This window comes from Streptomyces sp. PL-29, assembly GCF_058344425.1.
The window spans coordinates 453,825-511,495 of the sequence record NZ_CP136996.1 but is presented as its reverse complement, the minus strand read 5'-3'; the positions used below and the strand labels follow the sequence as shown (position 1 = coordinate 511,495).

General features: G+C 69.7%; 46 protein-coding genes and 4 pseudogenes (2 of these 50 cut by a window edge). 29 read left to right on the top strand and 21 right to left on the bottom strand.

What is annotated here, in order from left to right; all coding sequences use genetic code 11:
* The 5 genes and pseudogenes from R4Z63_RS02355 to R4Z63_RS02335 all read right to left on the bottom strand — a co-directional run.
* On the bottom strand, window positions 1-741 hold the 5' portion of the coding sequence (locus tag R4Z63_RS02355; protein ID WP_384445022.1) for a hypothetical protein. It extends 489 nt beyond the left edge of the window; only the first 741 of its 1,230 coding nucleotides appear in the window; it begins with the start codon at window positions 739-741; the stop codon falls past the left edge of the window.
* Between the two features lie 201 nt (window positions 742-942).
* A pseudogene (locus tag R4Z63_RS02350) lies at window positions 943-1,398 on the bottom strand (TniQ family protein); the annotation flags it as partial.
* Between the two features lie 5 nt (window positions 1,399-1,403).
* Window positions 1,404-2,657: an AAA family ATPase gene (locus R4Z63_RS02345; RefSeq protein WP_384444795.1), complete on the bottom strand. Its 1,254-nt coding sequence runs from the start codon at window positions 2,655-2,657 to the stop codon at window positions 1,404-1,406.
* Window positions 2,654-4,993, bottom strand: a complete 2,340-nt coding sequence (locus tag R4Z63_RS02340; RefSeq protein WP_384444793.1) for a transposase — start codon at window positions 4,991-4,993, stop codon at window positions 2,654-2,656. Before R4Z63_RS02340 ends, R4Z63_RS02345 begins: the two co-directional genes overlap by 4 nt.
* On the bottom strand, window positions 4,990-5,835 hold the full coding sequence (locus R4Z63_RS02335; protein ID WP_384444791.1) for a TnsA-like heteromeric transposase endonuclease subunit: 846 nt from the start codon (window positions 5,833-5,835) through the stop codon (window positions 4,990-4,992). Before R4Z63_RS02335 ends, R4Z63_RS02340 begins: the two co-directional genes overlap by 4 nt.
* A 369-nt stretch (window positions 5,836-6,204) precedes the next feature.
* Between R4Z63_RS02335 and R4Z63_RS02330 the strand changes: the two are divergent.
* Window positions 6,205-6,327 (top strand): annotated as a pseudogene (locus R4Z63_RS02330) (IS5/IS1182 family transposase); the annotation flags it as partial.
* Between the two features lie 135 nt (window positions 6,328-6,462).
* Here R4Z63_RS02330 and R4Z63_RS02325 read toward each other — a convergent pair.
* From R4Z63_RS02325 to R4Z63_RS02310, 4 genes are all read right to left on the bottom strand, one after another.
* Complete coding sequence (locus tag R4Z63_RS02325; RefSeq protein WP_384444789.1) at window positions 6,463-8,565, bottom strand: hypothetical protein; 2,103 nt, start codon at window positions 8,563-8,565, stop codon at window positions 6,463-6,465.
* Window positions 8,566-8,595: 30 nt separating this feature from the next.
* Window positions 8,596-10,407, bottom strand: coding sequence for an ATP-binding protein (locus R4Z63_RS02320; protein ID WP_384444787.1), 1,812 nt, complete (start codon window positions 10,405-10,407; stop codon window positions 8,596-8,598).
* A gap of 155 nt (window positions 10,408-10,562) precedes the next feature.
* On the bottom strand, window positions 10,563-11,270 hold the full coding sequence (locus R4Z63_RS02315) for a hypothetical protein (RefSeq protein WP_384444785.1): 708 nt from the start codon (window positions 11,268-11,270) through the stop codon (window positions 10,563-10,565).
* Between the two features lie 189 nt (window positions 11,271-11,459).
* Window positions 11,460-11,828, bottom strand: coding sequence for a hypothetical protein (locus tag R4Z63_RS02310; RefSeq protein ID WP_384444783.1), 369 nt, complete (start codon window positions 11,826-11,828; stop codon window positions 11,460-11,462).
* A 524-nt stretch (window positions 11,829-12,352) separates the two neighbouring features.
* Between R4Z63_RS02310 and R4Z63_RS02305 the strand changes: the two genes are divergently transcribed.
* Together R4Z63_RS02305 and R4Z63_RS02300 are read left to right on the top strand one after the other, a co-directional pair.
* Window positions 12,353-13,342: a ParA family protein gene (locus R4Z63_RS02305; RefSeq protein ID WP_384444781.1), complete on the top strand. Its 990-nt coding sequence runs from the start codon at window positions 12,353-12,355 to the stop codon at window positions 13,340-13,342.
* 2 nt (window positions 13,343-13,344) lie between these two features.
* On the top strand, window positions 13,345-14,349 hold the full coding sequence (locus R4Z63_RS02300; protein ID WP_384444779.1) for a PIN domain-containing protein: 1,005 nt from the start codon (window positions 13,345-13,347) through the stop codon (window positions 14,347-14,349).
* A 763-nt stretch (window positions 14,350-15,112) separates the two neighbouring features.
* On the opposite strand, the gene R4Z63_RS02295 is transcribed toward R4Z63_RS02300, so the two are convergent.
* Window positions 15,113-16,942, bottom strand: coding sequence for a GmrSD restriction endonuclease domain-containing protein (locus R4Z63_RS02295; RefSeq protein WP_384444777.1), 1,830 nt, complete (start codon window positions 16,940-16,942; stop codon window positions 15,113-15,115).
* A gap of 236 nt (window positions 16,943-17,178) precedes the next feature.
* Here R4Z63_RS02295 and R4Z63_RS02290 point away from each other — a divergent pair.
* From R4Z63_RS02290 to R4Z63_RS02270, 5 genes and pseudogenes are all read left to right on the top strand, one after another.
* Window positions 17,179-17,855, top strand: a pseudogene (locus R4Z63_RS02290) (transposase); the annotation flags it as partial.
* 842 nt (window positions 17,856-18,697) lie between these two features.
* Window positions 18,698-19,243 (top strand): hypothetical protein, encoded by a 546-nt coding sequence (locus tag R4Z63_RS02285; RefSeq protein ID WP_384444775.1) that lies wholly within the window; start codon window positions 18,698-18,700, stop codon window positions 19,241-19,243.
* Between the two features lie 339 nt (window positions 19,244-19,582).
* Entirely contained in the window at window positions 19,583-21,085 is a 1,503-nt protein-coding gene (locus tag R4Z63_RS02280) for a hypothetical protein (RefSeq protein WP_384444773.1), read from the top strand.
* A gap of 15 nt (window positions 21,086-21,100) precedes the next feature.
* Window positions 21,101-21,727 carry a hypothetical protein gene (locus R4Z63_RS02275; RefSeq protein WP_384444771.1) on the top strand — a complete coding sequence of 209 codons (627 nt, stop codon included), beginning with the start codon at window positions 21,101-21,103 and terminating at the stop codon, window positions 21,725-21,727.
* 188 nt (window positions 21,728-21,915) lie between these two features.
* Window positions 21,916-22,476, top strand: coding sequence for a hypothetical protein (locus R4Z63_RS02270; RefSeq protein ID WP_384444769.1), 561 nt, complete (start codon window positions 21,916-21,918; stop codon window positions 22,474-22,476).
* A 617-nt stretch (window positions 22,477-23,093) separates the two neighbouring features.
* On the opposite strand, the gene R4Z63_RS02265 is transcribed toward R4Z63_RS02270, so the two are convergent.
* Window positions 23,094-23,486 (bottom strand): TOBE domain-containing protein, encoded by a 393-nt coding sequence (locus R4Z63_RS02265; protein WP_384444767.1) that lies wholly within the window; start codon window positions 23,484-23,486, stop codon window positions 23,094-23,096.
* Between the two features lie 98 nt (window positions 23,487-23,584).
* Here R4Z63_RS02265 and R4Z63_RS02260 point away from each other — a divergent pair, with 98 nt between their 5' ends.
* Genes R4Z63_RS02260 through R4Z63_RS02250 form a run of 3 tightly spaced genes read left to right on the top strand, consistent with a single transcriptional unit; the run spans window position 23,585 to window position 28,199 of the window.
* On the top strand, window positions 23,585-24,508 hold the full coding sequence (locus tag R4Z63_RS02260) for an oxygenase MpaB family protein (RefSeq protein WP_384444766.1): 924 nt from the start codon (window positions 23,585-23,587) through the stop codon (window positions 24,506-24,508).
* A 26-nt stretch (window positions 24,509-24,534) separates the two neighbouring features.
* Window positions 24,535-26,628, top strand: coding sequence for a serine/threonine-protein kinase (locus tag R4Z63_RS02255; protein WP_052030613.1), 2,094 nt, complete (start codon window positions 24,535-24,537; stop codon window positions 26,626-26,628).
* Entirely contained in the window at window positions 26,625-28,199 is a 1,575-nt protein-coding gene (locus tag R4Z63_RS02250; protein ID WP_384444763.1) for a phytoene desaturase family protein, read from the top strand. The genes R4Z63_RS02255 and R4Z63_RS02250 overlap by 4 nt, the downstream gene beginning before the upstream one ends.
* A gap of 101 nt (window positions 28,200-28,300) precedes the next feature.
* On the opposite strand, the gene R4Z63_RS02245 is transcribed toward R4Z63_RS02250, so the two are convergent.
* Window positions 28,301-28,750 (bottom strand): nitroreductase family deazaflavin-dependent oxidoreductase, encoded by a 450-nt coding sequence (locus tag R4Z63_RS02245; RefSeq protein ID WP_384444761.1) that lies wholly within the window; start codon window positions 28,748-28,750, stop codon window positions 28,301-28,303.
* Between the two features lie 39 nt (window positions 28,751-28,789).
* A complete protein-coding gene (locus tag R4Z63_RS02240; protein ID WP_384444760.1) occupies window positions 28,790-30,001 on the bottom strand; it encodes an FAD-dependent monooxygenase in 1,212 nt (403 codons plus the stop codon).
* 77 nt (window positions 30,002-30,078) lie between these two features.
* On the opposite strand from R4Z63_RS02240, the gene R4Z63_RS02235 reads away from it, so the two are divergent.
* A complete protein-coding gene (locus R4Z63_RS02235; protein WP_384444758.1) occupies window positions 30,079-30,708 on the top strand; it encodes a TetR/AcrR family transcriptional regulator in 630 nt (209 codons plus the stop codon).
* Between the two features lie 192 nt (window positions 30,709-30,900).
* Here the strand turns inward: R4Z63_RS02235 and R4Z63_RS02230 are convergent, their stop codons facing one another.
* On the bottom strand, window positions 30,901-31,035 hold the full coding sequence (locus R4Z63_RS02230; protein ID WP_384444756.1) for a hypothetical protein: 135 nt from the start codon (window positions 31,033-31,035) through the stop codon (window positions 30,901-30,903).
* A gap of 491 nt (window positions 31,036-31,526) precedes the next feature.
* Here R4Z63_RS02230 and R4Z63_RS02225 point away from each other — a divergent pair, with 491 nt between their 5' ends.
* Window positions 31,527-31,901, top strand: a complete 375-nt coding sequence (locus R4Z63_RS02225; protein ID WP_037921946.1) for a VOC family protein — start codon at window positions 31,527-31,529, stop codon at window positions 31,899-31,901.
* Window positions 31,902-31,923: 22 nt separating this feature from the next.
* Here the strand turns inward: R4Z63_RS02225 and R4Z63_RS02220 are convergent, their stop codons facing one another.
* On the bottom strand, window positions 31,924-33,867 hold the full coding sequence (locus R4Z63_RS02220) for a serine hydrolase domain-containing protein (protein WP_384444754.1): 1,944 nt from the start codon (window positions 33,865-33,867) through the stop codon (window positions 31,924-31,926).
* Between the two features lie 313 nt (window positions 33,868-34,180).
* Between R4Z63_RS02220 and R4Z63_RS02215 the strand changes: the two genes are divergently transcribed.
* The 4 genes from R4Z63_RS02215 (at window position 34,181) to R4Z63_RS02200 (ending at window position 39,854) form a co-directional block, all read left to right on the top strand.
* Window positions 34,181-35,296 (top strand): nitronate monooxygenase, encoded by a 1,116-nt coding sequence (locus tag R4Z63_RS02215; RefSeq protein ID WP_037921948.1) that lies wholly within the window; start codon window positions 34,181-34,183, stop codon window positions 35,294-35,296.
* 5 nt (window positions 35,297-35,301) lie between these two features.
* Entirely contained in the window at window positions 35,302-36,885 is a 1,584-nt protein-coding gene (locus R4Z63_RS02210; protein WP_384444751.1) for an acyl-CoA synthetase, read from the top strand.
* 118 nt (window positions 36,886-37,003) lie between these two features.
* Window positions 37,004-38,119, top strand: coding sequence for a calcium:cation antiporter (locus tag R4Z63_RS02205; protein WP_384444749.1), 1,116 nt, complete (start codon window positions 37,004-37,006; stop codon window positions 38,117-38,119).
* 184 nt (window positions 38,120-38,303) lie between these two features.
* Window positions 38,304-39,854 carry a fatty acyl-CoA synthetase gene (locus R4Z63_RS02200; protein WP_384444747.1) on the top strand — a complete coding sequence of 517 codons (1,551 nt, stop codon included), beginning with the start codon at window positions 38,304-38,306 and terminating at the stop codon, window positions 39,852-39,854.
* A gap of 27 nt (window positions 39,855-39,881) precedes the next feature.
* Here R4Z63_RS02200 and R4Z63_RS02195 read toward each other — a convergent pair whose 3' ends face one another.
* Window positions 39,882-40,733, bottom strand: coding sequence for a YhjD/YihY/BrkB family envelope integrity protein (locus R4Z63_RS02195; protein ID WP_384444745.1), 852 nt, complete (start codon window positions 40,731-40,733; stop codon window positions 39,882-39,884).
* Between the two features lie 191 nt (window positions 40,734-40,924).
* On the opposite strand from R4Z63_RS02195, the gene R4Z63_RS02190 reads away from it, so the two are divergent.
* Window positions 40,925-41,485: a flavoprotein gene (locus tag R4Z63_RS02190; protein WP_384444743.1), complete on the top strand. Its 561-nt coding sequence runs from the start codon at window positions 40,925-40,927 to the stop codon at window positions 41,483-41,485.
* Between the two features lie 196 nt (window positions 41,486-41,681).
* Window positions 41,682-42,023: a HopJ type III effector protein gene (locus R4Z63_RS02185; RefSeq protein ID WP_384444741.1), complete on the top strand. Its 342-nt coding sequence runs from the start codon at window positions 41,682-41,684 to the stop codon at window positions 42,021-42,023.
* Between the two features lie 99 nt (window positions 42,024-42,122).
* On the opposite strand, the gene R4Z63_RS02180 is transcribed toward R4Z63_RS02185, so the two are convergent.
* The 4 genes from R4Z63_RS02180 to R4Z63_RS02165 all read right to left on the bottom strand — a co-directional run bounded on the left by R4Z63_RS02180 (window position 42,123) and on the right by R4Z63_RS02165 (window position 46,174).
* The gene (locus tag R4Z63_RS02180) at window positions 42,123-42,536 is read right to left on the bottom strand and encodes a cytidine deaminase family protein (RefSeq protein WP_384444739.1); all 414 of its coding nucleotides are present in this window, start codon (window positions 42,534-42,536) and stop codon (window positions 42,123-42,125) included.
* Window positions 42,537-42,549: 13 nt separating this feature from the next.
* Window positions 42,550-42,966, bottom strand: coding sequence for a hypothetical protein (locus tag R4Z63_RS02175; RefSeq protein WP_384444737.1), 417 nt, complete (start codon window positions 42,964-42,966; stop codon window positions 42,550-42,552).
* Window positions 42,967-43,038: 72 nt separating this feature from the next.
* A complete protein-coding gene (gene paaK, locus R4Z63_RS02170) occupies window positions 43,039-44,355 on the bottom strand; it encodes a phenylacetate--CoA ligase PaaK (RefSeq protein ID WP_384444735.1) in 1,317 nt (438 codons plus the stop codon).
* A 166-nt stretch (window positions 44,356-44,521) separates the two neighbouring features.
* A complete protein-coding gene (locus tag R4Z63_RS02165; protein ID WP_384444733.1) occupies window positions 44,522-46,174 on the bottom strand; it encodes an acyl-CoA synthetase in 1,653 nt (550 codons plus the stop codon).
* 187 nt (window positions 46,175-46,361) lie between these two features.
* On the opposite strand from R4Z63_RS02165, the gene R4Z63_RS02160 reads away from it, so the two are divergent.
* The 10 genes and pseudogenes from R4Z63_RS02160 to R4Z63_RS02115 all read left to right on the top strand — a co-directional run bounded on the left by R4Z63_RS02160 (window position 46,362) and on the right by R4Z63_RS02115 (window position 55,934).
* The gene (locus R4Z63_RS02160; protein ID WP_384444731.1) at window positions 46,362-47,162 is read left to right on the top strand and encodes a crotonase/enoyl-CoA hydratase family protein; all 801 of its coding nucleotides are present in this window, start codon (window positions 46,362-46,364) and stop codon (window positions 47,160-47,162) included.
* A gap of 161 nt (window positions 47,163-47,323) precedes the next feature.
* The gene (locus R4Z63_RS02155; RefSeq protein WP_384444729.1) at window positions 47,324-48,289 is read left to right on the top strand and encodes a Zn-ribbon domain-containing OB-fold protein; all 966 of its coding nucleotides are present in this window, start codon (window positions 47,324-47,326) and stop codon (window positions 48,287-48,289) included.
* Complete coding sequence (locus R4Z63_RS02150) at window positions 48,289-49,362, top strand: thiolase family protein (RefSeq protein WP_037921974.1); 1,074 nt, start codon at window positions 48,289-48,291, stop codon at window positions 49,360-49,362. Before R4Z63_RS02155 ends, R4Z63_RS02150 begins: the two co-directional genes overlap by 1 nt.
* A pseudogene (locus tag R4Z63_RS02145) lies at window positions 49,359-50,580 on the top strand (thiolase family protein). The gene R4Z63_RS02150 and the pseudogene R4Z63_RS02145 overlap by 4 nt, the downstream one beginning before the upstream one ends.
* 132 nt (window positions 50,581-50,712) lie before the next feature.
* On the top strand, window positions 50,713-50,940 hold the full coding sequence (locus R4Z63_RS02140) for a DUF397 domain-containing protein (RefSeq protein ID WP_370466718.1): 228 nt from the start codon (window positions 50,713-50,715) through the stop codon (window positions 50,938-50,940).
* A gap of 165 nt (window positions 50,941-51,105) precedes the next feature.
* The gene (locus R4Z63_RS02135) at window positions 51,106-51,546 is read left to right on the top strand and encodes an ACT domain-containing protein (RefSeq protein ID WP_384444725.1); all 441 of its coding nucleotides are present in this window, start codon (window positions 51,106-51,108) and stop codon (window positions 51,544-51,546) included.
* Window positions 51,547-51,715: 169 nt separating this feature from the next.
* On the top strand, window positions 51,716-54,571 hold the full coding sequence (locus tag R4Z63_RS02130; RefSeq protein ID WP_384444723.1) for an ATP-binding protein: 2,856 nt from the start codon (window positions 51,716-51,718) through the stop codon (window positions 54,569-54,571).
* Between the two features lie 122 nt (window positions 54,572-54,693).
* Window positions 54,694-55,188: a maleylpyruvate isomerase family mycothiol-dependent enzyme gene (locus R4Z63_RS02125; RefSeq protein ID WP_384444721.1), complete on the top strand. Its 495-nt coding sequence runs from the start codon at window positions 54,694-54,696 to the stop codon at window positions 55,186-55,188.
* 4 nt (window positions 55,189-55,192) lie between these two features.
* Window positions 55,193-55,357, top strand: coding sequence for a hypothetical protein (locus R4Z63_RS02120; RefSeq protein ID WP_384444719.1), 165 nt, complete (start codon window positions 55,193-55,195; stop codon window positions 55,355-55,357).
* 76 nt (window positions 55,358-55,433) lie between these two features.
* On the top strand, window positions 55,434-55,934 hold the full coding sequence (locus tag R4Z63_RS02115; protein WP_030030746.1) for a hypothetical protein: 501 nt from the start codon (window positions 55,434-55,436) through the stop codon (window positions 55,932-55,934).
* Window positions 55,935-56,025: 91 nt separating this feature from the next.
* On the opposite strand, the gene kstD is transcribed toward R4Z63_RS02115, so the two are convergent.
* Window positions 56,026-57,671, bottom strand: partial view of a 3-oxosteroid 1-dehydrogenase gene (kstD, locus tag R4Z63_RS02110; protein WP_384444717.1) — the 3' portion only. Its footprint extends 148 nt past the window's final position; 1,646 of the gene's 1,794 nt are visible here — the last part of the coding sequence; its start codon lies beyond the right edge, outside the window; the stop codon is at window positions 56,026-56,028.

Here is a 57,671-nt window from a genome sequence, read left to right as displayed (position 1 = left end):
GCCGAGGGCCTTCGCGCAATCAGGCCAGGTGCCGCCGCCGCTCATCTCCGCGAGCTTGAGTGCAGAAACGCGCCGCAGGTGCCGCACCTTCCAATCGGTGAGGTGCACCCAGAGTGACAACAGGTCGCCGAAGTGAGCGGAGAGCCACTCCTGCGGCAGGAGAGCTGGCACATTCTCGATCCGGAAGCGGCTCTCGCGTGAGGGCAAGCTCTGTCGCGCGTGCCGATGGCCGCCGGCCCGGTAGAACCCCTGGTCGTGGCACAGCAGGGAACGTGCCATCGAGGAGGAGACGTCCATGCGTCGCAAAGAGGCGCCGATGCTGGCTGGATGACGGCTGAACGCGGAGGCAGCGAGCGGCCGGACATGATCGGTCATCCCGGCGTCATCGCGCTCCTCGTGACGGAGGAGGCTGTCGGCGGCCACGAGCACCGCCGCGCACTCGGCTGGGTCCTCGGGGGCATCCCAAGCGATGGGCGTGCGTCCGTCGGGCTCAGGAGTGCGGCGGCGAGCGACAGTCGAGGTGACGTGGCGGTCGATCAGGTCGGCCATCGACGTTGAGGACGCGTATCGCGCACCATCCGGCCAACTGAGCCGGATGAGATGTGCAGCGACGATGAGATCGGGAAAGAAGTAGGGATCCGGGGTGGGCTGGCCTGCATCATCGTCGGATCGACCAAGCATCAGACGCTGATCAATGCGGCGCTGCAGGGCAAGCAGCAGGGACAGATCGACCTCGGGCATGAGCTCGGCCCGGTGATTGTGGTCCAGGCGGGCAGCGCAGGGAGCGGCCCGAGTGCCGTGAACATCAGGTACAAGGCGCCGGCATTGAGCCGGGTGCAACCCGCTCGTGGTGCGGTGCGTGATCAGCCCTTGGCGCTCTGTATTCGTCGGCCGATTGGGTGTACCCCGACAACTCGGGCACGTATGGCGGAGCAGGGTGCGGTGCGCGACGCAGGCGTACGAGACAGGAAGATGCCATCGCAGTTTCCAGGGACCGCCATAGAGATTCTGGACGGGACTTCCGTCACCGGAAAGACAGGCGGCGCAGTATCGACTGGAAACGCTGGCAGCCCACGACTTCCGCGCGGCCGTGGTATTGCGGCTGCCGTCCATCCGAACCGACGTCAGGGGTGGATAGACGGCGGCAAGGGACGAAAGAGTCAGGGCGTTGGCCTCCTCCACGTTCAAGCGGGTGGCCGTGGCAAACGGCCCGACCCGCGCGGCGGGCAGCGCGAGTAGGTACTCGCCTGGGAGCCGATTTTGACGATGAACGAGCCCGCACAGACGTGCAACCCTGGCTGGCGATCGCTCCATGCGGTACGCCAGCCGCAGGAGCAGGCCGGGTAGCGATTCCTCGTGGAGCGGACTGAGAGCGCGGGCCAGCGGCCGGGCTGCCACCTCCGTCAGCCCGCCTCGCCGGCCGCGGCGGGTCCGTCATCATCGAAGACGGTGTTGCGGCCCTTCGGCTTCTTCTTCCCATCGGTGGGCTTGTGCGGCGGGATCTTGGGCTGCTCGCCGGACTCCGCGTCCAGGTCGGGCATGTCGCCGGGGGTGACGGTGAACTGGTTGAACAGCTCCTTCGTCAGCCGCTCGCTCTTGTCCTCGATGGCCCGCCGGCAGCCGTGCTGGATGAGCTTCTCCAGCACGCCGACCACGCCGCCGGTGCGGTTGAACAGGTACTCGGGCATGTCGCCTCCGGTCAGCATCCCCTCGGTGTCGTTCAGCAACCGCAGGTGCCTCTCCAAGCGGGAAAGATGATCCAGCCAGGCGGCCATCTCCGGTCCGTCCGTGTAGCGGAACGGGTCGAGGTCCACGATCTGGAAGCGCCGCTCGTGCTGGCCGGCGGCGTGATCGTTCGGGCTGCGGCCGCGGTCCTTGATCGGTTGGTAGATCCATTCCAGGGTCTTCGGGTCGCGACGGCCCTCGCGCAGCAGACCGGAGGTGGGGATGCCGACGCCGACGAGAATGAGCGTGACGGGCATGCTCATCATTTCGCGGATCAGGTCGAGGACGTCCTGGTCGGCTTCCCGATGGAGCTTGAGGCGGGTGATGTCGTCGATGACGAGCGCCCTGGTGGCGTGCTCGACGATGGCCGTCTTGACGGTGCGTACCAGATCCTCCAGACGCATGCCCTTGTAGTCCTCGCCGTAGAAGTCGAGGATGCGCTGGCAGGTGGAGATCGGGGTGGCCTTGACCGGGCAGCGTACGTAGGCGACGGGGGCGACCAGGTCGCGGGTGCCAGGCATGGCGTCCGGGTTCATGTAGTTGTTCAGGGCCATCCACGTCTCTTCGAAGACGGCCAATGCCTCGCACACCGTCTCGGTCTTGCCCTGGGCGCCGTCGCCGTTGACCATGATGCCGCCGCGTGTGCAGGCCTTGTGGCTGAACGCGCCGTCCTCGACGCGGGCCAGCACAGCGTCGGCGACGCCCTCGCTCATCGGAGTCACGTCGATGGGCAGACTGCTGTGGGTGGCGAGCCGGTGCAGGTTGTAAAGGCGCTGCTGGCGCTTTGACTTGAGGGCGAACTCAGCCGCCGTCAGCACGGGCGCGGGGACGAAGACATTGCGGGTCGCGCACCAGCGCCGCCAGCCCTCCCAAGTCGTGCGGTCGATGGGCGGGCCAGGGAGGAAGGAGGGACCGTCGTACGGAGGATTCACTGGCTGACCTCTTCCTCGGCTGCGGCCGCTGCCGCCGCACTGGTCTCGTCTGTGTCGTCGTCGAAGTCGTCGTCGGGCAGCGCCAGCAGGCTGGTGGCGCGCAGCCGCTCGGACAGGTCCTGTGGTGGCGGGGTCGGGCGTTCGGGGACGGCGATTTCACGGCGTCGGCGACGCTCGTTGGTGACCGCGTCCTGACTTTGCTCGGCGCGCTCACGCCAGCGCAGCGGGACGACCTTGCCATCGTCCGAGCCCGTGCGCGCCGCGGGCACGGCGGCGGGCGTCGGCTGGACCGCGGTGGTGTCGGTGGGGCGGTCGGCCGCGGCTGCCGCGGCCTGCGTCACTTCGCGGGCGTGCTCGGCGCGCTGCTTCTTAGTCAGTCGAGTCGGCCACTGCTCGATGGGGATCTTCCCGCCGATCACCTCGAGGAGGACCGGCAGGAGCTCCTTGTCCGACTTCGGCGCCAGCCCGCGCTTGCGCAGTTCACGCATCGCCTCACGGACGCGGGCATCGCTGAAAGCGGGGAACTGTCCTTCCTCGGGCAGACCCACCCAGCGCAAGGTGTGCCAGTCGTGCGTCAGCGGATCCTGGAAGAATACGAAACACGGATCGCGCGGGTCCCGGCGGATGATGTAGCGGTTCTTGGCTTTGCCGCCGCGCCGGGAGAGCTCCCCGCGGTACGCGTCCAGGGCCTCGCCGTCGTACCAAAGGTTCTTGATCTTCACGCCGCGCTTGCCGTGGATCATGACCTGGTGGCTGGGCAGGAGCTGGTAGTACAGCTCGGGCGAGGGGATCCGCAAAGCGAAGCCGCCTTGCATCATGGAGGCGGCGAACAGGCTGTTCGGGCTGTGGTCGCCGCCTGGGTCCCAGCTCGGCGCGTAGGAGTCGAAGCGACGGTTCTGCCAGATCCTCACGATCCAGGTGGCGATGATGTGTTCCATCTCCGCCACAGTCAGGCAGGCGTCAGCCTCGGGGTCGACGCCGCGGTCGGCAGTGTCCACGCCCTGGTAGCCGAGCAGGAGAGCGAACAGCAGCGAACGGATGGCGCCGAACGCGCGCTCCACAGCCTTCTTGTCGGTGGGGCGCAGCACCCGGCTCGGTTTGATGTTCGTGCCGAGGACCCGCTGGACCTCGACCAGGTGGTGGTTGCGGTAGACGGAGCCGTGGTCGGTGGTGACCGTCTCCGGGGCGAAGAACGGCAACCCGGCCACCTCGTGTCCGGCGAAGTCTGCCACCACCGTGCCTGGGATGCCCGGGTAGGCCCACTGCATGTCCTCGCCCCAGTCCGGGCGCATGGGCAGCGGCATTGTCATGTCCCGCAGCACCATCGCCACGTCGATCGAGGAGTCGGAGATCAGGCTGAGTCGGAACGCCACGATCGAATGCGTGTACACGTCGAGTGCCAGCGTGAAATGTACGGAGACGGGATCGCCGAACACGTCCTCCAGTACCTTCACGGGCAGCACGGTGGTGTCCAGGGCCACCACCTGCCCGGGTCTGTGCACCACCACATGCCGACCCGTCGCGTGCTTCTGCGCCATGGCCGCCGAGCGTGCGTAGCGTTGTCGGCCGCCGCTGGAGCCGAACCAGTCCCGCCACACCTGGCGTAGCACGTCGTAGCTGGGAACCTTGGTCTGCTCGCCGAAAACCTCCCGTACGTACTGGTGGATGAGGCGCTCGCGGTCCCGCGCCGTCAGCTTCGCCCGCCGCAGGCTCTCATCACGTACGGCGAACAGAGCCTCGCGCACCTCCGTGGTGATCCGGTGCCCGGTCGCCTCCCGCAGCCACCGGTCGTCCGCGAGGCCGATCGGCCCGAGCCTGCGCCGTGCTACGTCCCAGCGCACCAGCGTCCGCGCGCTCACCTTGTGCAGGGCCAGCGACTTCGCCAGCGCAGGATCCGTGGCCCTCGCCCTGCGCAGCTCGGCCTCCTTCGCCTTGCGGCGCTGCGTCAGCGTCGTGGTCTCCGGGTCGTACTGCGGGAGAGGCTCGTGCGGCAGCACGGCGTCCGGATCACCACTGCGGTAGCCGGTCTCGACCTCCTGGATGTGCTCCAACCGCCGCATCACGTGTTCTTGCTGAACCGGCAGGAGGTCTGCCATCGACTTCGGCTGGCGGCCCCGGCTGGCAGCCGGGAGATCCTTGCGGGTCCGGGAGGACGGCCGGCAACCGGGGCGGTGGATCAGCTCGCTCAGCTGCACCTTCCACGGCGCGCCCTCGTCGCCGATCAGTGTCACGCGGCCCAGATGCGGCAGGCACGTTTCGACCCGCCACACCTCACCATCGATGATCAGCTCGGTGCCAGGCTCCAGTACCCATGTCGATGCCGTCCCATTACTCACGACCGCGCCCCGCGAAGCTCTGCGGGTGCGAGCCGGATCAGGCTCGCGTCCCCGTACGGTACGGAGAGGTCCGCACCGAGGTCTCTGCGCCACAGCAAGTGCAGGGCATGGGCCCTGGCCACTGCGGGAATGGGGCACCGCTCGACCAAGTCCCGCAACGGAAGAGGTCCTTGGGAGGCAGCCGCACACAGCTGGCCCTGTATGTCGAGCACATTGGCCAACGGCCGGCGCTCGGCGGAGAACGCGTCCACCGCCTCCCACACGTGCCGACGCCAGCCGGTCACCACGCCGTAGCGCCATCCGGCGGCCAGCGCGGCCTCGAACGTCGCGGCGAACTTCAGCGCGTCCTCGGGGCGAATCCGACCAGCCGGCCGCACATCGATCACGAACGGACCGCAGTCGGTGAGCAGCAGGTAGTCCGGGGTGTGATCCACCCGCTTGCCGCCCGCGTAGAAACGAAGCCGGAACGGCTGCGAGAGCGCCTCACGCAGCCCGGCCGCGAAGTCGGCGACCAGGAGGAGACACTCCTCCTCGAAGCTCTCAAAACCGTGATGCCTACGCGTCGACACCATGTACTCGAGCCCCGGCCGGTGGTACTGGTCGGTCCGCCAAGTGAACCGACGCACCGGCACCGTGCGTGAAACATCCACCTCATTGAGGTCTCGCACCGAGTACGTGGCGGCAGCGCCCCGCCCGAACTTCCACCTCGTCGTCCAGCGCGCGGCCCACCGTTCGTCCAGGTCCAGCTGGTACGCGTACTCGGTGAATCCCCGATGCAGGAATGCCAGATCCTCCAGGCGACAGGAGTCGGACCAGGTATCCCTCTGTGACTCTTCCGGCACCCGGCGGATGGAACTCGGCTCGGAATCCCTCATATGCACGTCGAGCGCTCCTCAGCAGATCGAGCACGGCCGCGAAGACCAACCATGACGCTACGGTGAGCGGCGCCCACCGCTCGAGCCGATCAGCGCCCTTCACACGCACGAGTGATTCCGCATCGACGACACCACCGCGGCCTGCACGACCGCTGGTGGAGCACCCCCACGGGGAAGTGGCCGTTGGCAGCAAGGTGAAGCGGGAGGGGGTGGCGGTAAGGAGCCCCTTGCCGTGTTTTCTGGATCCATTCCCCGGAGAATCCCAGCCGAAATTGCTCCTTCGCTTGGTGTTCCGTCTAGGGCTGTCTCCCGATCGTGTTGCTGTGCTGTGCGGATCTTGGGCAGCAGGCCATGGCCACCCTCAAGGGGTGGCGCATCCTGCGGAAGCTCCGCTGTAGCACCAACCGAATCACCGACGTCGTGAAGGCCGTCCTCGTCCTTCATCTCGCATCAACGTGAGGTTGTAAAAGGCTCATTGACCGGCACGCAGCCGTCCTCGCCGGGGACACACACGCTGGTTTCACCCAAGCCGCTACCCGTAGGTGTCCTCCTTGGACGGAAAGTCGGAGCCTGTAAAGCCGGCCGTGATGATATCTACGAGAAATCGCTCGGGATGTAGCGGTTTCCGGTCACGACCCCTGCCACGACGGCCCGATCAACCGTTGCGTCTGGAGGGCGGTGCTTTGCCACCCACGACAGTTCGTCAACCCGGAGTGACCCAACTTTGTCCTTTTCTGTGAGGTCGAGGACGAGGAGTTGACCAAAGGGGACATTCGTGTTGCTGTATTCGGCGGCTTGCGCCAAGTATTTCGCTTCCAAATAGCTTCGGTCATTTTTGGTGTGGTTCTTCTTGATTTCTGTAAGGTATTGACGTGATCCGAAGTGGACAAGAATGTCGGCTCGCCCCATTGCTTGGTTGACTGGCTCGACCTGGATCAGGCTGCTGATCTGACCGCCGATGAGCCAGTTGTAGAAGTGCAGTTGTAGGTCGTTCTCCAGTGGCACGAGATCGCCGTGCTCCTTGTCGAAGCGACGGCGGTAGTCGCGGACCTTGATGCGTTTTCCGCTCGCGTCGTACCGCCCTTCACCGAAAGCGGTGGCGGTGTCGAGATCAGCGGCCGCCTTGAGGAACAGCAGCGTCTGCTCGACGAGCACGCTGAACGTTCTGCGCGTCTCCCCAATGAAATCAGGGAAGGTTCTCAGCTCTTTCAGGAATCGATTGAGCATGGGCACAACGACGGGGTCCGAGTTTTGGAGCCGGGTGATGTCTTCCATGTAGGCGAGACCGTCGATCTTCTTCAGTTCATCGTCATCGATCTTCGCTGCCAGACCTGCGGTGAATTCGAGCCCGAGTTTCCTGACCGCCGTGGGGGCGAATCTGTGCGCTCGATCCGCTTCGGCCTCCCCGGGTGCATCCTCGGTCGCGTCGTCGGTTGCTTCGGTTCCGCTCTCCCTCCGGGCCGGAGCTGACCGTGCGGCCAGTTGCTGGTCAACCCGAACGAGGAGGGCCGAAGCCGTTGCGTGGTCGAAGCCGGCGCCCGGGTGCCGCTCTGGCTGCGCCACAGCACGGCGCAGTTGGGCGAGCAGGGCCTGTTGTCGCAGGAACGAGTCCTCGATGGCGGGGTCGACCAGCACGGACAGGCCGCTTCCGTCTGGCGATCCGACGGGGCAGACCGTGCGGGCGGACCTGTAGGCGGTGAGTACGTGGTCGAGGGCCTCCCAGGGTTCCATCCACACGTCGTCCTGGAGTAGTTCGGCGGCCCGTCGCAGCTGCAGGACGAGGCGGCTCCACGCCACATCCGCGGCGGCCTGGGGTTGCAGCCAGGCCGGCTGGTGCATGCCCCAGTTCCATGCGCTCTGCTGATCCAGGGCCGCCTCAAGGCGGTCGGCTGCTTCACGAAGTGCGGGCGTATTCCCCGTGGTGAAGGCGAGCAGGGAGTCACACACCGCGCCATATGCCTGGGCATCATGGCGGGCTTCTTCTGCCGCGTCGGCTGCGTGGAACCATGAGCGGGCGGCTTCCAGGTACTTGCTCACTTGTGCCAGCGACTGGGAGGTCATCGCTGATCGCAGCTTGTCGTATCCGAGTTCTACGAACGCATCGGTATCGCTCGCCTCGTCCGCTGACAGCCTTTCGAGCATGCCGCGCAGTGTCTCGGTGATGGCTTGCTCTTCGTTTGACCAGCGGTCCAGGCCGAGGCCGATGAGGCGAGGGAGGCACTCCACGAAGTCCTCTGGAGCTTCGGTGTCGTCGAGGTCTTCGAGTGTTCCCCAGACTTTGATCGGGCTGATGGCGTTGGATACCGCCAGCCGGACCGCTCCCTCCAGTCTTGCGGCGGCCACAAGCGGCTGCGAGCGCACGAGATCATCCAGGTCCGTCAGCAAGGCACTGTTGAGGCGTTTGGCAAGCGCCTTGGTGGTCTCGATGCTGCTGAAAAGGGTTTCGAGTGTTGCCGTCGTGTGCAGCAGGCTGAGTTGTCTGCCGAGGCCGATCGGGAACCGGCTTGCGGCCTCGTGCCAGCCTTGCTCGGCGTGATCGAAGGCGTGTGTGACGGCTTCGGCCAGCAGGGGCGCGAAGGGGCCTGCGGCGACGTCCTCGATTTCGGCAAGCACGATGTCAGGAGGAAGGTCGACGCTATCGAAGCTGATCACATGGCCCGCGGCCGCCAGATCACTCAGCCGTTCAGCAAGACGCACGGCTCCCCTCCTCTTGCAGCCCAGGATCTGCTACCACAATGGTCTGCCTTCGGATGCCTCCACGATGTGGTCGTCGCCCAGCACGTCGTGGGCCAGGCTCGGGTCCGCAGTGGTGATCAGGACCTGCAGGTTGTTCTCTTCTGCGAGTGCCGCCAGCTCCTGCACCAGCTTGTGGGCGTCGAGGTCCTGGACTTCCTCCGCCTTGGGACTGTCGATCATCAGCAGGCCGGGGTGGGTGGAGATGCCATGTGCGGCTCCCACGCGAAGCAGAGCGATCACCACGGCGATGCGCAGCCGGAGCCGCTCACCGGCGCTCTGCTTGCTGAACGAGTCTGTGGCGCCGCCGTCCTTTATGACTTTCATCCGAGCGGCGCGATCGATCTCGACCGCTTCGAGAGAGGCGATTCCGAAGCGGCGGCCCAGCTGGACGATCTCTGCGTTGACGTCCTGGAAGAGTCTGTCGGCCGCCGTCTTGCTGTCAGTTTCAAGGACGCGGGTGCCGGCCTTGAGGATCTTGATCGTCGTGGTTTCGACTGGGTCGTCCAGGATCTCGGGCAGCTCGGGGAGTACGTCCAGAGCACCTTCCAGGCGCAGGACTGCTTCCTGTGCCGCCAGGCGGGCGGGAAGCTGGGCTACGGACTGTGCACGCCGCAGCCGCTCTTCGATGGCTTCAAGATCCGAAGTGAGCCGGGCCAGTTCCCGCTCGGCAACTTCCAGAGCTTCGCGGGCGGTGGCTTCGGCGTCTTGCGCGCGTTCGAGCCTCTGCTCGGCCTCGGCGGTGACTTCCTCCGGGGCGTCGTCGTCTCCCGTAACAGGCCGCGCGCAGACCGCGCAAGCGTGGCTGTTGCGCTCTTGGAGGCGTCGGTCCTCGGCGATGGCCTGGTCGCACCGGGGACATGCCTGCGGGTCAAGACCGTGGAACAGGAGCCTGGCGGTGGTGCTCTCGGTCACGTCGTTGAGGAGCTTCTCCTCTCGCTGCCGGTGGGAACGGGCCCTGCGATGCACGCGCATGAGCTCCTCCCAGGTCTCCTGGGAGTCGGCCACCGCGCGCGCCAACCGGGCAGCCTCAGTAGCGAGCTGCGCAAGCGACTCTCCCTCGTGCACGGACGGCAGGCTTGCCAGGCGCTCGCGGGCTTCCTCTAGGTCGGCTTCAACCCGCTCCCGCTCCGCCTTGCGGTCGCTGAACGCGTCCTCGGCGCTGGAACGGCGACGCTTGGCTGCGACGTCCCTGACTTCGTAGGCGGTCCTGACTCGCGTCAGAGTCGCAGCTGCTGGCAGGTCCAAGAAGACCTGGAGCAACCGTCCGGGCAGCCCGGCCATCATCTGGTCTCCCAGAAGCGCCTTATCGCCGCCGGCAGGGAGATAGAGCGCCCCGTAGTACGCCGGCCAACCGTGTGACTGCGTGCTGGTCTCCTTGAAGCTGTTGACCAGCGGCTGGAGATCGAGCCTGGCCAGCATGAACGCCTGGATCTGCTCGGCGAAGCTAGCGGAGCTGCCTGCCCGGATGAGGGCAGTCACGCCGCGCCCGGGATCGGGCTCGCGCATCGAGCTGAGGGTGCCGATTTCGAGGCCGCCCAGGACAAGCCCGGAGACGATTTCGCCGTCCGCGATGTTCAGGCGGAATCCCACCGGCTGACCGGCCACCACCGCGTCGAGATCCAGCTCCGTGATCCACTGACGCACTCCGGCCTGCAGATCGCGTGGTGTACCTCGCAGGCACCACGTAATCAGTTCCAGAACGCTTGTCTTGCCCCTCAAGTTCGAGGCGACCAGGGCAGTCAGCCCAGCGGAAAAGGGGAAGGTGGTGTCGAAGGGACCTGGCTCCAGGGATCCGGTGCGCACGCCAGCGACTCGGAGGCGATGGAGCCTCAGTCCACGCGGGCGAGCCGGTGTGAGAGTGAGTGCGAGCCCGTATGTACCGAAAACGTCCCGGATGCTCTCCACCGGCTCATCCGCGGCCGTTGCGATCCTCACCTCGAGGGGTATCTCGGCGTCCGTCACGGCTCCCCCGCATCCTTGTCGGTCCGGTGTTGTGCTCGCAGTTGTTCGAGTCGTGCCCTTGCGCGGGCGCTGACTGAGCCGATGCGCGTACCTCGTGCGGCTTCGGCGTACTCGCGTTGCAGGTACTGACGCTTCTTCAGGTCCGTTCCCCCCAGGCCGTCGGCCAGCGCGATGACGAGAGCGACCCGGTCGACGTAGTAGGTGAACGTTGGGACATCACGGACGATCTGTTTGGCCACCTGCGCGCCAGGGCTCATGAGGAAGTAATCATGCTGGCGCACGCGATTGACCGTCCCCCGGCGCCTTCGCACCACGAGACCGCCGCTGCGCAGCACCGCGAGTGCGTCGTCGAGCGGCTCGTAGGCACCGAAATGATGCCGGAGCATGGGATAGCGGCGCACTTCTGGCTCTTCCGAATCCAGAATTCTGCCGGCCAGCTCCAGCAGCCCCGGCTCCCGACTCGTCTCGAAGTCGGTAAGCAACTCGTCGGCCAGGTAGTCGGGGTTCCGCAGCCAGAAGTCCAGCTTCTGCAGCCGTACCTGTGTCCGTACCACGCCTACGGCACCCGCGAGGTCAGGATCAGCCAGGTCCATGGCATTGGGCTTCTCGCTCGCCCCGTGAATCAGCAACAGCAGGCGCACCGCGTCCTGCTCTCGACTCGTTACGGGAGCTTCTGCTGGAGGCACCGCAAGCTCATTCTCCACTGATCAAGAGTACCGACCGACAGTCACGTAAGTAACCATCCCAACACGAGGAACCGGGCCGGGGACTGAGCCATCAGCGGGCTACTGTGCGGCCTCACGTCTTGCCAGGCGGGCCTCTCAGGTGAACCGTCTGACCTGGGGGGACAGCGAAGGACCCCGACCATGGCCGGGGTCCCTCCTTCTGGCGGATCAGTGCTTCGCGCGGCGGGGCCGCATCACGAACGCCAGGCTACTCAGGGGCGGGATGTCGATGACGCGAAGGGTGTTGGTCCTGTCACGGCGGGAGACGACGATGTGCACCTCCTCGCCTGCGGCGATGGCCCGCTTAGTGGTCCGGATCGCCCCGTCGGGGACTCTCCTGACCCCCGGCACCCGGTCCTCTTTGCTGAACGAGCCGGCCGACAGGCGGGACCGGACCCTCCTCATGACCACGGTGCCGTAGACCCAGGCCACAAGCGCGAGGGCCGACACCGGGATGGCGATTTCGGTGAAGTCCGCAGGGCTGTTCGCAGTGTTGCCGAGATGAGTGACCCAGAGGTTGAGGATGGCGGCGCCCATGGGGAAGAGAACCCAGGAGCGTCGTGACGTTCGACCGGTCAGTCTCACTGGCCTGCGATAGTGCCCGTTGACGTAGAAGCCCCGACGCCGGGGTGCGGTCTGCGGCCCCGGCTGGTCCTGCTGGCTCCTGGGTGCCGCAGGCTCCTGGGGTCCTTCGGCGCGGGACTCGGCGGGTTGCTGCGAGGACGAATGCGGAGTGATGACGTTGGAGCGGTGGATCGCCTGCAGCTCCCGGGTGCCGCGCGGGGCACACCCTCAGGCGCACATGTGGTTCGTTGCCGTCAGATCTCGCCGTCGGCAGCCGACCTCGGTCAGCGGGCCAACCTTCAGGCGGCGGCTTGAGCAGTGGCCGGCATTTCGAGGGGGCTACCAAGGAGAAGCACGGTCGCAGGCGCTGCTAGCTGGCCTAAGATCCTTAGCACGTGCGTCTTGACTCAGGGGATCCGAGCACAGCACAGCTCAGTCCTTAGTGTGACGGCACGGTCAGCTCCGAACGTCCACACAGGGATGACAGGTGGGATCAAGTGAAGATCATCTCGTTCTTCAACCACAAAGGCGGGGTCGGGAAGACCACCCTGGTCTACAACATCGGAATCGCCCTGGCCAGGTCTCATCGTGTTCTCTTCATTGATGCTGACGCTCAGGCGAATCTTACCAGTGCGGCAATTCCTGTAATGGAAATTGAAAAGCTATTCAATGACAACCGCACAATCTACTCGTGCTTGCGCCCAGTTATTGAGGGGTCCGGCGGGCTGAAGTCCGTCAATCCGGTTCAGATCAGGGACAATGCATGGGTCCTGCCCGGCGATATTCGAATCAGCGATTACGAGGAGTTTGCTCCCACGGGGTGGACCGAAGCTTTGGCCGGCATGCCTAGAGGCTTCCAGGTCACCTCAGCATTCTATCGCCTCATCAGGAGCGTGGCATCGCGCATCTCGGCGGAGTATGTATTTGTTGATCTCGGCCCAAATGTCGGAGCATTGAATCGAAATGTGATTCTTGGGTCGACTGGCTTTGTAGTTCCTTTGGCTCCTGACCTCTTCTCGCTAACTGCACTTCCCAGCGTAGGTAAGAGTGTCGCTTCATGGATCACCGGCTGGGAGGCGGCCAAGAATTCGGCCGACAGGAGGAACGCTGAATTTGATTTCGAGCTTCCAGCCGGCAAGCCCAGCCCTCTTGGTTACGTCAGCCAGCAGTTCACTGTGTATCGCGATCAGCCAGCAGAGGCATATAAGCACTGGAACGATAGAATGCCCGAAGCGTACCAGCGGGGCATTGTCGACGAGCTTCAAGCCGTGGGGGTCCGCACTCCATCTGGAGGGACATCCATCGGCGAAGTATCTAACATGTCGAGCTTGATCCCAATCTCCCAGCGCACCCATAAAGCTGTTTTTGAGCTCAATGGAAGCGAGGCCCGGGGCGCTCACTACAGTCGTGCCAGGAACGCCATCCACCTTTTCGCTGATCTCGCAACAAAGATCTCACAACGTGCAGATGAGATGGACCAGGGGTAAGCATGCTGATCACTCTTGATACCAACTTGATTCCCCGCAAGGGAATTCTCCGAAGCGTGGAGATTTCCACAATCTTGCGCATTTCGTCCGCGCTAGGTGCCAGGGTGGCACTCGCTCAGACGGTGCTGGCTGAGTCCATCAGCGCACGGCGTAGAGATTTTCAGGAAGCGATGGATGCGCACAGCAGATCCGTGCAAAAACTCGGAAACTTCTGCAGTGTGGACTCGTACTATATCCCGTCGGTTGATGCAGTTGTCGATGACTGGGAAGCGCAGCTGCGGTCCGCATTCGAGGAACTCCCGTTGATCGGTGACGATGCAGTAGAAGCCCTTGAACGTGAGGCCCTCCGCATTAAGCCTTCAAAGAACAACGGGACTGGTGGCAGGGATGTGGCAATCTGGCTCACCATCAAGAGAGCCCACCTTGTTTCTACCGGACCGACTCATTTCGCCTCGAACAACACCGATGATTTTGCCGTCAGGAAGGGAAGCGACACGCTGCATCCCGACCTCGCCCAAGAGCTGGGAGAGCGACTTGGTGACTTCACGTATCACAAAGACCTCAAGTCGATCATCCGTACCCTATGTTCAGAAGTCGAGGTCTCAATTAGCACTGCTTCGTTTTCCGCTGACCTATCACTTTCGGTCATTGATCAGATCGTCGCACACAATGATCTGAAGAACTTCGCCGACTTTGCAGATGTGGGCCCCGATGAAGTTGGCCCAATCGAGAAAATCACCCTTGATTCCCTGCGAGTTCGAAACGCCTACTCGGCAGGAGGCGTCGTAGTCGGATTCATGACAGCGAAGTTTACTCTTGCTCTCGCCGTGGAGGTGCATGAGACTCTGGGGACAGCGATTGCAGGCATCCTGGGGGGCTGGTTCGAAATGGGCAATGAGGATGTCGCATTCTTCGATGTCACGGTATTGAAAGATGTCCGCTATGAGCGCCCTTGGAGTCCAGAAGATGACGCCTTCGATGAAATCGATACGGCACATCTTGGCTGATTGACCTCGCAGGACGTATGTGAGCCTTTGGCCGGGAATGCCTTCCGGTCCTGATGGGGCGGCGCGAAGCACAAATCGCGTGCGGATCAGGCATGGGTGCTGACCTAGCGTTTTTGATGTGGGCCGCGGGGGGGCGAGTCCGGTTCAGGCCATGGAACGCTTCGAGGGCGGGCTGAAGAACAGGGAGATCGCTGCCGGGCGGTGAGCGGTGGGTGGAGCAGCGGCGCCGTCAGTGGCGCGACCGCGGCGTAGCGGGGTCCTGTCGAAGGGTTCGCCGAAGCGGCCGAGGTTTAGCGACGTGCAGATCGCGAGGCCTGCGCCGGCGGGTTGAGCCTTCGAACACCTCCCCCAGCGGCACGGGAGCCTTGTACGTTGTAGCCCTCCCCTCAGTCTCACAGGCATCATTCGATCAGTGGACACGCCAAAAACACTCAGTGATCACTTTGCCGTGCCCCTCTCCTGCCGGGCAGGATCAGCCCCTCAGGACAGGAATTCATGACGCCGAGCAACCCTGCCGTACGCCCGGAGATCATCGATTTCTACGCCCGTTCCGACGAGGCCGCACGACTCCAGGCCACCGCCATGGGCACCCTGGAACTGGAGCGCAGCCGTGACATACTCCGCCGCCACCTTCCGCCCGCGCTGGCCCTCGTGTTTAGACGTGGGCGCCGGGACCGGCGCCCACGCCCATGACGGATGCACCGTGCACATTGTGGGCTCCGTACCCAAGTGCGTCAGCCAGGCCGGCGCGTAGGTCGGTGACTCACCGGGAGGCGGTGGTGAAACGCTGGAACACGCGGAAGTAGTCGTTTTGCTCCACGACCAAGGTTTCGGACCCGGATCGCTCAAGGAGTGTGTTCTCGAAAAAATAGGGTTGCGTGCCTGACGACACGTGTAGAAGTGCAACCATGCGGCCTCGGTAGTTGACCAGCTTGGATTCTGCGGTCACCCTTCCTGCGAGATCAGGATCGAGACCGCTGCTCTTCAGGAGCTGGCACAACCACATCCAGTAGTCGTTAAGGGACCTGGACACAAGCGGGGCCTCCCTCTCGATGCCGACTACGTGAAACCCTCGAAATCTCTCGGAGTGAACGGAGTCGAGTTCCTTCACCCTTTCCGCATGTCGCTCGTTGTCTGCGATCCCGACCGCTATGTAGCCGGTCACTCTGGGGCCAGTATTGGCGATCGCCGTGATAGTGCGACAGATTTTAATGAAAGCCCTCTCGTCGAATTGGCGAGAGGTGTCAAGCCTGAGGAAACCCTGCTTGCAGTCGAACGACTGCTGTTCGACAATCGCGTTTCCCATCAATTTTTCGAGCTGGCTGGCCCACCCGTATCTGCCGAGGTTGTGTGCGGCCGCCTCCTTCACTTCGAACGCGTCACGGAGTATTCCCTTTATGGCGTCGACTGTTCGCCTCTTCGGGGCCTGCTGCCAGTCGTCTTCATGAGTTGGGAGAGCTGTGTCTGTCATAAGCGATCCCATTCCGTTCAAATGTCCCCAGGCGGTGCGCGGAGAGCCGAGGCGCATCCCTTCCTTGTAGGTGAGCTCGTAGATCGCCAGGAAGGTGGCGTGGAAACATCTGCGCGAACCAGACTCGGTCGCGCAGTTGACGAGGCTCGCGAAGGTACGGGTGTCCTGCGCCAGTATGGACCGCACGATGTCGTACACGTGCATGAAGTGGTCCTCGACGGCCCGTGGATCGTATGCCTCGATGGCTGCGTTGATTTCTGTGTATGAGGGCGTAGTGGGATGCTCGTGATCAATGCTGGTGTAACCGTAGTACTGGTCCCGCATCCTGGTACTAGTCTCAGTCAGGGGATCCATCAAGAAGTCGGCGATGATGTCGAGGACGAGCTGTTCGTCAGCGGACTCGCGGACTTCTGTGGGTTGCAGCAACTCTTCGTGAACCCAGAAGATGTCGTCAACTCGGACGCCGTAGTTGAGACCGCGGTTTGTGATGCTCAGCTGAGGCATCACCCGAAAGGCGACAGCGTCTCCGGGGGATATGTCACCCCTGATCCTCGAAGAAATGACGCGGACCAGGTCGGCCAGAGGGGAGAGTGTCCCGGCTTGTCGAATATTCTGGCGTGAGAGTCGACGTCCGCCAGAATTGATCCTTCGGAAGACCTCGGATACGGCTGCGTCTTCTTTCGGGCGAAATACCGAAAGGGCCAACGTGTAGTCGAGGAGTCGCGTGCAAACCCCTTCGGGCATGATTGGCTCGCGCTGCTGAACCTTTGAGGTTCGAGTGACTCCTGTGGCGGATGATCCAAGGGAGGCGAGATTGAAATAGGCCCCGTTGGTTGAGAATTCATTTTCAATGAAAGAAAATATGGCGTTTAGTCGCTGCATCCCATCGATGAGTTCAAGTTCGATGGCCCCGTCCGTCGACCCAGTCGACGCCATGAAGAACAAGGGAACCGGGAGATTCTCCAACAGCGAGTCAATCAGACGCTGTTTCTCCTCCACGTTCCATACCAACTTCCGCTGGTAGCGGCGGTTGACGCGAAGTCGGTCGGAGAGGTACAGATCGTACAAGTGCCGAACGCTCGCGCCTGAAACGGTGAGCTCTCCGGCCGATGGGGTCGTCATGCCCTGACGGTACTGCAGCCTGCCGTATCCAAGTGGCCATTTGTCGGCCGCAGTTGGATCAGCGAGCTCCTTCAGAGGGGCTACTGATCGGGTGACGGGCCGGTGTCCCGCAACGCCCGAGGCGCCTGGGCTGTTAAGAGAAGTGTTCGACGTGTCAAATCAGCAGCGCAGGAGCCTCGTTGGCTACCTGTCCTGCCGCATTCGACCTGTCACACGCCCTGGTCGAGTGGGTATCCATGCTCATCGTCACCCGTGAGGGTGGCCGCCGCTGCAAGCTCCCGCCCCATCAGCGACGCTCGTGGGCCTGGTTTACCTGCGCCGGCATGACCCGCTCGCGCAGATCCCGGCTGGCTTCCGCATAGCCGTCGGGACCGCCCACGCCTACGTCACGGCCGTCGTCGATCACCTGTCCCGCCGGGCGCCCAGTCTGCTGCGGGTCCTGCGGGAGGCTGATCCTGATCACGTCCTGCTCGACGGGACCCTCACTGAATGCGACCGGGTCGGCGACAGCCGGGCCGACTTCTCCCAGAAGTGCCGCCACGGCGTGAACCTATAGGCCGTGGCCGATCCCGTAGGCGTGCTGTGGATCTCGCCCACGTTGCCCGGCCGCACCCAGACCTGGCTGCGGCCCGTACCTATCGCATCATCCGGATCTCTGAACACCAGGGCGTTCCCATCCTCGCCGACCGCCCATGTCGGCGCCAGTCCCTGGGTGACCACACCGATCAGACGGCCGCCCGGCCGAGACCTCACCATAACCCAGCGAGCGATCAACCGGGCCCTGTCAGCAGCGCGAGCACCGGTCGAACGAAGCGTCGCGCGACTGAAGTCCTGACGAATCTTCCGCAGGGCCCGCTGCAGCCCCAACCGCATGACCGTGATCGCGGCAGCCATCCTCACCCTGGAGCGTCAGCCTGCAAGTCGCTCAGTAGTTGGATTGCGGCGGAGCCCTTGCGACCTGTGCTGTACCAAAGTGTCAACTATCTGTCTGATTCCGGTCCTCAAGTTGCTGAAGCTAGTTGGCATCACCGCGGGTTGCCCGCGTCTTCTGTTGTCAACTGCCGATCCTGGTCACGCATCTGTGACCAGGCGCCGCAGCTGGCTTCAAGACCGCCGCTCGCGAAGCCCTCCAAGTCGAAGGTACCGCGACCGGAGACCGGCCGTACGGAAGTGTCAACATGAACGGCCAATCCGGCGATCCGCCCCGCGACACGGTTGGCATATGTGCTGGTCACCAAGTCACTCAGGCGCCAACTGCGGCGCCTCGTCACACCGTGTGACCTGGACTGCCGGCTGCTGCGGCCCGGCACCGCGACGTGCGTGGGCGCGGTGGCTTTCCCTGGCGCAAACCGCACAGCAGTGAGATGTGGCTCGCCGCCCGATGAGGGGCTGTCGTCGAACCTTTGATTGAGGGGCGTCACCCGAGCCCTCAATCGTTGCTCTACTGGCGTGACCTGTCAACGGCGTCTTTCTCGTCGCACTGCTATCGAGGCAAGGGTGGGAGTGGGGGTGTTGCCCGCGTGTCGAGCGATGCCTGCGAAGGTGGCAGGGAATCCACTCGTGACTGGTCATGTGCCAGATGGCTGTGTGCCTTGAAGCGGACGGGCACATGGCATCGAACGTGAGCGCGACGACCGATTCCGGTCATCTCGGATTAACTCGGCTCTTCGCAAGGCGAGTTAGTCGCATCCTGTGGGGAGGTGTATTCGCGCCGTGACCGATCCGGTGGTGATCTGGATCTGAGAGGGGACTGCGGTGAGTGATGTATTGGGATTTCCCGTGATGGCGGCTTCGGCGCTCACTCAAGCCATCGGGTTCCTCTATCGCCGTGCCGAGGTCGTCCTCGATCGTCGTGCTGCCCGCCGCAGGCCTGATGAGGTGGAACCTTCGCAGCAGATCCCGGCTGTCGTGGCGGGAGACCCGGGCGGAGTATTGGACTTCGATCCGAGGAACGTCACCGACGAACGGGTTCAGCGGCTCGAGGCGCTGCTCGAGGAGCTCGGCCAATATGCCGAGCAGGACTCCTCAGTGGACGGCCGGGACGAGCGACTGCGGCGAGCGATGGGCGGACTTCGCAACGTGTTGGAGGAGGTCTATCAGCGGCGTATCACCTTCGTCGGCGAGGACCGGCCCTCGAGCGGCCGGCGGATCGTGACCAAGGTCGGCGACGTACACGGTGTCTCACGAGCGCTGAAAGCCCGACGCGTTTCCAGCACGGCGTCGTTCGACATCGAACACACCGTAGAGGTCGTCCATCCCGGCGCCGAGATGACCAGCGTCGAGTTCGACGAACTGAACTGATCACTTCCTCGAGGGGGACCACCCCGAGAGCCGGTTGCACGATCACCAACGGGGAGAAAACTCATGGATTCACCCCTGCCCGGAGAGTCTGACGAGCGGGCCAGCGCCGCACAGCCTTCGTACACGGATGACCCGTCGTCCACAGGAGGGCAGAGATGGACGACGGACCGTACGTCGGACCAGACCAGAACAGGCAACGGGCGGACGGACCTCCCCGCCTCCGGCAGCGTCGGCTTCCGGGATCCGTCCCCTGTGCCGTCGCCACGTACCGTCGGCGGTGACGATGATGGCGGAGGGAGGCCGGACGAGCCCGGCCACTCGCCTGAGACCGACGATCCCATGGTGCGAGAGGCGCGCCGGGTGCTGCGTGCGGCCGTGGCGGACCTGCGCCAGGAGGCTCTCTTCAACTTCGGTGAGATGAACGCGGTGAAACTCACCGCGGTGCTTGGGCAGTTGCTGGAGCATTCGGAACTGCCACGGCCCTATCTGAAGACGGTACGGGCCGTGTTCGCCGAACCTGACGGCTATCACAAGGCCTACGACAGGCTGTCGAGTCCGGGCGCGGTGCTCGTCCTGCCCCGCGAGCCGGGTGCCGGCAGGACGTTTACCGCCCATGCCCTCCTGGCTGATCTGCATTTTCGCACTGGCGCCCGAGTAGGGCCGCTGGGCTTCGGGGGCACCAACCGCTTCCCCGTGGGCCGTCTGCCAGCCGAGGGGAACGCCGGGTATCTGCTGGAACTGCCCACTGACGAGGACGGGAGCCTTGCAGTCGCGGACGACTTCGGTGCCACACTCCACCACATCCAACGCGTGCTCGAGAAGCGCTCCTCCTGTCTGATCGTCCTGACGACGCCGGAGCAGTGGCAGCGACTCAAGGTCGGCGCCCCGGATGATCTCGTTCCCGACCTGGGCCGTCCCGACCCGGTGAAGGTGGCCAGAGCGTGGCTCAAAGCAGAAGCTCCCGACCTGGACACGAGCCTGTGGCTGGCCGACCCAAGGATCCGGAAGATCCTTGACGGGCAGGCCCCTTCAGACGTCCTACAAACCGTCGCCCTGATCCTCAAAGTAGACGGGGCCCGATCGGCAGTCCGAGTCGAGAATGCGGCCGACGAGAACACAGACGCCGCGAACGACCCGAGCGCCTTCAACGACAGCGTGCTGAGCGTCGTCAAGGCCCGCACCGACTGGCGCAGGGAACTGCTCGACTGGCACAGCAAACCGGGCCGGACGAACTTCGAGCGGAACTTCCTGCTGGTGGCCGCGCTCCTGAGGAACACAGCCGTCGCACATGTGTATGTCAAGACGGCGGAACTGTGCACGGCGTTCAGTACATCGGTCTCACTGCGGGGCCAGGAAGCTCCAGGTGTCCTGGAGTTGGTCGACAAGATCGAAGCCGAACTTCACCCCATCCGGGACACGCTCGACTTCGGTCGGCCGGGCTGGGACGACGCAGTTCTCAGCTATTTCTGGATCGACCGTCCTGCGGCGCGTAAGGCATTCCTGAGCTGGATGGCCCAGGCCCCCGCAGTCGCCAGCACCAACGAATTCCTGGAGTCGTTCACCCGCGAGGAACGACTCCTGTTGGCGAACCGAGTGGGTGCGTTCGCCGTCCGCTGGGCCGCACGGCACCGCAAAGCGGAGCCTCTGGAGAAGATCATCTGCGCCTGGCAACGTGACAGCGATCTGTGGAAGGCGGCGATCGACCTGGTCTCCGCCGCCGCATTCCACCCGACGATGGCGCGATTCGTACACGAACTTCTTCTGCGTTGGTCCAAGAGTAAGGAGGACGCGGCCTTGCCTCGGCTAGCCGTCGAGGTGTGCGCAGGAGAATTCGGCCGCTGACACACCAACAAGGCCATGGTGCGCCTCAAGCACGCCGCAGCCTCGGACGACCATGTCGTGCAGAAGTCCCTGTACGCCGCGGTCCGCACCATCTGGGCCGACTCGACAGCCCGCGAAAGCCTGTTCAACGCGATCAAGACCTGGTGCGCACCGGACTCCGACCGACTCGTCTCAGGACGCCGTTCCTTCGCCGCCCTGGCCACGCTTACCGCTGGCCATGGCGAAGCTGGGTCACCTCTACCGATCCTACTGCAGAACAGCGCGGCCGACGGAGACTTTCTGCCGACGCCGGAAGGCTTGTCCACTGGCTGGAGCGCCCTGCTCTCCGCACCCGTTGACGATTCCGAACCCGCTGCGGCACTCGCGTTGTGGATGGACGCCGCTCATCAGGACAAGGATCTGCAGCCGCTCGTGTTCGGGGCGCTACGAGGAGCCTTGAGCCATGCCGACCCCGAGCAGGCACGACAGCTCCGTAACAGGCTGAACGACCTGCTGTACGCCTGGCAGCCCTTCCCCGCGACTGACGCGGACCCCAGCCGGGTGCAGCTCCGCCATGAGCTGACCGACCTTCTCTTCCATGATCGAAGCCGAGCCGTCGCCATATTTCATCCCCGCGCCGTGCGCCGTGCGGAGGACGCGTGAGACGACGCAAGGGAAGAGTCACTCCCGAGCGAGAAGGCGACCGCTCCGCCGGCTGGGTTCGCGAGTTCTCGGACCTTCTTCGCAGCTGCGATGAGGGTCTGCACTTCACGGCAGCTTTCCGAGTCGAATGGCAACGCCCGGCCAACGGAGCGGTTGGCATCTCATCTCCGGGAGACGCAGGGCGCCCCGTGCGGCTTCTCGCCGAGAGCCTGGCCTCGCAACGCAGCGTTCTGCGCTGCGAGGCCACTGAGCAGGACATCAACCACGAACTGCGCCACCGCCTGCCTTGGACGATCGACGGCGTCGAGATCGTGTCGGCGGACGTGGCCCTTCGTACGGATGAGCACGCACGCACATGCGCGGAGCGCATCGCCCGGTTACGAAGTGAGGAAGAGCTCGCAGAACTGGCACGCCATCAGGTCTCCGCCCGGATCCGGTTCATGCAGGAGGAGATTCTGCGCACTCCGGCCACTGCCCGTCTCTACCTGATGCTGGAGCAGGCTGGGCGCGAGCTGTCTCCCGGGACCGATGTCGACGACCTCGTGAAGGCCGTCCAGCAATGGCATCCCCAGGCGCAATGGGTCGTCGTGGCCCAACTTCTGCACACCTTTCTCGGCAACCTCGGTCCCCGTGACTCGGGTGACCTCCTGCGTACTTTGCGTGCCCTGTTCCTGGAGTACGGAGAGAAGGAACTTGCAGAACAACTCCCCGTCGGGGAAACGGATCCGGAAGCGGGGCACCGGACGTGAGACCGACGAATGACCGTCGACTGGCTCTGCTCCGGCTCCTGCTCGCTCCACGAACGACCTGGCAGGCGTGGCAGGTGATGCGTCGAGAACCACATGCGCTCAGCTTCGACACCGCATGGCGACGTGCCCGGATCAGGGCCCATCCTGAGGAGGCCCCGTATCTCATGCACGGACACACGGCAGAGCCCCGCGACTCATAGTTGTGAAGGGTGCCGGGTCCGGACTCGCTTGAGCGGAGCGACACCAGCTTCGGAATGACTTCGCAGGCGGCAGATGGGCCTGGCACCCCTTGTGACCTGCGGTGTACGTATGTGCCAAGTATCTCTCTGATTTCGTGCCCGAAAGGGTTGAAACTACTTGGCATCATCGCAGGTCAGGAACGTGCCCAAGTGTCAACTGTCGAGCTTGGTCACAAGCCCCGGCCAGGCGGAGACAGGGCCTCCGGGCCCGGCGGAACGGTACCTGCGGCCGGCGGTAGCGCGTCACGGTGGCCGTGGCCGTGGCCGTGGCCGTGGCCGTGGGCACGGGCATGGAGCGCGGGGCGGCGGCCGACCCGGGAGGCCGTGACCGTCCCCGACTCGACGCACGGTGGACCCGGCCCGGCCTCGACGCCGGGCTCAGTCCCTGCCGATGTGGACGCTGGTGGACTTCACACGGGCGACGGCCCGCACGCCGACGGCGAGTCCGAGCTCCTCGACCGCCTCGCGCGTCAGCAGGGAGACCACCCGGTGCGGACCCGCCTGGATCTCGACCTGGGCCGCAACCTCGCCGAGCGTCACCGCGGTGACGATACCGGGCAGCGCGTTGCGGACGGACGTCGCGACCTCTCCGCCGTCCTCGGCCGGCTCCCGGGCGAGCTCCGCGCAGAAGGCGGCCAGGTCCACGCCCTCGACCATGCGCCAGGCACCGTCCCGCCGGGTCGGGAAGCGCCCCGCATCCGCCCAGCGCCGGGCGGTGTCGGTGCTGACGCGGAGCAGTTGGGCGGCCTCGCCGATGGTGTAGAGATGCACCGTGCAACCCTATGCGCCGACCGCTCCGACGGCTGTTTCGGCGGGCGTCCGCCTCGGTACGCTGGATGCACCGGGCGCCTGCGACGGGGAGGTACGGGATGGGCGCCACCGCTACCGGACCCGGGTTCCGCCCCGGGACGGGGTCCGGCGCCGACCCGGGGCTCTACGGCCCGGCGTCCGTCACCTGGCAGTGCCACGGTGACCCGATGATGTGGATCGCCGGGGTCCGCGCCCTCTACCTCCAGGCCCTCCACCCGCGCGCCGTCCGGGGCGTCATGGAGAACTCCGACTTCCGGAGCGACGCCTGGGGCCGGCTGCTGCGCACCGCCGACTTCGTCGGCACCGTCACCTACGGCACCACCGAGGCCGCCGAGCGTGCCGGGGGCCGGGTCCGTGCCATCCACCGCAGGCTGTCCGGCACTGACCCGGCCACCGGCCGTACCTTCCCCGTCGACGACCCCGAGCTGCTGCTGTGGATCCACTGCGCACAGATCGAGAGCTTCCTGCATGTCCTGCGCCGATCGGGTATTGCGCTCACTTCCGGCCAGGCCGACCGCTACGTCGACGAGAACCGCGTCAACGCACGGCTCGTCGGCCTCGACCCGGCCGACGTCCCCGCCGACACCGCCCAGCTCGCCGCCTACTTCGACCGGGTCCGCCCCGAGCTCGCCGCCGGTCCCGACGCCCGCGCCGTGGACGACTTCCTGCGCGGCCCGCCCGTCCATCCCCTCCTGGTACCTGGCCGAAATCTGCTGTGGCGTCCGCTCGCCGGACTCGCGTACGGCTCCCTTCCCCGCTGGGCGCACCAGCTGTACGGGCGGCCCGCTCCCTCCCCGCGTAGCGTCACCCGGCGCCTGCGCCTCACCGGGCGCGTGCTGCGCAGCATTCCCGCAGGTCTACGGTGGAAGCTGCCTCCAGGTCACATCTTGAAAGCGATGCGTCGCATGGGCCCCGGGAGCCGCCCCTCTCCGTACACACTGCGTACACCAGCGTCCATACTGGACCGGCCGGGGAGGGCGTAGCGCGACAACGGGGGCGACTTTAAGACATGGCGGAGTCCAGACTGATCCAGGGCCGGTACCGGTCGCTCGATCTGATCGGGCGCGGCGGCATGGGCGAGGTATGGCGAGCCCGGGACGAGTCGCTGGGCCGGCATGTCGCCGTGAAGTGCCTCAAGCCGATCGGCGCCGATCAGGACGCCCACTTCACACAGGTGCTGCGGGAGCGCTTCCGGCGCGAGGCCCGCGTGGCCGCGTCCCTCCAGCACCGCGGCGTCACGGTGGTTCACGACTTCGGCGACGACAGCGCCGCGGGGGGCCCGCTCTACCTCGTGATGGAACTGCTCGAAGGCCGCAACCTGAGCCAGCTCATGGAGGACAACGGGACCCGCCCGCTCCCCGTCGACGTGGTCGTCGACGTCGCCGAACAGATGGCCGCCGCCCTCGGGTACACCCACGACCAGGGTGTCGTCCACCGCGACCTGAAACCGGCCAACATCATGCGGCTCGTCGACGGCACCGTGAAGATCTGCGACTTCGGCATCGCGCGCCTCGCGCACGACATCGGCTTCACCGCCAAGCTCACCGGCGGCGGCATGGCCATGGGCACTCCGCACTACATGTCGCCCGAGCAGATCGCGGGCGGTGAGGTCGACCACCGCAGTGACCTCTACTCCCTCGGCTGCGTCCTGTACGAGATCGCCACCGGCGCACCGCCCTTCGACCTCGGCGACTCCTGGTCGGTGCTCATCGGCCACCGCGACACCGCGCCCGTACCGCTGCGCGAGCACCGCCCCGAGCTGCCCGCCTACTTCGAGCAGGTGGTCCTGGACCTGCTGGCCAAGTCTCCCGAGGAGCGCCCGCAGGACGCCCGCCACGTCCACCGCAGGCTCGTCGGGTCCCGGCTCGGCCCCGGCGGGCTTCCCGGCGTGCCCGCCCCGCTGCCGGCCTGGGCCCACGGCATGACCGCCGGCCGCAAGGCCGGCATCGAAGCCCGTCCGGCGAGTGGTGCATGGGCCGTGCTCACCGGCTCCTGGACGGCCGCGCGCCCCGGTGGCGAACATCCCGGGCCGCGCCCCGGCGGGGAGCCGCCCGCCACCATCGTGCGTCCGGCGCCCGCCGAGGACCCGCGCCTCACCGTGGCGTACGGGTTCCCGCGTCCGGCCGGGCCGCGCGAGACCGGCCCGGACGCCCTCACGGCCGGACACGCCCGCGCCCATGCCCTCAGTCGCGCGGGCCGCCCCGAGGAGGCGCTCTCGGTGTACGCGGCCGTGGCCGACGGGCGCGCCCGGGTGCTCGGGCCGGACCACCCCGACACCCTCGCCGCCCGGCAGGAGGCCGCGTACGAGATGGGCCGGCTCGGCCGCCACCAGGAGGCGCACGACACCTACCGCGCGGTGCTCGTCGCCCGTGAGCGAACCACGGGCCAACTGCACCCCGACACGCTGCGCTGCCGGCACAACCTGGCCTGCGCCCTGCGGGCCCTGGGCCGGTACGCGGAGGCCCACACCACGGCCGTCGCGGTCGCCGCGGACCGGGCGGCCGTCCTGGGCGCCGAGCACGCGGACACCCTGCTGACCCGCTACGAGGTGGCGTACGTGCTCGGCCGCCTGGACCGCTGGCAAGAGGCGCTGGCCGGCTTCCGCGAGGTCGCCGCCGCACGGGAACGGGTCCTCGGCCGCGACCATCCCGACACCCTGGCCGCGCGCTACGAAGTCGGCATCGCGCTGGGCCGCACCGGCAGCAGCGCCCAGGCGCTCGACCTCTTCAGTGCCCTGGTCCGCGACCGCACCCGGGCCTACGGGGCGACGGACCCGGAGACGCTGCGCGCCCGGCACGTCCTCGGTGTCAACCTGGGCCGCCTGGACCGCTGGGAGCAGGCGGTGGCCGAGGCACGCCAGGTGGCCGCCGTCCGCGCCCGGGTGCTCGGCGCCGAGCACGCGGACACCCTGGTCAGCCGCCGGGAACTGGCCGTCGGCCTGGGCCGGCTGGGCCGCTGGGACGAGGCCCTCCCGATCTACCGGGACCTGTCCGGCATCCGGGAGCGATCGCTCGGTGACGAGCACCCCGAGACGGTGCTGGCCCACGCCGACGAGGCCCACTGTCTGGAGCGGCTCGGCCAGGTGTGCTACCAAGAGCCATGACGAGCTTCGGGCGGGACGTGTACGACGACGTGATCGTGGGCGGCGGGCACAACGGCCTGGTGGCCGCCGGCTACCTGGCGCGGGCGGGCCGCTCGGTGCTGGTACTGGAGCGGCTCGGCGCCACCGGCGGTGCGGCGATTTCCAGCAGACCGTTCGTCGGCGTCGACGCCCGCCTCTCGCGCTACTCCTACCTGGTCTCCCTGCTGCCCGACAAGATCGTTCGCGATCTGGAGCTGAGCTTCGCGGTACGCCGACGCACCGTCTCCTCGTACACACCGACCGAGCGCGACGGGCGGCCCGGCGGACTGCTCGTCGGCGGGGGCGAGGAGCGCACCCGGGCCTCCTTCGCCCGGCTGACCGGCTCCGACCGGGAGTACGAGAGCTGGCGGGCGTTCTACGCCACCACCGGCCGGGTGGCCCGGAAGGTGTTCCCGACCCTGACCGAGCCGCTGCCCACCCGGGCGGAGCTGCGGGCCCGGATCGACGACGAGGCCGCCTGGCGGATGCTGTTCGAGGAGCCGCTGGGACAGGCCGTGGAGCGCCACTTCGACGACGACCTGGTCCGCGGGGTGGTTCTGACCGACGGCCTCATCGGCACCTTCGCGGACGCGCACGACCCCTCGCTGGTCCAGAACCGGTGCTTCCTCTACCACGTCATCGGAGGCGGGACCGGTGACTGGGACGTGCCGGTCGGCGGCATGGGTGCCCTGACGGACGCGCTGGCGGCTGCCGCGACGAAGGCCGGCGCCGAGATCGCCACCGGGCACGAGGTGCTGCGGATCGACACGGACGGGGCCGGACCCGCCGAAGTGGTGTTCCGTACCGCGGCCGGCGAGGGCCGGGTCGTGGGCCGGACGGTGCTGGTGAACGCCTCGCCGCAGGCGTTGTCCGAACTCCTCGGTGAGGTACCGGCCGAGGACCCGGCGACGGCCCCGGAGGGTGCCCAGCTCAAGGTCAACATGCTGCTGCGACGGCTGCCCCGGCTACGGGACACCACCGTCGACCCGCGCGAGGCCTTCGGCGGGACCTTCCACATCGCCGAGGGGTACGAACAGCTCGCCCGGGCCCACGCCGAGGCCGCGGCCGGGGAACTGCCGTCCGTGCCGCCCTCGGAGATCTACTGCCACTCGCTGGCCGACCCGACGATCCTCGGTCCGGAACTGGTCGAGCAGGGCTACCAGACGCTCACCCTCTTCGGCCTGCACACGCCGGCCCGGCTGTTCGGGCACGACAACCAGCAGGCCCGCGAGGTGCTGCTGACCGCCACCCTCGCGCAGCTCGACGCGCACCTGGCCGAGCCGCTCATCGACTGCCTGGCCTTCGACGCGGACGGCCGCCCCTGCATCGAGGCGAAGACCCCGCTGGACCTGGAGCGGGATCTGCGGCTGCCCGGCGGGCACATCTTCCATCGCGACTTGTCCTGGCCCTACGCGGACGAGGGCGGCGGCCGGTGGGGCGTGCAGACGGCCCACCGCAACGTCCTGCTGTGCGGCGCGGGCGCGGTCCGTGGCGGCGGCGTGAGCGGGATCCCCGGCCACAACGCCGCGATGGCGGTGCTGGAGCGCGCGTAGCCCGGCCGGACCCGGCCGGGTCCGGCCGAGCCCGCGGAGCACGTGCCGGCCCGCCCGCGGACGGGGTGACACGGCGGGCCCGGACGGGTCCGCCGGCGCGGCTACTCGGCGGGCTCGATCACCACGATCGGGATCTCCCGGTCGGTCTTGGCCTGGTACTCGTCGTAGGCGGGCCAGTGCCCCACCATCAGCGGCCAGTACGCGGCGCGCTCCTCGGCGTTCGCCGTGCGCGCCGTGCCCCGCAGGATCTGCGGGCCGACCTGGATGCGGACCTCCGGGTTCGCGCTCAGGTTGCGGAACCACAAGGGGTGCTCGTCGGCGCCGCCCTTGGAGGCGACGAGCAGGTAGCGGCCGTCGGCCTGTCCGTAGATGAGCGGCGTGCGCACCGCGTTGCCGGGCACCCGGCCGACGGTGGTGAGCAGGAGGGTCTGGGTGCCGTTCCAGTAGTGGCCCTCGGCGCCGCCGGAGCCCACGTACTGCTGGACGTGTTCCAGCTGCCAGCTTCCGGCCCGCGGGTCGGTCGGGTGGTCCCAGTCGATTCCGGTCGTCACGGGGTGTCGCCTGCCTTCAGGTCGAACGGTCAACGAACCTCACCAACGAGCATCGGCGCCTGTGGGTGCGCCCTCCCGTCGGGCCGGAAGAGTGAACCCGTCGAAGAGGCCGTCCATTGCCCGGTGCGCCACCGCGGCCGGGGTGGCGCGGACAGCGAGGTCGCGCAGGGCCGCGGCGAGGGGGTGGGTGAGGGCGGCGATCCGGCCCGCGCGGCGGGCCCGGCGGCGGATGGCGTCGGTCCGGGCGCAGCGCGCGGCGCTGTAGGCGGCCAGGGCCGCCGGAACGCCGCCGGTCCCGGCCCCGTCCAACAGGTGGGCGAGGACGACCGCGTCCTCGATGGCCTGGCAACCGCCCTGACCCAGATTGGGGGTCATGGCATGGGCGGCGTCGCCGATCCAGGCCAGACGCCCGCGGTGGAAGCGGGGGAGCGGGGCCGCCAGATCATAGAGGTCGTGCTGGAGCACGGCCGCCGGGTCGATCCGCTCCAGCAGGGCCGGCACCGGGTCGTGCCAGCTGCCGAAGCGGCGCATCAGTTCGGCGCGGATGTCGGCGGGACGGTGGCCCTCGGGCGCGAGGGCGGTCGCGTAGACGTAAGTGCTCCCGTCGGCGAGCGGGACCACGCCGAAGCGTTCGCCGCGGCCCCAGGTCTCGGCGGTGGCCGCCCCGGCCGGGCTCGCGGCGGCCGGCAGGACGGTCCGCCAGGCGGTCTCCCCGCTATGGCGCAGGCCCGGGTGGTTCGGGAAGTACCGGCGGCGCAGCGGGCTGTGGATGCCGTCCGCGGCGACCACGAGGTCGGCGGAGCCGCCGAGGTCGCCGGCCGCGGTGCGGACCACCGGGAAGGTGTCGGCGCCGTCCACGGTGGTGACCTCCGCCCCGTAGCGGACCGTCCCCGCGGGCAGCGCGGCGGTCAGGGCGTGGGTGAGGGCCGAGCGGTGCACGGCGAGCGGCGGGCCGCCGTAGCGGGCGGCGAGGACCGCGGTGTCGGCGCGGGTCAGCCAGCGGCCGTCGGGGCGGCGCAGGCCCATCGCGGTCGGCAGGGCGCGCCCCACCGCGCCGGAGACGTCGAAGCCGATGGCGGCGAAGGCGCGCAGGGCGCCCGGGGCGAGGACGATTCCCGCGCCGACGGCGGCCGGCCCGGGTGCCCGCTCGCACACGGTCACCCGCCATCCGGTGCGGTGCAGTGCCAGAGCCGCGGTGAGTCCGCCGATCCCCGCCCCTGCGACGACCGCGTGATGCTGAACTGCAGACATGGCGGGCCCCTGCCTTCCTCCAGGCCTCTACATGTGTAGAGGGCGATGGCCTCACTCTACACATGTAGAGTGGCCGGGTGTCCCACGCTCCCGCTGCCGACCGCAGAACCCTGATCGCCGACACCGCCATCGGCCTCGTGGCCGCCGCCGGGCTCCGCGGGTTGACCCATCGCGCGGTCGACGGAGCCGCGGGGCTGCCCGCGGGCAGTACGTCGTATTACTTCCGTACGAGGACGGCCCTGATCGCGGCGTGCTATCAGCGGCTGGCCCAGCTGGACCTCGCGGACGTGGACGACGGCAGCCCCCTCGGCTCCGCGCCGCCGGCCCCCGGGTCCACCCTCCCGGAGCCGAACCGGGAAGCGGCCGCGGCCCTCCTGGCCGGCCTGCTGTACCGCTGGCTGACCGCAGGGCGCGAGCGCCAGCTGGCCCGCTTCGAACTCAGCCTGGAGGCCGCCCGCAACCCGGAGCTCCAGGAGGACCTCCGCCGGGCGGGGCAGGGGGCCCGGGGTCGGGCCGCGCGGATCGCCGCCGCCCTCGGGTCCGATCGTCCCGAAGAGACCGCCGAACTGCTCGTCGCCTGGACCGAAGGGCTCCTGTACGACCGGCTGGCAGGCGCTCGGGCCCGCTCTCGTCCCGCCCCGGACCTGGCCGAACTGACCGCCGTCGCACGCCGGATGCTCGCCGCGGCCCTCGCGGACCCGGCCTGAACGCGGAAGAGCCCCGCCGCACCGGGGGATGTGGCGGCGGGGCTCTTCCATCGGTACGCACCGGTGGGATCGAGGCGGGAGGGCCGGTGCGTTCCTCCTGGTGGAGTGTGCACACGCTACGCCCGGAGTGGCTGAAAGAACACCCCTTCGTACGGCTTGAATCATGCGCTTGGGGGCGTCAGGATTTTCTGTTCAGGCAACGTCCGGGGTGCGCTCCCGCGCCTGCGTGAACAGTGCGTGCAGCGGCGCCGTCGGCAGGAGGCGGACGAACGGTGCCAGGACCTCGCCGTGCCGCAGCGGTGCCGCCAGGTGGCTCGCCGGCTTCACGGGCTACGCCCGCTCCAGCGGCAGGTGCGGGGCCTTCAGCTCGGTCCACGCCCCGGGCAGGAACACCGTCCGGCCGGCCCGCGCCCGCCTCGCCTCCACCACCGCGCGTGCCAAGGAGTTCCGCCCGCGCCCGGGAGCGGCTGCCGGGCGACACCGCCGCCCGACTGCGCCGCGTACCGGTACATGCGGACGAAGTGGCCGACCCACTGGTGCAGGCCGCCCTCCGGTACCCCCCGCCCGGCCTCCGTCGCGTCCGTCGCACCGCAGGCGACCAGCATCCGCAGCCACGCCCCGCCGTCGGTGGCCCCGTCCGGGAGGACCTCCACCAGGCCCGCGGCCACGGTGTCCGCCGGCGGATGGGCCGCCAGTACCGGGGAGGCGGCCGTCAGCAGAGCGAGGCGATCATGTTCCGGATCGTCGCACGCGCCACCGGCAGAGCGGCCGGGTGGGCGTGCCGCCTTCGCGCGCACGGCGCGTTCTAGGATCCGGACATGATCGCTCAACTGCAGTGTGTCGTGCTGGACTGTCCCGAGCCGCGGGTGCTCGCCGATTTCTACCAGTCGCTGCTGGGCGGCAACGTCAACCAGCCGGACCGGCGTTGGTCGCTCGACGAGGACTGGGCGACGCTGCACGCGCCGTCCGGCCTGGTGCTCGCCTTCCAGCGCGCTCCGGACCACGTGCCCCCGAGCTGGCCCGACCCCAGCCGGCCGCAGCAGTTCCACCTGGACTTCGGCGTCCCGGACCTGGACCGGGCGCAGGAGGAAGTGCTTGCGGCCGGCGGGACCCTGCTCGACGGATCGGACGGGCGCGGCTGGCGGGTCTACGCCGACCCGGCGGGGCACCCCTTCTGCCTGGTGCGCGACTGACCCGTCGGGCCGCCGGGTCCGCTCAGTCCGCCGACCGGGTCCAGCCGAAGGCCTCCAGGCGGGCCGCATCGTCGGGCCGGTCCTCCGCGAACAGCAGTCGGGCCGGTTCCGCCACACGGACGACGTCCACGTACACCCCGCGGCCGACGTAGCGGCCGGTGGCGGTGTGGCGGAACCGCAGCCGCACCTCGCGGCCGGCCCAGTCGGCGGTGAGGGGGGCCTCCAGGCGGTGCCAGATGCGTCCGGACCAGCCGCCGACCGACCCCTCCGGCCACTCCTCGGCGACACCGCCGGTGGACCGCAGGGTGGTGAACGGCAGCGGCGCCCAGTCCACTCCGTCGGCCGAGGCCTCCAGGTGCAGGGCGCCCGCGCCGGGCACGGTGTCCCACCACACGGCGCAGCGCAGCCGGGCGGCGGCCGTGGCGGGGGTGAGCGGCGGCAGGGTCAGGGTGCCGGAGACACCGGGCACGGTCCCGGAGAACCAGGCGGCGCCGCCGTGCGGGGTGCGGACGGGGACGGCCCGGGCGAAGCGGTTGCCGACGGCGACCCGCGGGGCGCTGCCGGCCCGCCAGGTGCGCACGGGGTGGACGGAGTTGCCGAGCAGGATCAGGAAGGAGTCGGTGGAGGGGTCCAGCACGAGGGAGGTGCCGGTGAACCCGGTGTGGCCGGCCGAATGCGGGGTGGCCATGGCTCCCATGTACCAGTGCTGGTAGAGCTCGAAGCCGAGGCCGTGGTCGTCGCCGGGGAAGGCCGTGTTGTAGTCGGTGAAGAGCAGCTCGACCGAGGCGGGGCGCAGGATGCGCCGGCCCGCGTAGGCCCCGCCGTCGAGGAGGGCGCGGGCCAGGACGGCCAGGTCCCAGGCGGTGCCGAAGACACCCGCGTGGCCCGCCACCCCGCCGAGGGCGTAGGCGTTCTCGTCGTGGACCTCGCCCCACACCAGACCGCGGTCCAGGCCGGACCAGGGCGGGCGTTGCACCTCGGTGGCCGCGGTGACCCGACGCCAGGAGAGCGGCGGGTTGTAGCGAGTGCGGTGCATGCCGAGCGGAGCGGTGATCTCGTCGTGGAGCAGGACGTCCAGAGTGCGGCCGGTGATCCGTTCCAGGAGCAGTTGCAGCGCGATCAGATTGAGGTCGGAGTAGCGGTAGACGGTCCCCGGGGGCTCCTGCGGCCGCACCGACCACAACAGCCTCATCCGGCCCTCGTGCGTGGACTCCTGGTAGAAGGGCGCCCACGAGCGCAGTCCCGAGGTGTGGGTGAGCAGCTGACGAACGGTGATGGCCTCTTTGCCTCCACCGGTGAACTCCGGCAGGTAGCGGTGCACCCGGGCCTCCAGCTCCAGGCGCCCCCGCTCCATCTGTTGGACCGCCAGGATCGAGGTGAACAGTTTGGTCAGGGAGGCCAGGTCGAAGACGGTGTCCTCGGCCATGTCGATCCGCTCGGCTGCGGGGAGCTCGCGGACCCGGTCGGTCCGCCCGTCGTACTCCGCGTACCGGACGGCATGGCCCATGGCCCGGTGCAGGGCGACGGTGCGGCCGCGCCCGGCGAGGACCACCGCCCCCGCGTAGTAGGGGTGTTCGGGTGAGGGGCCCAGGAACCGTCGCGCCTCGTCCGCGACCGCCTCCAAGTGCCGCTCCAGCAGCCCGGCCTGGCGCGCGGATCCGTACCGCAGCCGCAGCCCCTGCAGAGCGCGCCGTCCCACGGGGCCGCCGGCCGCGCCCGGCGCGGCGGGGAGCGCGGCGTGCAGGGCCAGCACTCCGCCGAGCGCGAGCAGCCGCGCCGCGAGCCGCCGCCGGCCGACTCCCGGCCGGGTCACGCGCACTCCGTCGTGCTGCTCCTCCGGCTCCGGCTCCGGCTCCTGAGCCGGCTCCGGCCGCGATTCGCGCCGTCCAGGGCCGGTTCCGCCCGCGCGTACCGCGCGTTTCGTGGGGACTTCCGCCACCGCCTCGGCCTCCGTGTGCACTGCCATGTCCGGCCCTCCTCGTCCGCAACCCGCAACCCGCAACCCGCAACCCGCAACCCGCAACCGAAATACGCGATCCGCGTTCCGCACCGCGCGATCCGCGCCCGCAGTCCCCCGCGGACGTGCCCGAAACCCCGCACCCGCCCGGTGCGCCGCAGGTGAGCGGCCCCGGGTCTGCTGAATCGGCCGAGCGTGCCGCAGGCTAACGGGTATCTGCCCGCAGCTCGGCCACCCTTCCCGCCGACCGGGCCGCAAAGAATCTGACACAGCATCAGAAAATGTCTTCCCTCGGCCGCCGGGCTGCGGCATCCTGCCGCCCATGGAGACGGAGCTGAGCAGGAAACTGGGAGTCGAGCACGCCATCTTCGGCTTCACACCCTTCCCCGCGGTCGCCGCCGCGATCACCCGGGCGGGCGGGTTCGGCGTCCTCGGGGCGGTCCGCTACACGGCACCGGACGACCTCAAACGCGACCTCGACTGGATGGAGGCGCACGCCGACGGCAAGCCCTACGGCCTCGACGTGGTCATGCCCGCGAAGAAGGCCGTCGACGGCATCAGTGAAGCCGACATCGAGGCGATGATCCCGGCCGGGCACCGCGCCTTCGTCCGCGACACCCTCGCCGAACACCGGGTACCCGAGCTCGCCGAGGGCGAGGCCTCCGGCTGGCGCATCACCGGCTGGATGGAGCAGGTCGCCCGCAGCCAGCTCGACGTCGCCTTCGACTACCCCGTCAAACTCCTGGCGAACGCCCTCGGTTCCCCGCCCGCCGACGTCATCGCCCGCGCCCACGAGCGCGGGATCCTCGTCGCCGCCCTCGCCGGCAGCGCCAAGCACGCCCGCCGCCACGCCGAAGCCGGCATCGACGTCGTCGTCGCACAGGGCTACGAGGCCGGCGGCCACACCGGCGACATCGCCACCATGGTCCTCGTCCCCGAGATCGTCGAGGCCGTCGCACCGCTCCCGGTCCTCGCCGCCGGCGGCATCGGCAGCGGCGGGCAGATCGCCGCCGGCCTCGCCCTCGGCGCCCAGGGCGTGTGGCTCGGCTCCCTCTGGCTCACCACCACCGAGGCCGACCTCCACTCGCGCGCCCTCACCGAGAAGCTCCTCGCCGCCGGCTCCGGCGACACCGTCCGCTCCCGCGCCCTCACCGGCAAACCCGCACGCCAGCTGCGCACCGCGTGGACGGACGCCTGGGACGACCCGGAGGGCCCCGGCACGCTCCCCATGCCGCTCCAGGGCCTCCTCGTCGCCGAGGCCGTCTCCCGCATCCAGAAGTACGAGGTCCGGCCGCTGCTGGGCACGCCCGTCGGCCAGATCGTCGGCCGGATGAACAGTGAACGCAGCGTCCAGGCCGTCTTCGACGAGCTCACCGGAGACTTCGAGAAGGCCATCGACCGCATCAACCGCATCGCCGGCCGAGTCCGAGAGGCGTGACCGCCATGACCACCGCGACGTCCACGACCCCCTCCGTCGATCGGCAGCCGCCCAACGGCTTCTGGGCCCAGGCGGCAGCCGACCCGGGACGCATCGTCCTGACCGCCCCCGGCGGCGAGGAGTGGAGCGCCGGCCGACTGCACGCCGACGTCAACCGGCTCGTCCACGGGCTGCGCGCCGCCGGGCTGGAAAGGGGCGACTCCTTCGCCGTCGTCCTCCCCAACGGCGTCGAGTTCCTGACCGCCTACCTCGCCGCCTCCCAGGCCGGCTTCTACCTCGTCCCCGTCAACCACCACCTCGTGGGCCCCGAGATCGCCTGGATCGTCTCCGACTCCGGCGCCAAGGTCCTCGTCGCCAACGAGCGCTTCGCCGCGGCCGCCACCGCGGCGGCCGACGAGTCAGCCCTGCCCGCGAGCCACCGCTACGCCGTCGGAGCGGTCCCGGGCTTCCGCCCGTACGGGGACCTCCTCCACGGGCAGCCCGCCACGGCCCCCGCGGACCGCACCCTCGGCTGGGTCATGAACTACACCTCCGGCACCACCGGTCGCCCCCGCGGCATCCGCCGCCCCCTGCCCGGCAGGCTTCCGGAGGAGACCTACCTCGGCGGATTCCTCGGCATCTTCGGCATCCGCCCCTTCGACGGCAACGTCCACCTGGTCTGCTCGCCGCTCTACCACACGGCCGTCCTCCAGTTCGCGGGCGCCGCCCTGCACATCGGGCACCCCCTGGTCCTCATGGACAAGTGGGCCCCGCAGGAGATGCTGCGCCTGATCGACGCACACGCCTGCACGCACACCCACATGGTGCCGACGCAGTTCCACCGGCTGCTCGCCCTCCCGCAGGAGACGAAGGACGCCTACGACGTGTCCTCGATGAGGCACGCCATCCACGGCGCCGCCCCCTGCCCCGACCACGTCAAGCGGGCGATGATCGACTGGTGGGGCGGCTGCGTGGAGGAGTACTACGCGGCCAGCGAGGGCGGCGGCGCCTTCGCGACGGCCGAGGACTGGCTGAAGAAGCCGGGCACGGTGGGCAGGGCCTGGCCGATCAGCGAACTGGCCGTCTTCGACGACGACGGCAACCGGCTGCCCCCGGGCGAACTGGGCACCGTCTACATGAGGATGAACACCGGCGGCTTCAGTTACCACAAGGACGAGGACAAGACGAGGAAGAACCGCATCGGAGACTTCTTCACCGTCGGGGACCTCGGCCTGATGGACGAGGAGGGCTACCTCTTCCTCCGCGACCGCAAGATCGACATGATCATCTCCGGCGGGGTCAACATCTACCCGGCCGAGATCGAGTCTGCGCTGCTCGCCCACCCGGCCGTCGCGGACGCCGCCGTCTTCGGCATCCCGCACGCCGACTGGGGCGAGGAGGTCAAGGCGGTCGTCGAACCGGCGGAGGGCGTCGCGGCCGGCGGCGCCCTGGCGGCCGAGATCCTGCACCACTGCGAGCAGCGGCTCGCCGGGTACAAGCGACCCCGGACCGTCGACTTCGTCGAGCACATGCCCCGCGACCCGAACGGCAAGCTCTACAAGCGCCGGCTGCGGGACCCGTACTGGGAGGGCCGCGAGCGCGCGATGTGATCCACCAGGGAGCCCGCGAGCCCGTCGTGCCGAGAGGATCCGTGAGAAACACCACGTCAAGGCGCCAGGAGCGCGCCGTGCGACGCACCAGGGGAACACTTCTGGCAAGTTGGACGATATGGGTACGACGAAGCGCAGATCCCCCCTGGCCGACTGGACCGTCCTGGTCCCCGTGGTGGCGCTGATCGCGCTGGTCCTCAGCTGGGGGCGGGAGCTACCCGGCTTCGCCGTGCTGGTCGTCGCCCTGTGCTTGGCCGGTGCCGTGTTGGCGGCCGTGCACCACGCCGAGGTCGTCGCCCACCGGGTGGGCGAACCCTTCGGCTCCCTCATCCTCGCCGTGGCGGTCACCGTCATCGAAGTGGCCCTCATCGTCACCCTGATGGCCGACGGCGGGGACAAGAGCGCGACCCTGGCCCGGGACACCGTCTTCGCCGCCGTCATGATCACCTGCAACGGCGTCGTCGGCGTGTCCCTGCTCGTCGGCGCCCTGCGCAACCGGATCGCCGTCTTCAACCCCGAGGGTTCCGGCGCCGCCCTCGCCACCGTCGCGACGCTCGCCACCCTCAGCCTCGTCCTGCCCACCTTCACCACGAGCAAGCCCGGCCCGGAGTTCTCCACCGGGCAGCTGACCTTCGCCGCCGTCGCCTCACTCGCCCTGTACGGGCTGTTCATCGCCGTGCAGACGGTCCGCCACCGGGACTACTTCCTGCCCGTGAACACCGGCCGGGCCACCGGCCGCGCCGCGGACCCGCAGGACGACCACGCGGCGCCGCCCACCTCCCGAGCCGCCCTGCTCAGCCTTGGCCTGCTGCTGGTCGCGCTCGTCGCGGTCGTCGGCGACGCCAAGGCCGTCTCGCCGACCATCGAGTCGGCGGTGGCCAAGGCCGGCCTGCCCCAGGCGGTCGTCGGTGTGATCATCGCCCTGCTCGTGCTGCTGCCGGAGACCCTCGCCGCCGTCCGCGCCGCCCGACGCGACCGCGTGCAGACCAGCCTCAACCTCGCCTACGGGTCCGCCATCGCCAGCATCGGCCTGACCATCCCGGCCATCGCACTGGCCTCCATCTGGCTCGCCGGCCCGCTCACGCTCGGCCTCGGACCGGTCCACATGGTGCTGCTCGCCCTGACCGTGGTGGTCAGCACGCTCACCCTCGCCCCCGGCCGCGCCACGCTGCTCCAGGGCGGAGTGCACATCGTGCTGCTGGCCGCGTACCTCTTCCTGGCCGTCAGCCCGTGAGGCACAGGGCCGGGGCAGGGGCGAGGCGTGCGCCCCCGGCCACCGCCCTCCCGTCTCCGGCAGGCCACCGTCCTGCCGGAGACGGCACCGCGTCCCGCCCCTCCGGACGGACCGACAACCTGTCAGCATCCCGCCGGGGAGCGCGTCATTGACCCCGGCCCGCCCGACGGCGAGGATCACGCCCATGACGTCAGCACGCACGGGGCAGCCGGGACAGGCGGGGCCGGCGGCCGGCGCCGTACGGGGCAACACGATCGACGGGCTGGTGCGCGACAGCGCGCGGCGGGTTCCCGACCGCCTCGCCGTCCGCCACGGCGAGCGGACCTGGACCTACGCGGAACTCGACGCGGCGGTGACCACGGGGGCCGCCCTGCTGCGGGAGCACCACGCGCTGGCCGCAGGCGACCGGGTCGCCACCTACGCCCACAACTCCGACGCCTACTTGCTGGCCTTCCTCGCCTGCGCCCGGGCCGGGCTCATCCACGTCCCGGTCAACCAGAACCTCACCGGAGAGGACCTCGCGCACATCCTGGACGACTCCGGGAGCACCCTCGTCCTCGCCGATCCCGACCTGGCCGGGCGGGTCCCCGACGGCTTTCCCGTACGGGCCCTGCGCGACGCCCCCGACTCCTTCTTGACCGCTCTGGCCGAGCCGCTCCCCTTCGCGCCCGACCCCGATCCCGACCGCATGGCGCAGCTGCTCTACACCTCGGGAACCACCGCCCTGCCCAAGGGCGCGATGATGACCCACCGGGCCCTCGCCCACGAGTATGAGAGTGCGATCGGGGCGCTGGACCTGGCCGAGGGGGACCGGCCGCTCCACGCTCTGCCGCTCTATCATTCGGCGCAGATGCACGTCTTCCTGCTGCCCTACCTGGCGGTGGGGGCCCGCAACACGATCGTCGAGGCGCCGGTCGCCGAAGAGCTCTTCGACCTCGTGGAGGCGGGTGAGGCGGACAGCCTCTTCGCCCCGCCGACGGTGTGGATCGGCCTGGCCGGCCATCCGCGGTTCGCCGCGGGCGGGCTCGCCGGACTGCGGAAGGCGTACTACGGAGCCTCGGTCATGCCCGTCCCGGTTCTGGAGCGGCTGCGCGAACGGCTGCCGGGGCTCGCCTTCTACAATTGCTTCGGCCAGAGCGAGATCGGGCCGTTGGCCACGGTGCTCGGCCCCCGCGAACACGAGGGGCGGAGCGACTCCTGTGGGCGTCCGGTGCGCCATGTGGAGGCGAAGGTCGTCGACGAGGACGGCGCGGACGTACCGGACGGCACCCCGGGCGAGATGGTGTACCGCTCACCTCAGCTCTGCCTGGGCTACTGGAACGACTCGGCGGCGACCGGCCAGGCCTTCCGGGACGGCTGGTTCCGCTCGGGCGACCTCGTGGTGCGGGACGCGGAGGGCTACTTCACGGTCGTGGACCGGGTGAAGGACGTCATCAACTCGGGCGGGGTGCTGGTCGCGTCGAGGCAGGTGGAGGACGTGCTCTACACCCATCCGGGGGTGGCCGAGGCGGCGGTGATCGGGCTCCCCGACGACCGGTGGATCGAGGCTGTCACAGCGGTGGTGGTGCCGCGCGGTGCGGTGACCGAGGCGGAGCTGGTGGCCTACGCCCGGGAGAGACTCGCCCACTTCAAGGCCCCGAAGCGGGTGCTGTTCGTGACCGCTCTTCCGCGCAACGCGAGCGGCAAGATCCTCAAGCGGGAGCTGCGGGACCGTTTCGGAGGGCGGGCCCGCTGACACCCGTACGGGAAGGCGCGGCCGGTGTCAGTCCGGTGCTGCGTGGTGCTGGGCTCCGTCCCGGGGGAGGAACCCGCTGCGGCGCAGGCGCCGCAGGGTGAGGTGCTCGTGCGCCAGGCGTCCGACGAGCGCGCCGCCGTAGACCACGAAGCCGACCCCGACGAGCCAGGACTGGACGACCAGCAGCGTGCCGAAGGGGCCGTAGGTCACGGCGTTGGACGCGATCAGGGGCGAGAACACCAGCTGAGAGAAGATCCGCAGCCCCAGCAGCCCGAGGCTGGTGGCCACCGCTCCCGGCACCAGAGCCCGCCAGCGCACCCGGCCGCCGAGCAGCAGGCGCTGGGAGGCGATGAAGAAGAGGCAGGTGCCGAAGAGGTCGCCGAGCGTGCCCAGGACCGTGCCGAAGACGTCGTCCGACGGTGCGGGGATCACCACGAGCAGCGCGAGGTAGCAGACGAGCATGGCGAGCCAGACCACGTGCCGCCACATGGTGTGCCAGCGGGCCGTCGGCAGGTCCCACACCTTCTCGTAGCCGGTCTGCACGGCCGAGCCGAAGGTCAGACCGAAGACGGCGAGCGCGGCCAGCCCGAAGGCGGTGGTCCGTTCCAGTGCGGTGTCCGCCGCACCGAAGACCATCTCGATCCTGATGCGCGAGGACGCCGTCACGCCGAGGGCCTGCCCGAGCCAGCGCCCGAACCCCGAGCCGCTCCCGGGCACCGCGGCGGCCACGACCACCAGGAGCGGCACCAGGGTGAGGAATCCGAGGGCCGCGAAGCCCATCGACCGGTGCATCAGCTCCATCTCCCGGCCACGGCTCCAGGCCAGCCCGGCATAGGAGCCCTGGAAGCGGTCGTGGAGCCGCCGAAGGGTCGAGGTCACGCCTCATGCACTACCCGGACCGGTGCGCCGCCTCCCGGAGCCCGGACCGAAATGGGCCCGAAGGGGTGGTTTCGGCGACCCGACTCGGCGTCAGCCCGGTCAGCGGGCCGTGGTCGACGCTCCGCGCGAGGCGGGGCAGGCCTGCCGGGCCCGCTCCGATGCGTCGCGGAGTCGTCTGGTCAACTGGTCGCATGACGCGCACCCTGTACCTCCTGTGTTCGGCCGCCCCACCCGTGTTCGACGTCGCCCGCGTGATCGAGGACGCGCAGGTACGCGGTTGGGACGTGTGTCTCGGACTGAGCCCGACGGCGGCGGACTGGCTCGCGGAAGGCACCGACGGCCTGGCCGCGCTCACCGGGCACCCGGTTCGCAGCCGGTACAAGCGGCCGGCCGATCCCGACGTGTGGCCCTCGGCGGACGCGATCCTCGTCGCCCCCGCCACGTTCAACACGGTCAACGGGTGGGCGCTCGGACTCACCGACCGGTTCGTGGTGGGCGTGGCGGCCGAGGCCCTGGGCAAGGGCACGCCATTGGCCGTCATGCCGTGCGTGAACACGGCGTTCGTCCGGCACCCGCAGTTCGAGCAGAGCTTGGCCGTGCTCCGCGGTGCGGGGGTCCGGGTGCTGTACGGCGATGACGGCTTCACCCCCCACCCGCCGGGACAGGGCGCTGCGCGGCCGTACCCGTGGACCCTCGCGCTGGATGCCGTGGACGACCTCGTCCGCGGGGACTTCCAGGAGCGGGGGAGGTAGCCCCGGAGCCGGGCGGGGGAGACGGGCCCGACGGGTCCGGGCCCGCCGCGCCTGGTCGGCGCGAGCGCCGTGACCTGCGCAGACGTCACTCGTCCCGACATGTGGCCCGATCCATGCCGGTCGGCCCGAAGGGGGTATCGTCCCCCGGTCACGGACGGCGATCGGACCGCCGCCCGGCCAGACCGAGGGAGCCGATATGACTGATCTGACTGCGCTGCGGGCGAGTCTGGCGTCGGGCGAGCACGAGTTCGCCGACACCCTGGCCTTCGTCGCCGCGTGCTACGAGTACCGGCCGCAGGCCTTCCGCAACGGGGAACTGGGAAACGCCGCGGGCGAGAACGAGGGCTCCTGCAAGACGCTGGGACTGGCCGTGTTGGAGGGTCTGAGCGATCAGGAGGCGCTGCTGGCGTTCGGTGAGCACTATCGCAGTGTGCTGGCGACGCCCGACGGTACTGATCACGGCAACATCCGCAACCTCATGGCCCATGGCCTGGCGGGGGTGAGCTTCGCGGGGCAGCCGCTGGCCCGCAGGAGCTGAAGGCCGCGCCTCGTGCCGCCCCACCCCCGCTCCGGCCGGGCAGGTGCCACCCGGCGACCGGCACCCGCGTGCCCCCTGCCCTGCTCCCTCGGACAGGCGCTACTCGGAGTCGAGTTGGTGGTCGTCCCAGACGTAGCTCTCGGGGAGCAGTTCGGTGATGGGGACCGCGCGGATCGTCTCGCCCGATCCGACGATGACCTCGATGGCGGGGAAGTAGTCGAGGAGGACCTGGCGGCACCGGCCGCACGGGGGAACGACCCCCCGGTCGCGGTCGCCCACGGCGACGATCCGGTCGAGCGCGTAGACGCCCTGGGCGGCCGCCGTGCCGATGAGGACCAGCTCGGCGCACGGTCCGCCGGTGAAGTGGTAGGCGTTCACCGCGGTGACGATGCGGCCGTCCCGCGCCCGGGCCGCCGCCGCCATGGTGTGGTGGTCGCCCCGGCAGCGGTTGCGGGCCACGTCGGCCGCGGCCTCGACGAGCGCGTGGTCGACGGGGCGGGTCCTGATGGTCATCCTCTCCGCCTTCTCAGGTGGTCCGTGGCCGGGGCGAGGCCGGGTCGGGACACTGGATGTGGGTGTAGGGCCATGATCCTGACTGGACGTCGCCGTTGGTGACGGTGTCGGCCACGTTCTGGTCGGCATAGTACGTGGCGCGACAGACGGCGCTGCCGGAGCCCTCGGACCGGACGACGCGGACGGTGAACGTCCGGCGCCCGCGGAGGTTGGCGCCGACCCAGCGGTTCAGCAGCAGGGCCGCGGTCTCCTCGCTCACATCGGGCGCCAGCAACTCGGCCGCGTCGCCAGTGTCCTTGAGGACCCGGTGGGCGGGGGTGGGCTTGCCCTCGTCGCTCATGCCCGCGTGGTCGGCGTCGGGGTCGGCGCAGCCGGTCAGTGCGAGCAGGACGGCCGCCCCGACCGCTGCGGCCGTGTGGTGTGTACGCATCACACCAGGCTGGCCCGGTCCGGACGACCGTAGGGCTGCTGTGACAGCCCTGTTACGCGCCGAAGTGTCCTGTCAGGGAGCCGGGGGCCGGCCCGGGGCGCGGAGGTCAACAAGCCTTTTGATCTTGCCCACCGAGCGTTCCAGGGTCTCCGGGGCGAGCACCTCGACCCGGACGGAGACGCCGATCCCCGCCTTGACCGCCTGGACCACGGCGGCGGCCGCGGCCTCCCGCAGGGAGGCGTCCGACTCCCGACGGGCCTCCACCCGGACTGTCAGGGTGTCCATCCGGCCCTCCCGGGCCAGCCTCAGCTGGAAGTGGGGCGCCAGCCCCGGCGTCCGCAGCAGGATTTCCTCGATCTGGGTCGGGTACAGGTTCACCCCGCGCAGGATGATCACTTCGTCGCTTCGGCCCGTGACCTTCTCCATCCGGCGGAAGGCCGGTCGGGCCGTGCCGGGGAGCAGCCGTGTCAGGTCCCGCGTGCGGTAGCGGATCACCGGCATGGCCTCCTTGGTGAGGGAGGTGAACACCAGCTCCCCGAGCTCGCCCTCCGGCATCACCGCACCCGTCAGGGGGTCCACCACCTCGGGATAGAAGTGGTCCTCCCAGATGTGCAGGCCGTCCTTGGTCTCGACGCATTCCTGCGCCACACCGGGCCCGATGACCTCCGACAGGCCGTAGATGTCCACCGCGTCCATGCCGAGGCGCTCCTCGATCTCCCGCCGCATCTCCTCGGTCCACGGCTCCGCGCCGAAGATCCCCGTCCGCAGCGAGGTCGTGCGCGGGTCGACGCCCTGGCGCTCCATCTCGTCCAGCAGGGTCAGCATGTAGGAGGGGGTCACCATGATGACCTCCGGCCGGAAGTCCTGGATCAGCCGGACCTGGCGGTCCGTCATGCCGCCCGAGGCGGGTACGACGGTGCAGCCGAGGCGCTCGGCGCCGTAGTGCGCGCCCAGGCCGCCTGTGAACAGGCCGTAGCCGTAGGCGATGTGGACGATCTGGCCGGGCCTGCCACCCGCGGCGCGTATCGACCGGGCGACGACGTCGGACCAGGTGGACAGATCCCCGTCGGTGTATCCGACGACGGTCGGGCGCCCGGTGGTGCCGCTGGAGGCGTGGATGCGGCGCACCTCGGAACGCGGCACCGCGAACATGCCGAAGGGGTAGTGGTCGCGCAGGTCGGCCTTGGTGGTGAGGGGGAACAGGGCGAGATCGGACAGGGAGCGGCAGTCGTCGGGATGCGCACCGGCCTTGTCGAACGCCTGCCGATAGAAGGGCACCCGCTCGTACGCGCGGTGCAGGGTCGCTCGCAGCCGCGTGAGCTGGAGTGCCGCCAGTTCGTCGCGGCCCAGCCGCTCGCCCTCGTCGTGGAACCCCGCCTGCACCGCCATGTCGTCACCCCATCGTGAGCGCGCCCAAGAACCAACCGATCATTCGGTAGATTGCCAGGGGTGTGCAGGCTAAAGCAATGACTCGAACGGGTGATCGCCTGATCTGGCGGCCTCCATGCCGCGCTTCACCACGCACGGCGGCCTCGCCCCGGACCCGCCGGTCCCCTCAGTGCGCGGGACGGGTGGTCGTGCCGCCGGTGTCCGCCTCCGTCGCGACCGCCTTCGCCCAGCGGTAGTCCGCCTTGCCGCTCGGTGAACGCTGCACGGCCGGCGTGATGACAAGCTGCCGCGGGATCTTGTAGCCGGCGAGCCTGGTGCGGCAGTGGCTCTGGATTTCGTCCAGCGTCGGGGCCTCCGCTCCCGGCCGCACCTGGACCACCGCGGCGACATGGCTGCCCCAGGTCGGGTCCGGGACCCCGGCCACCAGCGCGTCGTACACGTCGGGGTGCGACTTCAGTGCCTGCTCGACCTCCTCCGGATAGACCTTCTCGCCGCCCGTGTTGATGCACTGCGAGCCTCGGCCGAGCACCGTGACGATGCCCTGTTCGTCGACGGTCGCCATGTCTCCCAGCAGTACCCAGCGCTCACCGTCCTTCTGGAAGAAGGTGTCGGCGGTCTTCTCCGGGTCGTTGTAGTAGCCGAGCGGCACGTGGCCGCGCTGGGCGAGGCGCCCCGGCTCGCCGACCGCCACCGGTTCGTGCGTCACCGGGTCCACCACCCGGGTGCGGTCGTTGACCTCCAGGCGGAACCCCTTCTCCGGGCCGGAGTCGTCCGTGGCGCGGCCGTTGGAGCCGGACTCGGAGGACCCGAAGTTGTTCAGGAGCAGGACGCCGGGCACCAGGCTCCGGAATTCGGCGCGCACCGTCTCGGACATGATCGCCCCGGACGAGGAGACGCTGAACAGGGATGACAGGTCGGTGCCCCGGAGCGGTCCCCTGAGGGCGTCGATGAGCGGCCTGAGCATTGCGTCGCCGACCAGCGACACGCTCGACACCTTCTCCTTCTCGATCGTCCGCAGCACCTCCTCGGGGGCGTACTTGCGGTGGATGACCACTCGCTGGCCGTAGTTGAAGGCGATGAACGACGTTAGCGTCGACGTCCCGTGCATCAGCGGGGGAGCCGGGAAGAAGGTCAGCCCGGCGCCGCGCGCCGCCACCCGCTCCGCCAACTCCTCCGGCCGTTTCACCGGCTCGCCCGAGGGCTCGCCGCCGAAGAGTCCCGCGAAGAAGAGGTCCTCCGCCCGCCACATCACGCCCTTGGGCATGCCCGTGGTCCCGCCGGTGTAGATGATGAACAGGTCGTCCGCGCTGCGCGGCGGGAACCCGCGCCCGGGTGCCCCGGCCGCCTCAGCGTCCGCGTACGCGAGCGGGGCGATCGACGGCTCCGCGGCCCCCTCGGGCGCCTCGCCGACCCGGATCAGGTGCCGCAGTCTCGGCGTCTTCGGCAGCGCGGCCGCCACCCGCCCGGTGAACTCGCCCTCGAAGACGAGCGCGGCGAGATCGGCGTCGTTGTAGAGGTAGACCAGTTCCTCTTCGACATAACGGTAGTTGACGTTCACCGGGACGAGCCGGGCCTTGAGGCAGGCGAGCACGGTCTGGAGGTACTCGATCCCGTTGTAGAGGTGCAGCCCCAGGTGCTCGCCGGCGGTCAGGCCGCTGTCCAGCAGGTGGTGGGCGATCCGGTTCGCCGCCGTGTCCAGCTCCGCGTACGTCAGGCGGCGCTCCGCGCCCGTCCCGGGGTGGTCCACGTACACCAGGGCCTCGCGGTCCGGGACCACGTCCACGACCGACTCGAACAGGTCGGCAAGGTTGTACTCCACCGTTCCTCCTGACCCCGTTGTTCCCGATGGCTGGCCCCGCGGCCGGCGGCTCCGGCGGTCATTAGAGCGCCGTGGCCGGCAACTGGGAAGGGCACCGCCCAAGAAAACTGACTGAGTGTCAGAAAACTCTTGAAGTGCACCCTCCCCTACTGCAACCTGTTCTAGGTCTTGAGACGGGAGGACGGCAATGGGTGGGACGGAACACCTGACCGTGGAACGCCGCGGCGCCACGCTGGTGCTCACCATGAACAGGCCCGAGGCGAAGAACGCGCTCTCGCTGCCGCTGCTGGTGGGGCTGTACGACGGCTGGCTGGAGGCGGACGCCGACGACGAGATCCGCTCCGTGGTCCTGACCGGTGCCGGCGGCGACTTCTGCGCAGGCATGGACCTCAAAGCGCTGGCCGGCCGGGGCATGGCGGGAGACCAGTACCGGGACCGCCTCAAGGCCGACCCCGACCTGCACTGGAAGGCGATGCTCCGCCACCACCGGCCGCGCAAGCCGGTGATCGCGGCGGTGGAGGGCCACTGCGTGGCCGGCGGCACCGAGATCCTCCAGGGCACCGACATCCGGGTGGCCGCCGAGGGTGCCACCTTCGGGCTGTTCGAGGTCAGGCGGGGGCTCTTCCCGATCGGCGGCTCCACGGTGCGCCTGCCCCGGCAGATCCCGCGCACGCACGCGCTGGAGATGCTGCTGACCGGACGTTCGTACGCGGCGCAGGAGGCGGCACGGATCGGGCTCGTGGGGCGGGTCGTTCCCGACGGCGCGGCGCTCGCGACGGCCCTGGAGATCGCCGAGCAGATCAACGCATGTGGGCCGCTGGCGGTCGAGGCGGTCAAGGCGTCGGTCTACGAGACCGCTGAGCTGACGGAGCGGGAGGGCCTGGCGTCGGAACTCCTGCGGGGGTGGCCGATCTTCGACACGGCCGACGCGAAGGAGGGGGCGCGGGCCTTCACGGAGAAGCGGCCCGCGGTGTACCGGCGCGAGTAGTCCGGTCGGGGCCCGGCCGCGGCCCCGATCGTGCGCCGGGTCCGGCGCCGTGACCGTCGCCGGGAGGCGCCCGCCCCCTGCCCCCACCCCCTGCCCCCTGCCCCTGCCCCCGACCGCCGGCGGGGCCGAACACACCGGAACCAACCGCATCGGAGAGCCCCATGACAGCTGCCTCCCCGCCGGAGGTGCTCCGCGCGCCCCTCGTCGTCGAGTTCCCGTTCACCCGCTCCCTCGGGCCCGTCCAGAGCGCCTTCCTCACCGGGCTGCGCGAGGGTGTCGTCCTCGGCGTGCAGGCCTCGGACGGCAGGGTGGTGGTCCCGCCCGTCGAGTACGACCCCGTCACCTCGGAGGAGATCCGCGACCTCGTCGAGGTCGCCACCACCGGCACCGTCACCACCTGGGCCTGGAACGACCGACCCCGCCCGAACCAGCCCCTCGACACCCCCTTCGCCTGGGCACTGGTCAGGCTGGACGGGGCCGACACCGCCCTGCTGCACGCCCTCGACGCCCCCGGCCCCGACGCCGTGCGCACCGGCATGCGGGTACGCATCCGCTGGGCCCCCGAACGCACCGGGGCCATCACCGACATCGCCTGCTTCGAACCGTGCGACGCCACCACCGCCCCCCAGAGCCTCCCCGCCCCGCACGACGGCACCTTCCGCGAAGCCGTCACCGGCATCGTCGCCGAGGCCCGCCTGGACTACGTCTACAGCCCCGGCCGCGCCCAGACCGGCTACATCAACGCCCTGTCCGAGCGGCGGACCGTCGGAGAGCGCTGCCCCTCCTGCCACAAGGTGTACGTCCCCCCGCGCGGAGCGTGCCCCACCTGCGGGGTGGCCACCACCGACCGGGTTGAGGTCGGCCCGGCCGGGACGGTCACCACCTTCTGCATCGTCAACATCAAGGCGGCGAACCTCGACATCGAGGTTCCCTACGTCTACGCCCACATCGCCCTCGACGGCGCCGGCCTCGCCCTCCACGGCCGGATCGGCGGCATCCCCTACGACCAGGTCCGCATGGGCCTGCGCGTCGAGCCCGTCTGGACCGAAGGCGGCCGCTACCCCGACCACTACCGCCCCACCGGAGAACCGGACGCGGAGTATGACGCGTACAAGGAGCTCATCTGATGACCGGGCCCAGGACGACCGGGTACGCGAGGGACGTGGCCGTCGTCGCCTTCGCGCAGAGCGACCACCTGCGCCGCACCGACGAGCTCAGCGAAGTCGAGATGGTCATGCCCGTCCTCCACGAGGTGCTGGCCGCCACCGGGCTGAAGGCCGGCGAGATCGGCTTCACCTGCTCCGGCTCCAGCGACTACCTGGCCGGCCGCGCCTTCTCCTTCACCATGACCCTCGACGGGGTCGGCGCCTGGCCACCGATCTCCGAGTCCCACGTCGAGATGGACGGCGCCTGGGCCCTGTACGAGGCCTGGGTCAAGATCCAGACCGGCGATGCGGACACCGCGCTCGTCTACGCGTACGGGAAGTCCTCACCCGGATCCGTGCGCGACGTGCTCACCCGCCAGCTGGACCCGTACTACCTCGCCCCCCTCTGGCCCGACTCGGTGGCCCTGGCCGCCCTCCAGGCCCAGGCCCTCATCGACGCGGGCGAGACCGACGAGCCCGGCCTGGCCGCCATCGCGGCGCGCAGCCGGGCCGACGCCGGGGCCAACCCGCACGCCCAGCTGCGCGGTGCGGTCCCGCACGGCGACTACCAGGTCCGGCCCCTGCGCACCGGCGACTGCCCGCCCGTCGGCGACGGCGTGGCAGCCGTCGTCCTGGCCGCCGGCGACCTCGCGCGGCAGCTGTGCCGACGCCCCGCCTGGATCACCGGCATCGACCACCGGATCGAGGCGCACGGCCTGGGTCTGCGCGACCTCACCGACTCCCCGTCCACCCGAACCGCCGCCGAACACGCGGGCCTCTTCGACGCCCCCGTGGACACGGCGGAACTGCATGCGCCGTTCTCCTCCCAGGAGGTGGTGCTCCGCACGGCACTCCGGCTCGGCGACGGCGTCACGATCAACCCGTCCGGCGGGGCACTCGCCGCCAACCCGATGATGGCCGCCGGACTGATCCGCATCGGCGAGGCCGCCGCCCGCATCCACCGCGGCGCATCCGACCGGGCCGTCGCGCACGCCACCTCCGGCCCCTGCCTTCAGCAGAACCTGGTCGCCGTCCTGGAAGGGGACCGCGCATGAGCACCTCCGCCACCTCCGCCACCTCCGCCACCTCCGGTTCACGGGGCGCCACCGGCAAGGAGCCGGTCGCGGTCGTCGGCATCGGCCAGACCAAACACGTCGCCGCCCGCCATGACGTCTCCATCGCCGGGTTGGTCCGCGAGGCCGCCACCCGCGCCCTCGCCGACGCCGAACTGACCTGGGCGGACATCGACGCGGTCGTCATCGGCAAGGCCCCCGACTTCTTCGAGGGGCGTGATGATGCCGGAGCTGTACCTGGCGGATGCGCTCGGAGCCGTCGGCAAGCCGATGCTGCGCGTGCACACGGCCGGATCGGTCGGCGGGTCCACCGCGCTGGTCGCCGCCGGCCTGGTGGCCGCCCGCGTCCACCGCACCGTCCTCACCCTCGCCTTCGAGAAGCAGTCCGAGTCGAACGCCATGTGGGGCCTCTCCCTCCCCGTTCCGTTCCAGCAGCCCCTGCTCGCCGGCGCCGGCGGATTCTTCGCCCCGCACGTGCGCGCGTACATGCGGCGCACCGGCGCGCCCGACGGGGTCGGCTCGCTCGTGGCGTACAAGGACCGGCGCAACGCCCTGAAGAACCCGTACGCGCACCTGCACGAGCACGACATCACGCTGGAGAAGGTCCAGGCCTCACCCATGCTGTGGGACCCGATCCGGTACTCCGAGACCTGCCCGTCCTCCGACGGCGCGTGCGCGATGGTCCTCACCGACCGGGCGGGCGCGGCCCGCTCGCCGCTGCCGCCCGCGTGGGTGCACGGCGGGGCGATGCGCAGCGAGCCCACCCTCTTCGCCGGCAAGGACTTTGTCTCTCCGCAGGCCGGCAAGGACTGCGCGGCCGACGTCTACCGGCAGGCCGGGATCACCGACCCGCGCCGGGAGATCGACGTGGTGGAGATGTACGTGCCGTTCTCCTGGTACGAGCCGATGTGGCTGGAGAACCTGGGCTTCGCAGAGGAGGGCGGGGGCTGGAAGCTGACCGAGGCGGGCGTCACCGAGATCGACGGAGACCTTCCGGTCAACCCGTCCGGCGGCGTGTTGTCCACCAACCCGATCGGCGCGTCCGGCATGATCCGTTTCGCCGAGGCCGCCCTCCAGGTGCGCGGCGGGGCCGGGGAACACCAGGTCCCCGGAGCACGCCGGGCGCTGGGGCACGCATACGGCGGCGGCGCACAGTTCTTCGCGATGTGGCTGGTGGGGGCGCAGGAACCCACCACGTGAACGGAAACGGCCGTCCGGCCCGGGGCCCGGACCGGTCACGAGTGACTCACCGTGGCCTGTGCGGCACCGGCTGCGATGGTTAACCTGGCCCCCGGACGACGTACCGGGAGGAGCACGCACGTGGCCGAGAGCATGACTTCGCAGCCCCTCGCTGGCTGGGGGAAGCCGGACCTCGATCTCACCGAGGCGGACTGGCAGTCGAGCAGCCGGGGAGCGGGCGACGTCCAGATCGCCTTCGTCGAGGGCTTCATCGCGATGCGCAACAGCGAGCGCCCCGAAAGCCCCTCCCTGATCTTCTCGCCGGACGAGTGGCACAAGTTCGTGCTGAACGCCCGGGGAGGGGAGTTCGACCTCACCTGACCGCCCGCCACCGCCCGCTCCGGCCCCGCCCCGCCGGGGCCGGCGAGCGGCGGTCGCCGCGGACGGGGCACTGCCGGCTGTCGCAGGAGGTGCCGACTGCCGCGAGGCGGCGCACCGCGGGCCCGCACCCCCCGACCGACCCCGCCCGGTCGGTAGGCTGGCGGCATGAACGCAGAGAGAGACCTGCGGACCCTGCTGAGCGGGATGCGGCCCGAGCTGAACGAGGGCGTGTACGTGTTCTGCACCGTTCCGGGCGGTACGGTCCCCGCCGGAACGGCGCCCGTCGCCACCATCCTGGAACCCGAGGGCCTCACGCTCGTGCTGCGCCAGGAGGACGCCGACGCGGCCGGACTGGCCTACGACTACACCGCCGGCTGGATCACCCTGAGGATCCACTCCGCGCTCGACGCCGTCGGTCTCACCGCAGCCTTCGCCACCGAACTCGGCGCCCACGGCCTGAGCTGCAACGTCATCGCCGGCCATCACCACGACCACCTCTTCGTGGCCGCGGACCGGGCCGCCGAGGCCGTGGCCGTCCTGGAAGACCTGGCGGCACGTTCCGGACCGGACCGGTCGGCCCGGGGTCCGCACCCGGACCTTTCCTGAACCCGGCCGGAACCCCTTCGAAATCCGCCCACGAGCCCGCCGCGCGTCCGCCGGGAGCCCGACCGGGGCCCGTCGGTAAAGAAGATCGGATTCTTTCCGGCAGTGGGGCACCCCGAGATGTGCGCGGGCGTACGCTGATCTCCCGGAACAGGCCTGGGGGGTACCAGCCATGACGGACCACCGGACGCGCACACGGCGCACCATGGTCGAACGCGACGCCGAACTCGCCATCGTCGAAGAGGCCCTGGAGCGGCTCACCGGTCCCGGGCCCGACGCCGGCGGCGCGCTGCTGGCCTTCTCCGGCCCCGCCGGCCTCGGCAAGACCACCCTGCTCGCCGAGCTGCGCCGCCGCGCACACGCCCGCTCCTGCACCGTCCTCGCCGCCCGCGGCGGCGAACAGGAGCAGAGCCAGCCCTTCCACGTCGCCCGCCAGCTCATCCAGCCCCAGCTCGCCGGCACCTCCGAACCGGAACTGCGCGCCGCCCTCGGCGGCTGGTACTCCATCGTCGGCCCCGCCCTCGGACTCTGCGGCCCCGAACAGGGCGCCCCGCCCGACCCGCAGGGCCTGCGCGACGGCCTCGACTGGATCCTCACCCACCTCGTCGTCAAGCGCGCCCCCGTCACCCTCGTCCTCGACGACGCGCACTGGGCCGACCCCGAGTCGCTGAGCTGGCTCGCCGCCTTCGCCCCGCGCGCCGAACACCTGCCGCTGCTCCTCGTCGTCGCCTACCGCCCCGACGAACTGCCCGCGCACGCCGACGCCTTCCGCACCCTGCCCGGCCGCGCGGGGCACCGCCCCCTGCCGCTCTCCCCGCTCACCCCGGCCGCCGTCGCGGCGCTCGTCCGCGGGGTCATCGGCGACCACGCCGACGACGCCTTCTGCCAAGAGGCCTGGAACGTCACCGCAGGCAATCCCTTCGAAGCCGTCGAACTCACCGCCAAGGTCCGCGGCAGGGGGCTGCGCCCCGTCCAGGAGAACGCTGCCCAGCTGGCCGACCTCGCCGCCGCCCAGCGCGGCAGCGGCCTCGTCGCCCGCCTCGAACGCCTCGGCCCCTCCACCGTCCGCTTCGCCTGGGCCTGCGCCGTCCTCGGCACCGCCATCCCGCAGGACATAGCCGCCAGGGTCGCCGCCCTCGGCACCGAGGAGGCCGCAGGCGCCACCGCACGCCTGCGGGACGCCCGCATCCTGTCGGCCGCCGGAACCACGCCGGGCCATGAACCGGAAACCGGACTGGAGTTCGTCCACCCCCTCATCGCCACCGCCATCTACCGCGCCATCCCCGACGCGCTGCGCGTCGCCCTGCACGGGAAGGCCGCCGCGGCCGTCGTCGACGCGGGACTGGGCTCCTCCGCCGCAGCCCGCCACCTGCTGGAGACCCACCCCGAGAACGACCCCTGGGTGGTGCGCACCCTGCGCGAGGCGGCCGCGGAGAACCTTCGCGCCGGAGCCCCGGACGCCGCCCGCCGCCAGCTCGCCCGCGCCCTGCGCGAGCCACCCGACTTCGACGAACGCGCCGCCGTCCTCTACGAACTGGGCTGCGCCTCCCTGCTGACCGAGCCCGCCAACACCGTCAACCACCTGCGGGCGGCCCTCACCGAACCCTTCGACGACCCCGCCCTGCGCCAGGGCATCGTCATCCGGCTCGCCCAGGTCCTCGCGCACAGCGACCGCCTCGCCGAGGCCTCGGAATGCCTGGCCCGCGAGATCGCCCAGACCCCGGACGTACGGGCCCGACTGCGCCTACAGTCCGAGCAGTTCATGTGGGACGCCTTCAACGCCGCCGAGACCGACTCCCCGGCCCGGTCCCGGCGCCTCACCCGGCTCGCCGACCGCCTCACCGGCCGCGACCTCACCGAGCGGTACGTGATCGCACTGCGCGCCTGGGACGCCTGCCTGCGCGGCGAGCCGGTCGACGTGGTGCTGCACCACGCCGGCCGGGTGCTGGAGCAGCCCTTCAGCTGGGCCCACGAGGACCGCGGCTTCGAAGTACCCGTACTGGCCGCGATGGTCCACATGTACGCCGACCGACCCGGCCGCGCGGAGGAGCTGTTCGAGGCCGGTACCGCCGAGTTCGAGCGCCAGGGCTGGCGCGGGGCCCACCTGTCCTTCGCGTACAGCCTGCGCGCCTACATCCGCTACCGGCGGGGACGGCTCGTGGAGGCCGAGGAACTGGCCCGGTCCGGCCTGCGGCTCGCCGAACGGGTGGGCCGGCGCACCCCCGTCCACTGGTACGCCATCGCGATCCTCCTCACGACACTGCTCGCCCGCGGCCGCGTCGACGAGGCCTGGGAGCTGGCCCAGGAGCACGAGTTCGGCGCGCCCTTCCCGGCCGCCGTGGTCTTCCCCGACTCGCAGACCGTCTACGCCGAACTGCTGCTCGCCCGGGGCGAGGCACGGGCCGCGATCGCCGAACTGGAGGCGGTGGAGCGGCGGCTGACCCCGCGCGGGATCCAGAACCCGGCCTGGTGCCCGTGGCAGCTGCACCTCGCGCGGGCCGTCGTCGCGGACGATCCGCAGCGGGCCCGCGCCCTGGCCGCCGACGCCGTCCGGCGGGCCAGGGCCTTCGGTGCCCCCTCCGCCATCGGCCAGGCCCTCAGAGTCGCGGCGGAGGTCGCCGCCCCACAGGACCGGACAGCACTCCTCCGGGAAGCCGTCACCCTGCTTTCGGCGGCACCCGCCGGATACGAACTCGCCCGCGCCCTGAACGCGCTCGGCTACGGGCTGCGCGACGCGGACCTGCTGACCGCGGCCGTGGTCACGGCCCGGGAGTGCGGCGCGGACGCACTGGCGGAAGAGGCCACCGAGACGCTGCTGGGCCTCGGCGGCACGCTGCCCGGCGGGTCGCCCCGGGTGGACTGGGTCACCGAGGAGGAGATCCGGGCCGCGGACCGGGCCGTGCGTCACGGCAAGGACCCCGAGCCGGCGTCACCCGACTGGGTGCTGTCCGCGGCCTGCCGCAAACTCGGCACCGACCGGTCCGGGCTGCGCGCCGCACTGGAGTCGTTCGCCCGTAGCTCAACGTGAGCGGGGCCGCCTCCCGGCGGGCAGGGTCACCCCATGGACCACACCGACAGAATCCCTCTGTTCCGGGCCGAGGCGGCGGCCTTCGAGGCGGCGGTCCGCCGGTCTGCGACCAGGGCGATCCGGTGCCGGAGGTTCCCGCGGGCCCCGGCTGGACGGTCACCGACCTGGTCCGCCATCTCGGCGGAGTGCACCGCTTCCTCGCGCACGTACTGCGTGGACGGCTCACCGTCCCACCCGACCCGGCCGGGCTCGACCTCCCTGCGGTCCCCGACGCTCCGGGAGGGCCGGCCGACTGGTTCGCCCGGGGCGCCCACGAGCTCGTGGAGATCTCGCACGAGCTGGGGACGGACACCCCCGTGTGGATCTGGTCGGCGGAGCAGACCTCTGGCTTCTGGCTGCGGATGCAGTGGATCGAGCCGGCCGTCCACCGGTGGGACGCCGAATCGGCGATGGGCACCCCGCTCCGCTCGCGGCCGCCGTGGACGCCGTCCCCCAGCCCCTCGACGTCATGGCCCCGGCCCGCCGCGCCTGGCAGCAGGCGCCGCCGGGTACGGGGAAAGGTACCGCTTCCGGTGTACGGACGGTCCGCAGTCCTGGACCGTCCTCCTCTCGGGTGACCAGGTGCTGCGCGACCCCGGATCCACCGGGCCGGTCGCCGTCGAGGCCGCCGGTCCTGCCGCGGACCTGGCCCTCTTCCTCCGGCGGCGCGTCCCGCCCTCCGTCCTGCACGCCATGGGCGACACCCGCCTGCTCCGGCACTGGTTCACCCTGGTCCCGCCCGTCTGAGGGGCCCGCCCGCGCACCGCGGCGGGATGAGGGGCCCCCGGGCCGTGAAACCCCCGCGGCCACGTACCATGGCCGCATGTCCTTCCTCCGCCGCCACCGCGCCGCCACACCCGCCGGCCCGGACTTCGATGTCCTGGCCATGGACCCGGGGGACTGGCCGGGCAATCTCGGGGCCGGGCTGCTGCCCGCGCCCGACGGCAGCTGCCAGGGGGTCTTCCTCCGCTACGACCTGTTCGGCGGACGCGGCCCCGCGATGATCATCGGAAACCTCCCCGAGGGCTCCCCGGCCCGGGACCTCACCGACGGCCAGGTCCCCTTCGAGGTGGCCCAGCTCCTCGACGCGCTGGAGAACGACGAGGACGTCGAGGTCACCGGTGTCGAGGACTGCCCCGTGATGCAGGGCGACAACCTCCTCATCGTCCGGAAGATCAAGCTGTCGGAGTCCCGCATCTCCTGCGTCCAGTTCGACCGCAGCGACAACGTGCTGGTCACCATCGCCAGCTGGGACCGCCCGATCACCGACGACCTCTACGCGCTCCTGAAGCCGCTCCCCGCCGAGCTCTTCCAGCAGGGCTGACCCCACCGGTTCCCCCGACCGGCCCCGCGGGTTCCCCGGAGCGCCCCCGCGAGGCGACCGGTGGCGAGCCCGCGCGGTCGGCGCCACCCGATCACGCGTCCGCGATGTCGTTCGCCGCCACGTAGCCGAACGTCATCGCGGGGCCGATCGTCGACCCGGCGCCCGCGTAGCTGTGGCCCATCACCGCGGCACTGGCGTTGCCCGCCGCGTAGAGGCCCCGGATCACCGAACCGTCCGGGCGCAGCGCCCGGGCCCGCGCGTCCGTGACGATGCCGCCCTTGGTGCCGAGATCACCGGGCACGATCTTGAACGCGTAGAAGGGTGGGACCCAGATCGGCGCCAGGCACGAATTCGGCTGGACGTTCGGGTCCGTGTAGTAGTGGTCGTACGCGGTGTCACCCCGATGGAAATCGGGATCGGTGCCGTTCCACGCCTGCGCGTTGAACCGCCCCAGCGTCGCTCGCAGGGCCGCCGCCGGCACGCCGATCCGGCCCGCCAGCGCGTCCCACGTCCACGCCTTGTGCGCCGCACCCGCCTCGTACCACGAGTCCGGGAAGGGCAGCGTCGGCAGGATGTCCTTGAACAGGTACTTGTTGCGGTAGTGCTGATCCACGATCAGCCACGCCGGGATGTGCGAACCGGTCGCGCCGCGGTCCTTCTCGTACATCACGTGCACCACATCGCTGTACGGGGCCGCCTCGTTGACGAACCGCGTCCCGTGTGCGTTCACGATCAGCCCGCCCGGGAGGGTCCGTTCGGCCAGGCAGAAGTACGGCTCCCCGGGCAGCGGGATCGACGGCCCCCACCACGCGTCCTCCATCAACGCCAGCGACGCCCCGGCCCGCCGGCCCGCCAGGATGCCGTCGCCCGTGTTCTCCTTCGCGCCCACCGACCACTGGGTGCCAATCGGTTGCTGCTGGTACTGCGCCCGCATCGCCGCGTTGTGCTCGAAGCCACCCGATCCGACGATCACCCCCTTGCGGGCGCGTACGACGCCGCGCGCACCCTCCTTGTCCACCACCACACCGGTGACGGCACCCCCCTCCTGGACCAGGTCCACCAGAGGACTGTTCAGCCACAGCGGTACTCCGGCGCGCTGGAGCCCGGCCCGCAGCCCGGCCGCCAGGGCCTGGCCCATCGTCAGCGGCTTCTCGCCGCGCAGGGCCGCCTTCGTACCGCGCGCCAGACACTCGGCGGACACGGCCAGGCCCCGCGCGCTCACCGCCGCGAGGTTCAGCCACTTGTAGTCCTGGCCGAAGACCACCATCCCGGCCGGCACCGGCATGTACGCCGGGTTCAGGCGGGCCAGTTCACCGCCCAGGATGTTGCCGTCGATCTGGTCGGGCTCGATGGACCGGCCGTTCGGCAGTCCGCCCGGCAGGTCAGGGTAGTAGTCGCTGTACCCCTCCATGAAGCGGAACCGCAGCGGGCTGTTGGCCATCACGAAGTCCAGCATGCGCGGGCCGTTGGCGAGGAACGCGGCCTGGCGGTCGGCCGGTACCTCGGGCCCGACGACGGCCGCCAGGTACGTCGCCGCCTTCTGCGGGGTGTCGGGTACGCCCGCGGCCAGGATGACCGCATTGTTGGGCAGCCAGATTCCGGCCCCCGAACGCGCGGCCGACCCGCCGAACGTGGGGGCCTTCTCGATCACCAGGACAGTCAGTCCGCGCCTCGCGGCGGTGAGCGCGGCCGTCATCCCGGCCGCCCCGGAACCGACCACGACCACGTCGTACTCGC

Excerpts from the sequence above, each read along its gene's own strand:
- paaK (WP_384444735.1), bottom strand. The coding sequence starts at position 44,355 with ATGGCGGTGCAGGCGGGGTTCCACGACGAGGGCGAGCGGCTGGGCCGC.
- R4Z63_RS02225 (WP_037921946.1), top strand. The coding sequence starts at position 31,527 with ATGATCGCTCAACTGCAGTGTGTCGTGCTGGACTGTCCCGAGCCGCGG.
- R4Z63_RS02240 (WP_384444760.1), bottom strand. The coding sequence starts at position 30,001 with ATGTCTGCAGTTCAGCATCACGCGGTCGTCGCAGGGGCGGGGATCGGC.
- R4Z63_RS02180 (WP_384444739.1), bottom strand. The coding sequence starts at position 42,536 with ATGACCATCAGGACCCGCCCCGTCGACCACGCGCTCGTCGAGGCCGCG.
- R4Z63_RS02140 (WP_370466718.1), top strand. The coding sequence starts at position 50,713 with ATGACTTCGCAGCCCCTCGCTGGCTGGGGGAAGCCGGACCTCGATCTC.
- R4Z63_RS02185 (WP_384444741.1), top strand. The coding sequence starts at position 41,682 with ATGACTGATCTGACTGCGCTGCGGGCGAGTCTGGCGTCGGGCGAGCAC.
- R4Z63_RS02260 (WP_384444766.1), top strand. The coding sequence starts at position 23,585 with ATGGGCGCCACCGCTACCGGACCCGGGTTCCGCCCCGGGACGGGGTCC.
- R4Z63_RS02210 (WP_384444751.1), top strand. The coding sequence starts at position 35,302 with ATGACCACCGCGACGTCCACGACCCCCTCCGTCGATCGGCAGCCGCCC.
- R4Z63_RS02275 (WP_384444771.1), top strand. The coding sequence starts at position 21,101 with ATGGTGCGCCTCAAGCACGCCGCAGCCTCGGACGACCATGTCGTGCAG.
- R4Z63_RS02215 (WP_037921948.1), top strand. The coding sequence starts at position 34,181 with ATGGAGACGGAGCTGAGCAGGAAACTGGGAGTCGAGCACGCCATCTTC.
- R4Z63_RS02130 (WP_384444723.1), top strand. The coding sequence starts at position 51,716 with ATGACGGACCACCGGACGCGCACACGGCGCACCATGGTCGAACGCGAC.
- R4Z63_RS02160 (WP_384444731.1), top strand. The coding sequence starts at position 46,362 with ATGGGTGGGACGGAACACCTGACCGTGGAACGCCGCGGCGCCACGCTG.
- R4Z63_RS02250 (WP_384444763.1), top strand. The coding sequence starts at position 26,625 with ATGACGAGCTTCGGGCGGGACGTGTACGACGACGTGATCGTGGGCGGC.
- R4Z63_RS02175 (WP_384444737.1), bottom strand. The coding sequence starts at position 42,966 with ATGCGTACACACCACACGGCCGCAGCGGTCGGGGCGGCCGTCCTGCTC.
- R4Z63_RS02310 (WP_384444783.1), bottom strand. The coding sequence starts at position 11,828 with ATGGGCGCCGCCATCCTCAACCTCTGGGTCACTCATCTCGGCAACACT.
- R4Z63_RS02150 (WP_037921974.1), top strand. The coding sequence starts at position 48,289 with ATGACCGGGCCCAGGACGACCGGGTACGCGAGGGACGTGGCCGTCGTC.
- R4Z63_RS02115 (WP_030030746.1), top strand. The coding sequence starts at position 55,434 with ATGTCCTTCCTCCGCCGCCACCGCGCCGCCACACCCGCCGGCCCGGAC.
- R4Z63_RS02280 (WP_384444773.1), top strand. The coding sequence starts at position 19,583 with ATGGTGCGAGAGGCGCGCCGGGTGCTGCGTGCGGCCGTGGCGGACCTG.
- R4Z63_RS02200 (WP_384444747.1), top strand. The coding sequence starts at position 38,304 with ATGACGTCAGCACGCACGGGGCAGCCGGGACAGGCGGGGCCGGCGGCC.
- R4Z63_RS02255 (WP_052030613.1), top strand. The coding sequence starts at position 24,535 with ATGGCGGAGTCCAGACTGATCCAGGGCCGGTACCGGTCGCTCGATCTG.
- R4Z63_RS02220 (WP_384444754.1), bottom strand. The coding sequence starts at position 33,867 with ATGGCAGTGCACACGGAGGCCGAGGCGGTGGCGGAAGTCCCCACGAAA.
- R4Z63_RS02205 (WP_384444749.1), top strand. The coding sequence starts at position 37,004 with ATGGGTACGACGAAGCGCAGATCCCCCCTGGCCGACTGGACCGTCCTG.
- R4Z63_RS02135 (WP_384444725.1), top strand. The coding sequence starts at position 51,106 with ATGAACGCAGAGAGAGACCTGCGGACCCTGCTGAGCGGGATGCGGCCC.
- R4Z63_RS02300 (WP_384444779.1), top strand. The coding sequence starts at position 13,345 with ATGCTGATCACTCTTGATACCAACTTGATTCCCCGCAAGGGAATTCTC.
- R4Z63_RS02155 (WP_384444729.1), top strand. The coding sequence starts at position 47,324 with ATGACAGCTGCCTCCCCGCCGGAGGTGCTCCGCGCGCCCCTCGTCGTC.
- R4Z63_RS02190 (WP_384444743.1), top strand. The coding sequence starts at position 40,925 with ATGACGCGCACCCTGTACCTCCTGTGTTCGGCCGCCCCACCCGTGTTC.
- R4Z63_RS02295 (WP_384444777.1), bottom strand. The coding sequence starts at position 16,942 with ATGACGACCCCATCGGCCGGAGAGCTCACCGTTTCAGGCGCGAGCGTT.